This window comes from Streptomyces sp. NPDC025638 (assembly GCF_055558775.1).
This window is the reverse complement of sequence record NZ_JBVHLX010000010.1, coordinates 320,896-376,428: the sequence shown is the minus strand read 5'-3', so window position 1 is coordinate 376,428 and position 55,533 is coordinate 320,896. Positions and strand designations below refer to the sequence as shown.

Annotated in this window: 57 protein-coding genes (2 of these 57 cut by a window edge); 35 read left to right on the top strand and 22 right to left on the bottom strand. The window is 68.9% G+C overall.

Features of this window, described 5'->3' with window-relative positions; all coding sequences use genetic code 11:
• Positions 1 to 58: the 3' portion of a hypothetical protein gene (locus ACZ4EG_RS26610; protein ID WP_467792350.1), read on the top strand. The gene continues 86 nt to the left of window position 1, outside the view; the window shows 58 of its 144 coding nt (coding positions 87–144); the start codon falls outside the window, past its left edge; the stop codon is at positions 56 to 58.
• A gap of 60 nt (positions 59 to 118) precedes the next feature.
• Here ACZ4EG_RS26610 and ACZ4EG_RS26605 read toward each other — a convergent pair whose 3' ends face one another.
• Positions 119 to 1,819, bottom strand: a complete 1,701-nt coding sequence (locus ACZ4EG_RS26605) for a chitinase (RefSeq protein WP_467792349.1) — start codon at positions 1,817 to 1,819, stop codon at positions 119 to 121.
• A gap of 247 nt (positions 1,820 to 2,066) precedes the next feature.
• Between ACZ4EG_RS26605 and ACZ4EG_RS26600 the strand changes: the two genes are divergently transcribed.
• The 14 genes from ACZ4EG_RS26600 (at position 2,067) to ACZ4EG_RS26535 (ending at position 13,248) form a co-directional block, all read left to right on the top strand.
• Complete coding sequence (locus ACZ4EG_RS26600) at positions 2,067 to 2,927, top strand: hypothetical protein (protein ID WP_453553776.1); 861 nt, start codon at positions 2,067 to 2,069, stop codon at positions 2,925 to 2,927.
• 67 nt (positions 2,928 to 2,994) lie between these two features.
• The gene (cpaB, locus tag ACZ4EG_RS26595) at positions 2,995 to 3,696 is read left to right on the top strand and encodes a Flp pilus assembly protein CpaB (RefSeq protein ID WP_390708622.1); all 702 of its coding nucleotides are present in this window, start codon (positions 2,995 to 2,997) and stop codon (positions 3,694 to 3,696) included.
• Between the two features lie 12 nt (positions 3,697 to 3,708).
• Positions 3,709 to 4,953: an AAA family ATPase gene (locus ACZ4EG_RS26590; protein ID WP_467792348.1), complete on the top strand. Its 1,245-nt coding sequence runs from the start codon at positions 3,709 to 3,711 to the stop codon at positions 4,951 to 4,953.
• A 14-nt stretch (positions 4,954 to 4,967) separates the two neighbouring features.
• Complete coding sequence (locus ACZ4EG_RS26585) at positions 4,968 to 5,345, top strand: TadE/TadG family type IV pilus assembly protein (protein WP_390708624.1); 378 nt, start codon at positions 4,968 to 4,970, stop codon at positions 5,343 to 5,345.
• 1 nt (position 5,346) lies between these two features.
• Positions 5,347 to 5,697, top strand: coding sequence for a TadE/TadG family type IV pilus assembly protein (locus ACZ4EG_RS26580; protein ID WP_453553772.1), 351 nt, complete (start codon positions 5,347 to 5,349; stop codon positions 5,695 to 5,697).
• Positions 5,698 to 5,721: 24 nt separating this feature from the next.
• Positions 5,722 to 7,059 (top strand): CpaF family protein, encoded by a 1,338-nt coding sequence (locus ACZ4EG_RS26575; protein WP_453553770.1) that lies wholly within the window; start codon positions 5,722 to 5,724, stop codon positions 7,057 to 7,059.
• An 11-nt stretch (positions 7,060 to 7,070) separates the two neighbouring features.
• Positions 7,071 to 8,015: a type II secretion system F family protein gene (locus ACZ4EG_RS26570; protein WP_467792347.1), complete on the top strand. Its 945-nt coding sequence runs from the start codon at positions 7,071 to 7,073 to the stop codon at positions 8,013 to 8,015.
• A 16-nt stretch (positions 8,016 to 8,031) separates the two neighbouring features.
• Entirely contained in the window at positions 8,032 to 8,919 is an 888-nt protein-coding gene (locus ACZ4EG_RS26565; protein WP_390708628.1) for a DUF5936 domain-containing protein, read from the top strand.
• Positions 8,920 to 8,936: 17 nt separating this feature from the next.
• Positions 8,937 to 10,343, top strand: coding sequence for a sensor histidine kinase (locus ACZ4EG_RS26560; protein ID WP_467792346.1), 1,407 nt, complete (start codon positions 8,937 to 8,939; stop codon positions 10,341 to 10,343).
• Between the two features lie 13 nt (positions 10,344 to 10,356).
• Positions 10,357 to 11,109, top strand: a complete 753-nt coding sequence (locus ACZ4EG_RS26555) for a response regulator (protein WP_467792345.1) — start codon at positions 10,357 to 10,359, stop codon at positions 11,107 to 11,109.
• A 107-nt stretch (positions 11,110 to 11,216) separates the two neighbouring features.
• On the top strand, positions 11,217 to 11,414 hold the full coding sequence (locus ACZ4EG_RS26550) for a Flp family type IVb pilin (protein WP_316747948.1): 198 nt from the start codon (positions 11,217 to 11,219) through the stop codon (positions 11,412 to 11,414).
• Complete coding sequence (locus ACZ4EG_RS26545; protein ID WP_467792366.1) at positions 11,414 to 12,007, top strand: pilus assembly protein TadG-related protein; 594 nt, start codon at positions 11,414 to 11,416, stop codon at positions 12,005 to 12,007. Before ACZ4EG_RS26550 ends, ACZ4EG_RS26545 begins: the two co-directional genes overlap by 1 nt.
• Before the next feature lie 32 nt (positions 12,008 to 12,039).
• Positions 12,040 to 12,621 carry a hypothetical protein gene (locus ACZ4EG_RS26540; RefSeq protein ID WP_467792344.1) on the top strand — a complete coding sequence of 194 codons (582 nt, stop codon included), beginning with the start codon at positions 12,040 to 12,042 and terminating at the stop codon, positions 12,619 to 12,621.
• Between the two features lie 6 nt (positions 12,622 to 12,627).
• The gene (locus ACZ4EG_RS26535) at positions 12,628 to 13,248 is read left to right on the top strand and encodes an OmpA family protein (RefSeq protein WP_467792343.1); all 621 of its coding nucleotides are present in this window, start codon (positions 12,628 to 12,630) and stop codon (positions 13,246 to 13,248) included.
• 9 nt (positions 13,249 to 13,257) lie between these two features.
• On the opposite strand, the gene ACZ4EG_RS26530 is transcribed toward ACZ4EG_RS26535, so the two are convergent.
• Positions 13,258 to 13,641 (bottom strand): DUF192 domain-containing protein, encoded by a 384-nt coding sequence (locus tag ACZ4EG_RS26530; protein WP_467792342.1) that lies wholly within the window; start codon positions 13,639 to 13,641, stop codon positions 13,258 to 13,260.
• Between the two features lie 77 nt (positions 13,642 to 13,718).
• Between ACZ4EG_RS26530 and ACZ4EG_RS26525 the strand changes: the two genes are divergently transcribed.
• Both ACZ4EG_RS26525 and ACZ4EG_RS26520 read left to right on the top strand, forming a co-directional pair.
• On the top strand, positions 13,719 to 14,591 hold the full coding sequence (locus tag ACZ4EG_RS26525; protein ID WP_467792341.1) for an LLM class flavin-dependent oxidoreductase: 873 nt from the start codon (positions 13,719 to 13,721) through the stop codon (positions 14,589 to 14,591).
• Between the two features lie 61 nt (positions 14,592 to 14,652).
• Positions 14,653 to 15,210 (top strand): GNAT family N-acetyltransferase, encoded by a 558-nt coding sequence (locus ACZ4EG_RS26520; protein WP_467792340.1) that lies wholly within the window; start codon positions 14,653 to 14,655, stop codon positions 15,208 to 15,210.
• Between the two features lie 18 nt (positions 15,211 to 15,228).
• Here ACZ4EG_RS26520 and ACZ4EG_RS26515 read toward each other — a convergent pair whose 3' ends face one another.
• A complete protein-coding gene (locus ACZ4EG_RS26515; protein WP_467792339.1) occupies positions 15,229 to 15,759 on the bottom strand; it encodes a DinB family protein in 531 nt (176 codons plus the stop codon).
• 755 nt (positions 15,760 to 16,514) lie between these two features.
• On the opposite strand from ACZ4EG_RS26515, the gene ACZ4EG_RS26510 reads away from it, so the two are divergent.
• From ACZ4EG_RS26510 to ACZ4EG_RS26495, 4 genes are all read left to right on the top strand, one after another.
• Positions 16,515 to 17,288, top strand: coding sequence for an isoprenyl transferase (locus ACZ4EG_RS26510; RefSeq protein WP_453553750.1), 774 nt, complete (start codon positions 16,515 to 16,517; stop codon positions 17,286 to 17,288).
• Positions 17,289 to 17,633: 345 nt separating this feature from the next.
• Complete coding sequence (locus ACZ4EG_RS26505) at positions 17,634 to 18,959, top strand: PhoH family protein (protein WP_467792338.1); 1,326 nt, start codon at positions 17,634 to 17,636, stop codon at positions 18,957 to 18,959.
• Between the two features lie 418 nt (positions 18,960 to 19,377).
• Complete coding sequence (locus tag ACZ4EG_RS26500; RefSeq protein WP_363293959.1) at positions 19,378 to 20,073, top strand: aggregation-promoting factor C-terminal-like domain-containing protein; 696 nt, start codon at positions 19,378 to 19,380, stop codon at positions 20,071 to 20,073.
• Positions 20,074 to 20,211: 138 nt separating this feature from the next.
• The gene (locus ACZ4EG_RS26495) at positions 20,212 to 21,582 is read left to right on the top strand and encodes an AI-2E family transporter (RefSeq protein WP_467792337.1); all 1,371 of its coding nucleotides are present in this window, start codon (positions 20,212 to 20,214) and stop codon (positions 21,580 to 21,582) included.
• Between the two features lie 27 nt (positions 21,583 to 21,609).
• Here ACZ4EG_RS26495 and ACZ4EG_RS26490 read toward each other — a convergent pair whose 3' ends face one another.
• On the bottom strand, positions 21,610 to 22,143 hold the full coding sequence (locus ACZ4EG_RS26490) for an alkyl hydroperoxide reductase (RefSeq protein ID WP_467792365.1): 534 nt from the start codon (positions 22,141 to 22,143) through the stop codon (positions 21,610 to 21,612).
• Position 22,144: 1 nt separating this feature from the next.
• Positions 22,145 to 22,699 carry a peroxiredoxin gene (locus ACZ4EG_RS26485; RefSeq protein WP_030859927.1) on the bottom strand — a complete coding sequence of 185 codons (555 nt, stop codon included), beginning with the start codon at positions 22,697 to 22,699 and terminating at the stop codon, positions 22,145 to 22,147.
• A 148-nt stretch (positions 22,700 to 22,847) separates the two neighbouring features.
• On the opposite strand from ACZ4EG_RS26485, the gene ACZ4EG_RS26480 reads away from it, so the two are divergent.
• The 4 genes from ACZ4EG_RS26480 to ACZ4EG_RS26465 all read left to right on the top strand — a co-directional run bounded on the left by ACZ4EG_RS26480 (position 22,848) and on the right by ACZ4EG_RS26465 (position 25,765).
• Complete coding sequence (locus tag ACZ4EG_RS26480; protein ID WP_467792336.1) at positions 22,848 to 23,792, top strand: LysR substrate-binding domain-containing protein; 945 nt, start codon at positions 22,848 to 22,850, stop codon at positions 23,790 to 23,792.
• Between the two features lie 186 nt (positions 23,793 to 23,978).
• Positions 23,979 to 24,887 (top strand): MarR family transcriptional regulator, encoded by a 909-nt coding sequence (locus ACZ4EG_RS26475; RefSeq protein WP_467792335.1) that lies wholly within the window; start codon positions 23,979 to 23,981, stop codon positions 24,885 to 24,887.
• Positions 24,888 to 24,945: 58 nt separating this feature from the next.
• On the top strand, positions 24,946 to 25,332 hold the full coding sequence (locus tag ACZ4EG_RS26470; protein WP_316747973.1) for a roadblock/LC7 domain-containing protein: 387 nt from the start codon (positions 24,946 to 24,948) through the stop codon (positions 25,330 to 25,332).
• Between the two features lie 4 nt (positions 25,333 to 25,336).
• A complete protein-coding gene (locus ACZ4EG_RS26465; RefSeq protein WP_390708643.1) occupies positions 25,337 to 25,765 on the top strand; it encodes a hypothetical protein in 429 nt (142 codons plus the stop codon).
• A gap of 55 nt (positions 25,766 to 25,820) precedes the next feature.
• On the opposite strand, the gene ACZ4EG_RS26460 is transcribed toward ACZ4EG_RS26465, so the two are convergent.
• The 5 genes from ACZ4EG_RS26460 to ACZ4EG_RS26440 all read right to left on the bottom strand — a co-directional run bounded on the left by ACZ4EG_RS26460 (position 25,821) and on the right by ACZ4EG_RS26440 (position 30,654).
• Positions 25,821 to 28,154 carry an ABC transporter permease gene (locus tag ACZ4EG_RS26460; protein WP_467792334.1) on the bottom strand — a complete coding sequence of 778 codons (2,334 nt, stop codon included), beginning with the start codon at positions 28,152 to 28,154 and terminating at the stop codon, positions 25,821 to 25,823.
• A complete protein-coding gene (locus ACZ4EG_RS26455; RefSeq protein ID WP_453553737.1) occupies positions 28,151 to 28,840 on the bottom strand; it encodes an ABC transporter ATP-binding protein in 690 nt (229 codons plus the stop codon). The genes ACZ4EG_RS26460 and ACZ4EG_RS26455 overlap by 4 nt, the downstream gene beginning before the upstream one ends.
• On the bottom strand, positions 28,837 to 29,361 hold the full coding sequence (locus ACZ4EG_RS26450; protein WP_453553735.1) for a PadR family transcriptional regulator: 525 nt from the start codon (positions 29,359 to 29,361) through the stop codon (positions 28,837 to 28,839). The genes ACZ4EG_RS26455 and ACZ4EG_RS26450 overlap by 4 nt, the downstream gene beginning before the upstream one ends.
• A 115-nt stretch (positions 29,362 to 29,476) precedes the next feature.
• Positions 29,477 to 29,713: a type II toxin-antitoxin system antitoxin gene (locus ACZ4EG_RS26445; RefSeq protein WP_467792333.1), complete on the bottom strand. Its 237-nt coding sequence runs from the start codon at positions 29,711 to 29,713 to the stop codon at positions 29,477 to 29,479.
• Complete coding sequence (locus tag ACZ4EG_RS26440; RefSeq protein WP_467792332.1) at positions 29,710 to 30,654, bottom strand: SPFH domain-containing protein; 945 nt, start codon at positions 30,652 to 30,654, stop codon at positions 29,710 to 29,712. The genes ACZ4EG_RS26445 and ACZ4EG_RS26440 overlap by 4 nt, the downstream gene beginning before the upstream one ends.
• Positions 30,655 to 30,887: 233 nt before the next feature.
• Between ACZ4EG_RS26440 and ACZ4EG_RS26435 the strand changes: the two genes are divergently transcribed.
• Positions 30,888 to 33,206 carry a transglycosylase domain-containing protein gene (locus tag ACZ4EG_RS26435; protein WP_467792331.1) on the top strand — a complete coding sequence of 773 codons (2,319 nt, stop codon included), beginning with the start codon at positions 30,888 to 30,890 and terminating at the stop codon, positions 33,204 to 33,206.
• A gap of 80 nt (positions 33,207 to 33,286) precedes the next feature.
• On the opposite strand, the gene ACZ4EG_RS26430 is transcribed toward ACZ4EG_RS26435, so the two are convergent.
• The 3 genes from ACZ4EG_RS26430 to ACZ4EG_RS26420 all read right to left on the bottom strand — a co-directional run bounded on the left by ACZ4EG_RS26430 (position 33,287) and on the right by ACZ4EG_RS26420 (position 37,841).
• Positions 33,287 to 35,389, bottom strand: a complete 2,103-nt coding sequence (locus ACZ4EG_RS26430; RefSeq protein ID WP_467792330.1) for a SpoIIE family protein phosphatase — start codon at positions 35,387 to 35,389, stop codon at positions 33,287 to 33,289.
• Positions 35,390 to 35,669: 280 nt separating this feature from the next.
• Positions 35,670 to 36,371, bottom strand: coding sequence for a cytidylyl-2-hydroxypropylphosphonate hydrolase (fomD, locus tag ACZ4EG_RS26425; RefSeq protein WP_467792329.1), 702 nt, complete (start codon positions 36,369 to 36,371; stop codon positions 35,670 to 35,672).
• A gap of 84 nt (positions 36,372 to 36,455) precedes the next feature.
• Positions 36,456 to 37,841 (bottom strand): class II fumarate hydratase, encoded by a 1,386-nt coding sequence (locus ACZ4EG_RS26420; protein ID WP_467792328.1) that lies wholly within the window; start codon positions 37,839 to 37,841, stop codon positions 36,456 to 36,458.
• Positions 37,842 to 38,176: 335 nt separating this feature from the next.
• On the opposite strand from ACZ4EG_RS26420, the gene ACZ4EG_RS26415 reads away from it, so the two are divergent.
• Complete coding sequence (locus ACZ4EG_RS26415; RefSeq protein WP_467792327.1) at positions 38,177 to 39,745, top strand: recombinase family protein; 1,569 nt, start codon at positions 38,177 to 38,179, stop codon at positions 39,743 to 39,745.
• Positions 39,746 to 41,367: 1,622 nt separating this feature from the next.
• Here ACZ4EG_RS26415 and ACZ4EG_RS26410 read toward each other — a convergent pair.
• The 4 genes from ACZ4EG_RS26410 to ACZ4EG_RS26395 form a co-directional block, all read right to left on the bottom strand.
• A complete protein-coding gene (locus ACZ4EG_RS26410; RefSeq protein WP_467792326.1) occupies positions 41,368 to 42,201 on the bottom strand; it encodes a helix-turn-helix domain-containing protein in 834 nt (277 codons plus the stop codon).
• On the bottom strand, positions 42,198 to 42,713 hold the full coding sequence (locus ACZ4EG_RS26405) for a DUF6879 family protein (protein WP_467792325.1): 516 nt from the start codon (positions 42,711 to 42,713) through the stop codon (positions 42,198 to 42,200). The genes ACZ4EG_RS26410 and ACZ4EG_RS26405 overlap by 4 nt, the downstream gene beginning before the upstream one ends.
• Positions 42,697 to 42,903 (bottom strand): hypothetical protein, encoded by a 207-nt coding sequence (locus ACZ4EG_RS26400; protein WP_467792324.1) that lies wholly within the window; start codon positions 42,901 to 42,903, stop codon positions 42,697 to 42,699. The genes ACZ4EG_RS26405 and ACZ4EG_RS26400 overlap by 17 nt, the downstream gene beginning before the upstream one ends.
• Positions 42,904 to 43,156: 253 nt before the next feature.
• Positions 43,157 to 44,827, bottom strand: coding sequence for a fumarate hydratase (locus ACZ4EG_RS26395; protein WP_467792323.1), 1,671 nt, complete (start codon positions 44,825 to 44,827; stop codon positions 43,157 to 43,159).
• A 167-nt stretch (positions 44,828 to 44,994) separates the two neighbouring features.
• On the opposite strand from ACZ4EG_RS26395, the gene ACZ4EG_RS26390 reads away from it, so the two are divergent.
• Both ACZ4EG_RS26390 and ACZ4EG_RS26385 read left to right on the top strand, forming a co-directional pair.
• Positions 44,995 to 45,696, top strand: coding sequence for a DUF1707 SHOCT-like domain-containing protein (locus tag ACZ4EG_RS26390; RefSeq protein WP_467792322.1), 702 nt, complete (start codon positions 44,995 to 44,997; stop codon positions 45,694 to 45,696).
• 174 nt (positions 45,697 to 45,870) lie between these two features.
• Positions 45,871 to 46,248: a WhiB family transcriptional regulator gene (locus ACZ4EG_RS26385; protein ID WP_453553718.1), complete on the top strand. Its 378-nt coding sequence runs from the start codon at positions 45,871 to 45,873 to the stop codon at positions 46,246 to 46,248.
• Positions 46,249 to 46,318: 70 nt separating this feature from the next.
• Here the strand turns inward: ACZ4EG_RS26385 and glpX are convergent, their stop codons facing one another.
• The gene (glpX, locus tag ACZ4EG_RS26380; RefSeq protein WP_453553716.1) at positions 46,319 to 47,353 is read right to left on the bottom strand and encodes a class II fructose-bisphosphatase; all 1,035 of its coding nucleotides are present in this window, start codon (positions 47,351 to 47,353) and stop codon (positions 46,319 to 46,321) included.
• A gap of 126 nt (positions 47,354 to 47,479) precedes the next feature.
• On the opposite strand from glpX, the gene ACZ4EG_RS26375 reads away from it, so the two are divergent.
• Positions 47,480 to 48,004 (top strand): DUF4245 domain-containing protein, encoded by a 525-nt coding sequence (locus ACZ4EG_RS26375; RefSeq protein ID WP_467792321.1) that lies wholly within the window; start codon positions 47,480 to 47,482, stop codon positions 48,002 to 48,004.
• A 102-nt stretch (positions 48,005 to 48,106) separates the two neighbouring features.
• Here the strand turns inward: ACZ4EG_RS26375 and ACZ4EG_RS26370 are convergent, their stop codons facing one another.
• From ACZ4EG_RS26370 to xseA, 3 genes are all read right to left on the bottom strand, one after another.
• Positions 48,107 to 48,697 (bottom strand): malonic semialdehyde reductase, encoded by a 591-nt coding sequence (locus ACZ4EG_RS26370; protein ID WP_467792320.1) that lies wholly within the window; start codon positions 48,695 to 48,697, stop codon positions 48,107 to 48,109.
• 150 nt (positions 48,698 to 48,847) lie between these two features.
• Positions 48,848 to 49,084 (bottom strand): exodeoxyribonuclease VII small subunit, encoded by a 237-nt coding sequence (locus tag ACZ4EG_RS26365; RefSeq protein ID WP_467792319.1) that lies wholly within the window; start codon positions 49,082 to 49,084, stop codon positions 48,848 to 48,850.
• A 9-nt stretch (positions 49,085 to 49,093) separates the two neighbouring features.
• Complete coding sequence (gene xseA / locus ACZ4EG_RS26360; protein WP_467792318.1) at positions 49,094 to 50,302, bottom strand: exodeoxyribonuclease VII large subunit; 1,209 nt, start codon at positions 50,300 to 50,302, stop codon at positions 49,094 to 49,096.
• A gap of 67 nt (positions 50,303 to 50,369) precedes the next feature.
• On the opposite strand from xseA, the gene ACZ4EG_RS26355 reads away from it, so the two are divergent.
• Together ACZ4EG_RS26355 and ppgK are read left to right on the top strand one after the other, a co-directional pair.
• Positions 50,370 to 51,386: a 4-hydroxy-3-methylbut-2-enyl diphosphate reductase gene (locus tag ACZ4EG_RS26355; protein WP_453553706.1), complete on the top strand. Its 1,017-nt coding sequence runs from the start codon at positions 50,370 to 50,372 to the stop codon at positions 51,384 to 51,386.
• A 52-nt stretch (positions 51,387 to 51,438) separates the two neighbouring features.
• The gene (gene ppgK, locus ACZ4EG_RS26350) at positions 51,439 to 52,185 is read left to right on the top strand and encodes a polyphosphate--glucose phosphotransferase (RefSeq protein ID WP_453553704.1); all 747 of its coding nucleotides are present in this window, start codon (positions 51,439 to 51,441) and stop codon (positions 52,183 to 52,185) included.
• A 13-nt stretch (positions 52,186 to 52,198) separates the two neighbouring features.
• Here ppgK and ACZ4EG_RS26345 read toward each other — a convergent pair whose 3' ends face one another.
• The gene (locus tag ACZ4EG_RS26345) at positions 52,199 to 52,723 is read right to left on the bottom strand and encodes a DUF6542 domain-containing protein (protein WP_467792317.1); all 525 of its coding nucleotides are present in this window, start codon (positions 52,721 to 52,723) and stop codon (positions 52,199 to 52,201) included.
• Positions 52,724 to 52,893: 170 nt separating this feature from the next.
• Here ACZ4EG_RS26345 and ychF point away from each other — a divergent pair, with 170 nt between their 5' ends.
• The 3 genes from ychF to ACZ4EG_RS26330 form a co-directional block, all read left to right on the top strand.
• Positions 52,894 to 53,982: a redox-regulated ATPase YchF gene (gene ychF, locus ACZ4EG_RS26340; protein ID WP_453553700.1), complete on the top strand. Its 1,089-nt coding sequence runs from the start codon at positions 52,894 to 52,896 to the stop codon at positions 53,980 to 53,982.
• Between the two features lie 356 nt (positions 53,983 to 54,338).
• A complete protein-coding gene (locus ACZ4EG_RS26335) occupies positions 54,339 to 55,076 on the top strand; it encodes an alpha/beta fold hydrolase (RefSeq protein ID WP_453553790.1) in 738 nt (245 codons plus the stop codon).
• Positions 55,040 to 55,533, top strand: the 5' end (the start) of a protein-coding gene (locus ACZ4EG_RS26330) for an amino acid adenylation domain-containing protein (RefSeq protein WP_467792316.1). The gene runs 2,566 nt beyond the window's last position; 494 of the gene's 3,060 nt are visible here — the first part of the coding sequence; its start codon is at positions 55,040 to 55,042; its stop codon lies beyond the right edge, outside the window. Before ACZ4EG_RS26335 ends, ACZ4EG_RS26330 begins: the two co-directional genes overlap by 37 nt.

Below are 55,533 nucleotides of genomic sequence, written 5' to 3'. Positions count from 1 at the left end.
CGTTGCCCTGCTCGAGGGCGGCGTTGAGGTCGTTTCCGTCGCGCGGGCCGCGCAATGAGCTCGCCGCCCCCACCCACGCGAACGAGGGTGGGGGCGGACTCACCGACTTGATGTCCGACTACGGCAGCGCGTGCACGTGCGGGGCCACCGAGTTCGACCAGGCGTTGCCCGCGGACGCGTCCCAGTTCGTCGACCAGGTCATTGCGCCCCGTAGGCCGGGGTAGGTCTTCGACGGCTTGAAGGTGCCGCAGGCCGTGGCCTTGGTCAGGCAGTCCAGGGCGTTGTTCACCACGGTCGGTGAGACGTAGCCGCTGCCCGCCGCGCTCGTCGATGCCGGGAGGCCGAGGCCGACCTGGGACGGGGACAGGCCGCCCTCCAGCTGGATGCAGGCCAGGGCGGTGAGGAAGTCCACCGAGCCCTGGGAGTAGACCTTGCCGTCGCAGCCCAGCATCGAACCGCTGTTGTAGTACTGCATGTTGACGACCGTGAGGATGTCCTTGAGGTTCAGGGCCGTCTGGAAGTAGGAGTTCGAGGTCGACTGCATGTCGATCGTCTGCGGGGCCATCGTCAGGATCAGGGACGAGCCCGCCTTCGCCGACAGCGCGCGCAGCGCCTGCGTCATGTACGTCGCGTTGAGGCCGTTCTCCAGGTCGATGTCGACGCCGTCGAAGCCGTACGTCTGCATCAGCGAGTAGACCGAGTTCGCGAAGTTCGTCGCCGACGTCGGGTCGCTCACCGACACCGTGCCGTTCTGGCCGCCGACCGAGACGATGACCTTCTTCCCGGCGGCCTGCATCGCCTTGATGTCCGCCTTGAACTGGTCGACGGTGTAGCCGCCAAGACCGGCCGAGTCCAGGTTGAAGGTCACGGCGCCCGGCGTCGAGGTCGCGTCCGCGAAGGCCACCGCGATGATGTCGTACGACGAGGGCACGTCGGAGATCTTCTGGACCCTCGCCCCGTTGTTGAAGTTCTGCCAGTAGCCGGTCACCGCGTGCTTGGGCAGGGCGCCGCCTCCGCCTCCGCCCCCGGTCGCCGCCGTCGTCCCCGTCACCGCCGCCGACTTCGGCGACTCACCCGCCGAGTTGGTCGCGGTGACCTGGAAGGAGTACGACGTCGACGCGGCCAGGCCGGTCACGGTCGCCGAGGTGCCGGACACCGCCGTCACCTTCGTGCCGTCGCGGTAGACGTTGTAGCCCGTCGCGCCCGACGCCGCGTTCCAGGACAGTGACACCGACGAGGAGGTCGTACCGGACACGGCCAGGCCGGCCGGTGCGCCCGGCACCGTCGGGGCCGGGTCGCCGCCTCCGCCGCCGTCGGGGCCGTACACCGACACGTCGTCGGCGTAGTACGCGGGCTGGCCGTACCAGCCGTGCGTGTACACCGTGACCGACGTCGTCGACGCACCCGTCGTGAACGAGGTCGACAGCTGCTTCCACGACGTGGAGTCGGGGGTCCACGTCGACACGTCCGTCGTGCCCGTACCGGTCACGCCCAGGTATGCGTAGCCGCCCTGCAGCCACGCGCTCAGCGTGTACGACGAGTTCGGCTTCACCGCCACCGTCTGGGAGCACTGGGCGTAGTCCTGCCCGGCCGGTGTCGCCTTCAGCGCGGCCGTGCCGGAGTGGGCGGGGGAGGAGACCGTCGTACCGCTGCTCGCGGAGCAGGTCCAGTTGCTCAGGGCCGACTCGAAGCCGGCGTTCTTGACGTTGTTCACATCCGCGGCGGATGCCGGACCCCCGGACATCCCCGCCAGTGCCACCGCCGTCGAGAGGGCGGCGACGGCCGACCAGGTTCGTGTGCGTCGTCTCTGTCTGGGCATGACAACAAGTTGGTCCAGACCAATCCACCTGTCAATAGGTCCAGACCAAATGAAATACCTGCCGGATGCTCAACCTGTCCTGATTTGACGGGTCTTGCGCACGCACGGATCCCGACCAGCTACCCAAACGCTGTTCTCCGGTCACGGAGCCGTGGATACAGTGCTGAGGTAGTCACGCAATGAAGTCGTCCCGGCGCATTGGAGTAACACCGGTGGGCCGACGGGTGGGAAGAGCGGGGAGCTGCGCGTGCCAACTGCCATTGCCGTGACCAGCGCCGACCTGGCGCTGCCGCCGCAGGACGAACGGACCGTGCCCGCCGTCGTGCTGCGGGATCTCGACAAGCGGCCGCTGGAGCATGCGCTCGCCGAACTCCAGGGGCTCGTCGAACAGCACGGGCATGTGATCGTCGTGTGCTCGCAGGCCGTACCGGCCGCCGTGACACAGCGGCTGCACACCCTGCGGTCGCTGATGGAGAGCGACCGCATAGCCCTGTTCCGGCCCGAGCTGCCACCGCTCGGGATCGCCGTCCTGGCCCGCCAGTTGAGACAGCTCGCCTCCTGCGACCTCAGCCCCGGCGTCCTCGCCTCCGCGGGACGGCTGCTCACCCACTACATCCACTCCGGCGCGGTCCTCGGCTCCGTGGCCAGGCTCGACCGCGTCCCCGTGAGCCTGAAGGCGCACGCCAAGTCCTGGGTGCCCGGCAGCCAGTTCGCCGTCCTCGCCCATCCCGAGCCGCAGCTCGTCCGGATCGGACCCGACGCCACCCTGGCCGGTCCCGAGTTCGCCACCTGGATGCTCGTCGCCAAGGGCCAGTTGCAGTCCGAGTGGACCGGCGCCCTCTCCAAGGCCTGGAGCGTGCACGGGCTGCGCGAGACCCCGCTGCCCGCCGAGTCCGCCCACTGGTGGGGCACGAGCCGGGTCGTCGAGTTCTGCAGCTACCTCGCCGACCTCTCCGTCCTCTACCAACTGGTCACCTCCGTACGCCAGAACAGCTGTCACTGGTGCGGCATCGACGTCATCGGCGACCGCTGCGTCTTCTGCTCGGCCACCCCGCCCGACCATGAACCACCCGCTCCACGGGCCCTGGAGCAACGAACGCCCGCCTGATCGGCCCGGCCCGCCCAGTCCCCTTCGATCCCGCACGACCGATTCCCCCAATGAGGTTGCACGGTTCATGAACTCCCGTCAGCGCCGCGGCGTGATACTCCTGATCCTGTCGGTGCTCTGCGCGCTCGGCGCGTTCGCCGGCGTGCTCTCCGTCATCGACGACGTGAAGTCCAAGGTCGGCCCCGAGGTCACCGCGTACCGGCTGAGGTCCGACGTGGCGCCCTACACGACGCTGAACACGGGCCAGTTCGAGAAGATCAAGATGCCCAGGCGGTGGCTGTCGGCCAACGCGGTCACCAGCCTGCGCCAGATCGACGGCAAGATCGCCGTGACCACCCTGCGCAAGGGCTCCCTGCTGCAGACCGACATGATCGTCGAACAGCCCGCGCTGCAGGCGGGCCAGCAGGAGGTCGCCATCATGATCGACGCGGCCACCGGCGTCGCCGGCAAGATCACCCCGGGCTCCCGGGTCAACGTCTACGCCACCTTCGAGGGCAAGAAGCAGGGCGACCCCGACCAGTCCAAGATCATCGTGACGAACGCCCGGGTGCTCGACGTCGGCAAGCTCACCTCCCTGGAGCCCGACAACAAGAACCAGCAGCCCACCGACGCCGTCCCGATCACCTTCGCGCTGTCCACCATCGACGCCCAGCGCATCACCTACGCCGAGTCGTTCGCCCAGCGGGTGCGGCTCGCGCTGGTGGCACCCGGCAGCGCGACCACCGTCCCGGACAAGGACCGCACGTACGAACTCGCGACGGACAAGTGAGAGGCGGCCCGCATGCCCACCAGGATCCTCCCGGCCGTCTCGGACACGGACGCGGTCCGCTCGCTCACCACCCTGCTCAGCCAGCTGCCCGACGCCGAACCGCTCGCCCCGGTGACGGACTCCACCCAGCTGATCGACACCCTCGCCCGCCTCGCCGCCGAGTCCGTCGACGAACTGCCCGAGGTCGTCGTCGTGCACGAGCGCATCGGCCCGGTCCCCGCACTGGAGCTGATCCGTGAAGTCGCCCTGCGCTTCCCGGCCGTCGGCGTCATCCTCGTCACCACGGACGTCAGTTCCGGGCTCTTCTCCGCGGCCATGGACTCCGGCGCCCGCGGCCTGGTCGGCCTCCCGCTGGGCTACGAGGAGCTGGCCAGCCGCGTCCATGCCGTCGCCCAGTGGTCCAACGGCGTACGCCGCCATCTCGGCCACGGCGCCGACGTGTTCTCCGGCGTCGGCGGTACGGTCGTCACGGTCAGCGGCGCCAAGGGCGGCGTCGGCGCCACCCTCACCGCCATCCAGCTGGCCCTGGCCGCCCAGGCGTCCGGCCGCGCCACCGCCCTGATCGACATGGACCTCCAGGCCGGCGACGTCGCCTCCTTCCTCGACGTCCAGTTCCGCCGCTCGGTCGTCGACCTCGCCGCCATCACCGACATCTCGCCGCGCGTCCTCGCCGACGCCGTCTTCCGCCACGACACGGGCCTCGCCCTGCTCCTCGCCCCCGGCGACGGCGAACGCGGTGAGGAGGTCACCGACCGCGCCGCCCGCCAGATCGTCGGCGCCGTGCGCTCCCGCTACGAGGTCGTCGTCGTCGACTGTGGCGCCCAGCTCAGCGGGGCCAGCGCCGCCGCCGTCGAGATGGCCGACACGGCAGTGCTGGTGACCACCCCGGACGTGGTCGCGGTACGGGCCGCCAAGCGCACCGTGCGCATGTGGGACCGGCTGCAGATCCGCAAGGCCGAGGAGACCACGGTCGTCGTCAACCGCCACACCCGCGGTACGGAGATCCAGCCGCCGCTGGTCCAGCGCATCACCGGCACCGCGCTGGCCGGCACGGCCGTTCCCGCCAACTTCAAGGAACTCCAGAGCGCCGTGGACGCCGGACGCATCCACGAGCTCGACAGCAGGAGCACGGTGAAACAGGCCCTGTGGCGGCTCGCCGGGGAGCTGGGACTCGCGCGTGCGCCCGAAGGCTCCCACCGGGGCGGCCGGATGCGCGGGGACCGGGGGTCGGTGAGTCTGCGGCGGAAGAGGGAGTGAGGGGAAGTGAGGGGATGAGACGGCCACGCGGGGACGAGGGACAGGTCAGCATCGAGTTCCTCGGCATGACTCCGCTGATCGTGCTGACGCTGGTGCTGATGTGGCAGTGCGTGCTCGTGGGGTACACCTTCACGCTCGCCGGGAATGCTGCCGACGAGGCGGTGCGGGCGGGAACGGCGGCGCCGCGAGGGGAACGCGAAGCCGCTTGCCGGGCCGCGGGGATGAAGCACCTGTCGGCGGCATGGAGGGGGGATGCCACGGTGAACTGCGGCGGGGTCGGCTTTGTGACCGCCGACGTGTACCTCAAGGTCCCTGTCCTGTTCCCGGGCGCGATCGGCTTCCCGGTCACGGTGCACGGCCACGCCGGTGCCGTGGAGGAGGTGAAGGACTGAGATGCCGTACCTCCGCAGGCCGGGGCGACGCGACGGCGGGCAGGTCGCCGTCGAGTACCTCGGCTTCATCCCGATCCTGCTGATCGTCGCCCTGGCCGGCATCCAGATCGGAGCCGTCGCCTACGCGGCCGAGCAGGCGGGAACGGCGGCCCACGCGGGGGCGCGTGCCGCCTCCCTGCGGCAGGGCGTCGCACAGGCGTGCGCGGACGCGGTCAGCGGCGGCCTCGACGTGCGGTGCGCCTCCTCGGAGGGGGGCGACACCGTCACCGTCACCGCCACCGTCCGTATCCCCAGGATCGTCTGGGACTTCGGCTCCGCCAGCAGGACCGCCACGATGCCGCTCGACCACTGACCAGGAACGAGGAGCACCCCACCCATGAGCCTGCGGGCACGCATCAACTCCCCCGAGGAGCACGGAAGCCGGGGCGAGGACGGCCATCTGGTCGCCTCCTACCGGGCCAAGCTCCTGGAGGAGATCGACCTCGCGGAGATGAGCTCGCTGGCCGCCGCCGAGCGCCGGGCCAGGCTGGAGCGGGTGCTCGGGCACATCATCAGCCGCGAGGGCCCGGTCCTGTCGACGGTGGAGCGTGCCCAGCTGATCCGCCGTGTGGTCGACGAGGCGCTCGGCCTCGGCATCCTGGAACCGCTGCTGGAGGACGCGTCCATCACCGAGATCATGGTGAACGGCCCCGACGCGATCTTCGTCGAGCGCGGCGGCCGGGTCGAACAGCTGCCGCTGCGCTTCGCCTCCCAGGACCAGCTGATGCAGACGATCGAGCGGATCGTCTCGACGGTCAACCGCCGTGTGGACGAGTCCAATCCGATGGTCGACGCCCGCCTCCCGTCCGGCGAGCGCGTCAACGTCATCATCCCGCCCCTGTCGCTCACCGGTCCCACCCTCACCATCCGGCGCTTCCCGCGCTCCTACACCCTCCCGGAGCTGATCGAGTTCGGCTCGCTGGACGAGCACATGCTGTACCTGCTCGCGGGCCTGGTGCAGGCGAAGTTCAACATCATCGTGTCCGGAGCCACCGGCACCGGAAAGACGACCCTGCTCAACGCCCTCTCCGGGCTCATCCCGGCACACGAACGCATCATCACCATCGAGGACTCGGCCGAACTCCAGCTCCAGCAGTCGCACGTCGTCCGCCTGGAGTCACGCCCCCCGAACGTGGAGGGCAAGGGCCAGGTCACCATCCGCGACCTGGTCCGCAACTCCCTGCGCATGCGCCCCGACCGCATCGTCGTCGGCGAGGTCCGCGGCGGGGAGTCCCTGGACATGCTCCAGGCGATGTCGACCGGCCACGACGGCTCCCTGGCCACCGTGCACGCCAACAGCGCCGAGGACGCGCTCACCCGGCTCCAGACCCTCGCCTCGATGTCCGACGTCGAGGTCCCCTTCGTGGCGCTGCACGACCAGATCAACAGTGCCGTAGACGTCATCGTCCAGCTCACCCGCTTCGCCGACGGCGCCCGCCGCATCACCGAGATCGCCCTGCTCGACAGCCACGGCGGCGAGCCCTACCGGCTGGCTACGGTCGCCCACTTCCACGCACAGCCCATGACCCCCGACGGCCGTGTCCACGGCGCCTTCCAGCACTTCCCCCTCCCGCGCCGCACCGCCGACCGCCTCTACATGGCCGGCCAGCCCCTGCCCCAGGCCTTCGGCGTCGCCCAGCACGCGGACCAGCTCGCCACCCGAGAAGCCAGGTAGGTAGGCCACCCATGGATCTCCACGACCTCGTCACCCTCACCACCGGTGTCACCCTGCTCACCTGCGTCCTGGCCGTCGTCGGCGTCCACACCTACGCCTCGGGCCGGGCACAGCGCGCCGAGCTCATCGACCGCCTCTCCTACACCGGCCGGCTCCCGGAGACCGGCCGCAGGCGCCGCTTCCGCAACCTCGACCGCCGGCTGCGCCGCACCCGGCCCGGCCGGAAACTGGAACTGCGGCTGGCGGCCACCGGCCTGGACGTCACCGCGGGCGAGTTCTTCGCCTACATGCTCGCCACCGTCGCCGCCCTCTGGCTCATCGGCCAGGCCGCCCTGGCCCCCTTCTTCGGCCCGCTCGCCGGTCTGCTCGGCATCGGCGCGGCGTTCCAGTTCCTCAACTGGCAACGCCAGAAGCGCATCGAACGCTTCATCAACCAGCTCCCCGAACTGGCCCGCATCCTGGCCAACGCCACCCAGGCGGGCCTCGCCCTGCGCACCGCCATCGGCATGGCGGCGGAGGAGCTGGAGGCCCCGGCGGGCGAGGAACTGGCCAAGGCGGCCAACCAGTTGTCGATCGGCCACTCCATGGACGACGCGCTGGGCGAACTCGCGGACCGCCTCCCGTCCCGCGAACTGGTCGTCCTGGTCACCACCCTCGTCCTGTCCAACAAGGCGGGCGGCCAGGTGGTCTCCGCCCTGCGCAACCTCACCGAGACGCTGGAGGAGCGCAAGGAGACCCGGCGCGAGATCCGCACCCAGCTCTCCCAGGTGACCATGACCTCGTACGCGGTCCCCGTCCTCGGCATCGGCGCCCTGTTCCTCATGGACGGCGTCAAAGAGGGCGCCCTGGAACGCATGACCGGCTCACCGGTCGGCCAGGCCTGCGTGATCATCGCGTTCGGGCTGTACGCGATCGGCTTCGTCCTCATCCGCCGTATGAGCCGGATCGACGTCTGAGGGAGGGAGCGGACTCATGGCACTTCTGCTGGCCCTGGTCATGGGCCTGAGCGTCTGGGGCGTCTTCGCCGGGATACGCATGTACCGCGCGGACACCAAACTGCCCGGGGACCTCGCGGTGGCCCTGGAGGTGGGCGCGACCCGCACCGGCGCCGTGGACTCCCTCATCGACCGCATGGGCATGCGCTACGCGCCCACGGTGCTGCGCCTGATGGGCCCCAGACAGGTCGCCAAGTACCGCCGCAGGATCGACCTCGCGGGCAACCCCGGCGGCCTGACCATCGACCGCTACGCGGCCCGCAGGGCGGTCTACGGCGCACTCGGCGGCGTCGGCTTCCTGGTGATGCTGATGCGCGGCAACTACCTCGTCGCCCTGATCCTGCTCGCCTTCGGCGCGTTCTGGACGGAGGTCGGCATCTGGTCGGCGATCCGGATCCGCCGGGACGTGATCGAGCGGACGCTGCCCGACTTCCTCGACGTGCTCGCGGTGGTCGTCAGCGCGGGCCTCGGCTTCCGCCAGGCGCTGGACCGCGTGGCGTCCCGGTACGAGGGCCCCTGGGCGGACGAACTCCGCATCACGCTGCGCCAGATGGACCTGGGCATGAGCCGCCGCCAGGCCTTCACCGAGCTGCGCCGCCGCAACGACTCCGAGCAGGTCGCCATGTTCGTGACGGCATTGCAGCAGGGCGAGGAGCTGGGCGCGCCGATCGTCGACACCCTCGTCGCCCTGGCCAAGGACATGCGCCGCACCGACGCCCAGAACGCCCGCCGCAAGGCCGCCCGCGCGGTCCCCAGGGCCACGCTGATGATCACCACGTTCATGGTCCCGGCGACCCTGCTGCTGCTCGGCGCCGGTCTGCTGCTGGGTTCCGGGGTGGACTTCGGCTCGATCACGGGGAAGTAGGCGGGGCGGTGACGGCGATGGCGACGACGAGGGCGAGGGAACGCACGCGGCCGCGATGGCGCCGCGCGCGGCCGCCTGCGACCGCGATCGCCGAGTCGCCGGCCGCACAGCAGGCGCCGCTGGAGACGCGAGTCCCGGCCGGCGGAATCCACGGCCCGCTCCTCGACCCCGAGAAGATCCAGATCCGCGCCCTCCAGGCGATGTGCCGTCAGGTCTTCGGCTTCCGCCTGGCGATGATCGCGCTGGCCGCCCCCGCCGCGCTCGTCAACGCCGCGCCCGGTCTGGGCGTCCGCCTGGTGGGCGCGGCCGTGGTCGTCACCTTCATGGTCTCGTACGTCCTGTTCCGCGACTGGGAGCGCTTCGGCCCCCTCCTCCTGCGCCACCCCTCGCTCCTCGCCGCGGACACCCTCTTCGGCTCCCTGCTCCTGGTCTCGGCGGGCCCGGACACCACCCTCGCCTACGTCAGCGTCTGCACCCCCCTGCTGGCCGGCCTGGTCTACAGCTGGCGGGGCGCGGCCTGCTTCGCCTCGCTCCAGTCGCTGATCCTGCTGCTGGTCCACGCGACGCTGAAGGACGCCCACCGGGCGGACGTCGCCGAGTCCCTCCTCCTGCCCGGCCTCTGTGTCATCGCGGGCGCGGTGGGCTCGACCCTGCGCAACCTGATGCTCCGCTTCGGCGCCGCGACCCAGGCCCTGACCACGGTCCAGGCCCGGCTGGCGGTGGCGGAGGCGGTGAGCGCGGAACGGGCCCGGCTGGCCCGGGAGATGCACGACTCGGTGGCGAAGACCCTGTACGGAGTGGCGCTGGCCGCCGACGGCCTGGCGGGCTCGGCGGCCGCGGGCGCGCGCATGGACCCGGCCCTGATCAGACAGCAGGCGGAACTGGTGTCCCGCTCGGCGCGCAGGGCGGCCACGGAGGCCCGCGAACTCCTCACGGACCTGCGCCGCGAGCACGACCCCGCGCACGGCGTGGACGTCCTCACGGAACTGGCCGCCCGCACCGAGGACTTCGCGTCCCGCACGGGCCTGCCCACCGCGTACCACCGGACGGGCGACCACCCACTCCCACCGGTCCCGCCCGCGGTGGCCCGCCAACTCCTCGCGATCGTCGCGGAAGCACTGGAGAACGCGCACCGCCACGCGTCGCCCACGCGGGTCGAGGTGGAAGCGGGAGTCCAAGAAGACGTGTTGCGCATGACTATTTACGACGACGGCCGGGGCCTGCCTCCCGGCACCACGGTTGAACGACTGCGCAGCTCAGGTCACTTCGGCCTGATCGGCATGACCGAACGGGCGGCGTCCGTGGGCGCCCGCGTCCGGATCGGCACGGGCAAGGACGCCCGGGGCACGGAGGTCCGCCTGGAACTCCCCCTGGCCGCCCTGACGCCCTCACCCCCCACCCCCCGACAGTCCCCAGACGCATGAGAGGAGGCACCCGATGCCAGGCAACTCCTTCGAGAACCTCCCACCGGCCACCCCGGCCGCACCGCTTCGGCTCGTGGTCGCCGACGACAACCCCGTGGTCCGCGCGGGCCTCACGGCCCTTCTCTCCGGCCGGGAGGACATCACCGTGGTCGCGGAGGCGGCGAACGGCAGGGAGGCGTGCGAGGCGGCCCTGCGACACCGCCCCGACGTCATCCTCCTGGACGTCCGCATGCCCGATGTGGACGGCATCTCGGCGCTTCCGTACCTGGTGCGCCTGGCGCCGGTCATGATGCTCACGTACAGCCATGAGCCGGAGATCGTCCAGGAGGCGGTACGCCTGGGAGCCGGGGGCTACTTGGTCCACGGCGAGTTCGGCGTGGACCAACTGGTCAGGGCGGTACGGGACATCGGGGAGGGCAGGCCGCACTTCACTCCGACGGCGGCCGGGGCGTTACTGGATCAGCTTGGAGTGCGTGCAACTGCACACACGGTTCGTGAACTTCCATACTTTCCAACGCCTATTTCTTCCCAAAACCTTTCGCAACTGCAACCTGGTGTGGGACAGTCGGTAAGGTCGCGGTTCCGGCTGAGTTCCAGGGAGGCGGAGATCATGGACCTCATCGCGTCCGGCATGAACAACCAGCAGATCGCCGCGACCTGCTTCATCAGCGAGAAGACGGTCAAGAACCACATCAACCGAATCTTCGCCAAGCTCCAGAGCACGAGCCGCTCGCAGGCGGCGGCGAAGTGGTTGGGGGTGGCGTGAAGTGGGGAGTTCTGATTGGGCCCGGGAATGGGCCCTGGGGCCCTCCGGGGGGCGGGGGGACGGGGCATACGGTTCCCGCGTCGGAAGCGAATCCGGAGGGGAACACCATGAGCAACTGGTTCAACACCACCGTCGCTTACTTGCAGGCCCGCGCCGCCCGCAGCGACCGGGGCCAGACCGCGGTGGAGTACCTCGGCATCATCGCGGTGGTTGTGGCGATTGTGTTGGCGATCACGGGTACGAGCATCGGTCAGACGATCTACAACGCCATCACGGACAAGATCAGCGAGGTCACCGGCGGCTGATCCGTTCGCGTAAATATTGCGACGCAGGGCAGGCCTTCCCCATCTACATCACGGTGGTGGCGGGTCTGCTCTTTCTCGCGTTCGCCTACCTCGCGGTCGGCCAGGCCGCGGCGAATCGGAACGGCGCCCAGACGGCCGCTGATGCGTCAGCCCTGGCGGCGGCCCAGAACACACGTGACCAACTCGCGGACCAGTGGAAGCTCAACGTGCACGACCCGACCAAGTGGCAGGACATCTTCGACGGCATTGTGAACGTCGATCCCTCCTGCTGGCGGGCCTATCAGCTGGCCGCCCAGAACGACGCCACGGTTGAGGACTGTGCTCCCACGGGGCCACTGGGCTACAGCGTTCGCGTCAAGACCTCCAAGGCCGTCGGCGACTCCGTGGTCCCCGGTACGGAGAACGTGCACTCGACGGCAACCGCCAAGGCCGTGATCGAGCCGCTGTGCACATTCGAACTGCCCGGAGCGGACGCGGGGGACGATGCGCTGCCACAGCTCACTTGCAAGGACCGCAACTGGGACCTGAACCCGGACGACCTCACGGACCTCCCGGGACCGGAAGACCTCTTCGACGTCCACCTGGCCGACTGACAAGCGAACGACGAGTCAAGAAGGAAGCAGTCATGAGCATTCGGTTCACTGCGAAGGCCCGCGGGGGGCTGGTCGCGCTGACGGTGGCGACCGGTCTGGCCCTCAGCGTGGCCGGATGCGGCGGTGGTGGCGGTGATGACAAGAACCCGGAGGGTTCGGCGTCAGCCTCGAAAGCGGGAAGCTCCCGGCCGAGTGCTCAGGAAGGGCAGTCGGACAAACCGCTGGCCGAGTTGAACGGCCCGAAAGGCCTGATGCTCGACATCACATCGGCGGCTCGGGACAGCGGTGGCTTTGTCACGGTGAGCGGCAACCTGAAGAACGACAGCGCCAAGTCGCTCAACATCCCCGCACAGTTGAGTGGCAACGAGACTGAGATCATCAGGAATGGCCCCTCGTTCGGCGGTGCCACGCTGGTGGACTCCAAGGGAAAGAAGCGCTACTACGTCCTTCGCGACACCGACGGCCGTCCCCTCACCACAACAGGGGTTTCCAGTATCAAGTCCGGTGAGACCGTGCCGGTGTTCATGCAGTTCCCGGCACCGCCCGCCGATACAGGTCAGGTGTCCTTTCAGCTGCCCATGTTCTCTCCCGCCGACATCACGATCTCCGGGTGAGGCCCCGTGACCACGAATCGCCGCCTCGCCCTCACCACCCTCTTCCTCGCCGCCAACCTTTGCGGGACCACGTCGGCCCACGCCGACGACACCAGCCCCAGCGTCCCCCCAGGCACCGAAGCCTCCGCCGCCGCCCCCGTGAAGATCGACCCCACCGACCCCGACCTGAAGCTCCCCGAGGGCGCCACCCTCGCCCAGCCCAAGGTGCTGGACATCAAGTCGGTCGTCGAGGACCAGAGCGGGGACGAACGCCGCGAGGACACCAACGCGGACGTGAAGTTCGCGCTCCAGGCCGAGGTGCTGTTCAGCAAGGACAGCGCCAAGCTGAGCGCCGAGTCCAAGTCCCGTATCGACGCGATCGCCGAGGAGATCAAGAAGCAGAACGCGACCCAGGTCAGGGTCTTCGGCTTCACGGACAACCTCGGCTCCTCCGCCCACGGCGACGTACTGTCCCGGCAGCGCGCCAACGCCGTACAGGCGGTCCTGGACGCCGACCTGAACGACTCGAACATCACCTTCGAGGTACGGGGCTACGGCGAGCAGTACCCCATCGCGGACAACTCCACGGAGGCCGGCCGCAAGAAGAACCGCCGAGTGGAGGTCTCCTTCCCACGCTCGGAGAGCTGACCACTCGACCTACTCGACCTGTTCGACCTGTTCGACCTCCACGGCCACCCGCACTCCGACCCGTACCCCCCACCCCGCCATGACCCCCGCCTCCGCCTCCAGCACATGCCGGGACCGCAGGCGGGGCAGACCGAGCCGGCCGGGCCGCATCGTGCGTACGGCGATCACCGTGAGGTCGCGGTCGAGATAGGCGACGTCGATGGGGATCCGCATCCGGAAGGTGTGGACGCCGTTGGCGGGGGACAGCAGCATCGCCCCGTCGACGGAATCCCGGCCCAGCAGCCCCTTCGTACGGGCGCGATACGACGTGGCGAGCTCCAGCGGTACGGTCACCGCCGCCGAGCCCCCGCCCCGCACGACCAGCCTTCCCCGCCCGTCCCGCCAGCGCGCCATGCCTGGACCCCCTCCGTCGACCCACCTCGCACTGTAAACAAGTTGTCCCACCCGCACCGGCACGTTAGGAAGGCACCATGACCGGACTTGGCGCTGTGTTCCGTCCCCAACTGCCCCCCGAGCGGCTCGGGGCGGTGGCCCGCGTCGCGGACGAGGCCGGGCTCGAAGAGCTGTGGCTGTGGGAGGACTGCTTCCGGGAGGGCGGGTTCTCGACCGCGGCCGCCGCCCTCGCCCGGACCGAGCGGGTGCGGGTCGGCGTCGGTCTGCTGCCCGTGCCGCTGCGCAATGTCGCCATCACCGCGATGGAGGCCGCCGCGCTGCACCGGATGTTCCCGGGGCGCGCGATCCTCGGCGTCGGGCACGGCGTGCAGGACTGGATGGGGCAGGTCGGCGCGCGGGCCGAGTCCCCGCTGACCCTGCTCAGGGAGCATCTCGACGCGCTGCGGGCGCTGTTGCGGGGCGAGCGGCTCACCGTGGACGGGCGGTACGTGAAGCTGGACGACGTCGGGCTCGACTGGCCGCCGGAGGGCCCCGTCGAGGTGTTCGCCGGTGCCACCGGGCCACGTACGCTCCGCCTCTCCGGGGAGGCGGCCGACGGCACGATCCTCACCGCCGCCACCTCGCCGGACGGCGTACGGCGGGCGCGGCGGCTCGTCGACGAGGGACGCGCCTCCGCCGGCCGTACCGACCGGCACGAGGTCGTCGTCTACCTGCTCACCGCCACCGGCGCCGACGCCGCCGCCCGCCTCCGTGCCGAACTGGTCGCCGAGGGGGTGGAGTCGGTCCCGGACCTCGGGGTCGCCGGCGACGCGAAGACCGTGGCCGAGGCCGTGCGGCGGCTCGCGGAGGCGGGAGCCGACACGGTGATCCTCCAGCCGACGGGGGACGAGCCGGACCCCGAGGGATTCGTACGGTTCACGGCCGAGGAGGTCCGGCCCCTCGTGCCGTGACGGAGCCGTGGAGGAGCCGCAGAGGGGCCGTTGTCAGTGCCTCCTGCCAGACTCGGTCGCCATGAGGGAGACGGAGAAGACCGAGACGCCCGACACAACCAACGAGACGCCCAAAACGACCAAGAAGCCCCACGTACTCCTGCGCCCGGTGACGGAGGACGACCTCGAAGTCTTCCTCGCCTACGAGCACGATCCGGAGGCCGTCCGGCGGTCGAGGTTCACGCCCCGGCCGCGGGACGCCTTCCTGAAGCACTGGAGGGAGAGGGTCCTCGGTGATCCCGAGGGCCTGGTGCGGACGGTCACCGTGGACGGGGAGGTCGCGGGGAACATCGTCGCCTGGTGGGAGGGCGAGGACCGCTACGTCGGCTATTGGCTCGGCCGCGCGTACTGGGCCCGCGGCATCGGCACCGAGGCCCTGGGCGCCTTCCTCCGGGAGGAGCGCACGCGGCCGCTGTACGCCGACCCGTTCTCGGGCAACACCGCCTCCGTCCGCCTCCTGGAGAAGCACGGCTTCGAACACACCGGCACGATCCGAGACGGAGACGACGAATACAACCTGCTCGTGCTGCGGCCGACGGAGCGGACGAAGAAGGGGAACGCTTCGCCGAGTTCCTTGTGAAACTCCCAGGAGAGCTGGTCAGCCCGTACCTGTGACCCGCGGATGGTCTCCGGTGGCCCCGTCGATCAGCTCCCGCAGGATGTCCATGTGGCCCGCGTGCCGTGCCGTTTCCTCGATCATGTGGACGAGGACCCAGCGCAGGGACACCGGGTGGTCCCGCCATGCGGGGCGGCCGAGGTCGTCCAGGGACAGTTCGGTGATGACGCGGTCGGCGGCGGCGCGGGCGCGGCCGTAGAAGTCGGTGATCCGTCGCGTCGTCTCGCCGGGGCCCACGGTCATGTCCTCGTCGGCGTACGGGTCGAACCACAGCGGTTCGACCTCGCCGCCGAACGTCTCCACGAACCAGCCGTACTCCACCGACGCCAGATGCTTCACCAGACCGAGCAGATTGGTCCCGGACGGGGTGATCGGCCGGCGCAGCTGTTCGTCGTCGAGTCCGTCGAGCTTCCACAGGACAGCGTCCCGGTGCCGTTCGAGACTCGCGTGCAGGGTGTCCTTCTCGCAGCCCGTGTACGGCATGCCCGGAGTGTCCTTCTCAGGTGTCGTCATGCCGCGCGAAGCTAGCAGTGGGCACTGACAGCGCCTTGTGGGCGCAGTGGTTGCGGAAATGGCCGGGAAGCGTCGTTCGAGACGTGGAGCAAATCTGGCGATCTGCGCAAAAGCGAACGCGTTGATCCTGTCGCTCCCCGGAATGTCCACGCGGTTTCCACATCGTTATCGCGAGCGACTCGCATCTACTCGACCCCTCACGTAAGTTCAGACCAAGGGAATTCGCGTGAGCAAAGCTGCGCGGGCGGCACCGCGCAGTGGAGGGGGCTGCGCGGTGCCGAAATGCACCCGCGGACACGTCAAGCGGTCGTTCGCGACCGGGGTAGCCCTTCGGGGGGACCGCGGATGGCTGATCGATTAGCTCCTCGCGGGGCCTCCAATCCTTTTGATCTCTGTGTGCGCGCCCCGTTCGCCTGGGAATCCGCCGTGAATCGGCCAAGCGCGACCCCCGAACAACGGCTTCAGAGCCCACCTGGGCGTTGTCGCGCGACTCCGGAGAGTAGTTGTGGCACGCCGATGCACGCATCAGCCCTTACAAAGGGTTATGGTGGAAACCCCCCCTCGGGCCGGTCCGTCTCCCCCCCACGGACCGGCCCGTTTTTTCGTCCGGCTGCCCTGCGGCTCCCGAGGGGCGCCGGCCGTTCTTACCGTCCGGGAAACCCCCACCCGCCCACAGCCCTCGCCAACGGTCAAGGCCCCACAGGGGTAGGCTTCGCCGGCAAGGGGACCGCACCGATGGAGGGGCTGACAATCACGTGAACCTGCGCGACAAACTGCGCGGCCTTCTGGTCAGGCTCTACGCACGCCGGGTGGAAGGCCACCTGGACCACGCTCAGGTGCCCAAGCACATCGGCGTCATCATGGACGGCAACCGTCGCTGGGCGAAGGCCGCGGGCTCCACCACGGTCCACGGTCACCGGGCCGGTGCGGAGAAGATCGAGGAGTTCCTCGGCTGGTGCTCCGAGACGGACGTCGAGGTCGTCACCCTGTGGCTGCTGTCCACGGACAACTTCGACCGCGCCAAGGAAGAACTCGTCCCGCTGCTCGGCATCATCGAGGACGTCGTCCGCACCCTCGCCGCCGACGGCCGCTGGCGTGTGCACCACGTCGGCACCCCGGACCTGCTGCCCTCTCAGATGCAGACCGCGCTGAAGGAGGCCGAGGAGGCCACCGCCAACGTCGACGGGATACTGGTCAACGTCGCCATCGGCTACGGCGGCCGCCAGGAGATCGCCGACGCCGTGCGCTCGATGATCACGGACGCCGCCGACAAGGGCACCTCCATGCAGGAGCTCGCCGAGTCCGTCGACGTCGACATGATCGGCCGCCATCTCTACACCGGCGACCAGCCGGACCCCGACCTGGTGATCCGTACCAGCGGTGAGCAGAGACTGTCCGGATTCATGCTGTGGCAGACGGCCCACTCCGAGTACTACTTCTGCGAGGTCTTCTGGCCGGCCTTCCGCAAGGTCGACTTCCTGCGCGCCCTGCGCGACTATGCGGCACGCCACCGCCGCTACGGCGGCTGACGCACACCACCCGGAGCGGTCATCGTCCGGAGCGTCGCCCCCTGTACACCTGTTGGGGCGGAAGTTACGAGGAGTTCACCGGCGCGCTGTCCTATGCATTTGCATGGCAGTGCATGTTCGAGGGCATAAGCCAAGCAGGTCGACACCCGAACCACGGGTGTCGGATCTCAGCGGGCGGCGCGGAGCCGTCCGCCCGGGAGGCCCTTTGCACCAGCCCGACCGTGCGCTCTCAGCACGGACGCAGCCACGGAGGGCCGGTTCTCGGCCCGCCGTGCGCGGGGGCCGTCGACCGGTCCAGCTCCATCTCGTCGCTCCCCGACCTCATCCGAGGGGGTACGTCCTTCCGTGGTGACCAGCACAAAGCGCCACAAGTCAGACCGGCGCACGTATGTTCTCGACACCAGCGTCCTGCTGGCCGACCCCAACGCCCTGGCCCGCTTCGACGAGCACGAGGTCGTGCTCCCCATCGTCGTGGTCACGGAACTGGAGGCCAAGCGGCACCATCCCGAACTCGGCTACTTCGCCCGGCAGGCCCTGCGCCTGCTCGACGACTACCGGGTGCGGTACGGCCGGCTGGATGCCCCCATCCCGATCGGGGACCTCGGCGGAACGGTCCGTGTCGAGCTCAACCACTCGGACCCCAGCGTGCTGCCCACCGGCTACCGCCTGGGGGACAACGACTCCCGCATCCTCGCGGTGGCCCGCAATCTGCAGGCCGAGGGGTACGACGTCACCGTGGTGTCGAAGGACCTGCCGCTCAGGATCAAGGCGTCGTCCGTGGGGCTCCTCGCGGAGGAGTACCGCGCCGAACTCGCCATCACGGACTCCTCCGGCTGGACCGGAATGTCCGAACTGACCCTGTCCGGCGAGCAGGTGGACATCCTCTTCGACGAGGGACACGTGTATGTACCGGAGGCATCCGATTTCCCGGTGCACACGGGTCTGACCATCCAGTCCGAGCGCGGCAAGGCGCTGGGCCGGATGACGTCGGAGGGCAACGTCCGGCTGGTGCGCGGTGACCGGGAGGCGTTCGGCATCAAGGGTCGCAGCGCCGAGCAGCGGATCGCCCTCGATCTGCTCCTCGACCCGGACGTCGGCATCGTGTCGATGGGCGGCCGGGCCGGCACCGGCAAGTCGGCGCTGGCGCTGTGCGCGGGTCTGGAGGCGGTCCTGGAGCGCCGTCAGCACCAGAAGGTGATGGTCTTCCGTCCGCTGTACGCGGTCGGCGGGCAGGAGCTCGGCTATCTGCCCGGCTCCGAGGCCGAGAAGATGAGCCCCTGGGCACAGGCGGTCTTCGACACCCTCTCCGCGGTCACCAGCCGCGAGGTCATCGAGGAGGTCACCGCGCGCGGCATGCTGGAGGTCCTGCCGCTGACCCACATCCGCGGCCGCTCGCTGCACGACGCGTTTGTGATCGTGGACGAGGCGCAGTCGCTCGAACGGAATGTCCTTCTGACCGTTCTGTCCCGGATCGGCGCGAATTCACGCGTGGTTCTGACCCACGACGTTGCGCAGCGGGACAATCTGCGGGTCGGCCGATACGACGGTGTGGTCGCCGTCGTCGAGAAACTGAAGGGGCATCCGCTCTTCGCCCACGTCACTCTGACGCGGTCCGAGAGGTCCCAGATCGCCGCACTTGTGACCGAAATGCTGGAGGACGGTCACATCTGACCCGACTGTCCAACTTGGACGGTTTGCTCCGTAGTTGGCGCCGCCCGGCAAAGGCCCTGAGCCTAGCCGGGCGGCGCCGTCGTATGTGGCGGTTTCTTAAAATCCCCTGGGTCAAACGGGATGTGAGCTTTCACACGCACCTCGGAATTGCCACCCGGCGTTGTGTTACGGCAGAGTCTCACTCCTGTCAGGCCCCGCATACGACACACCTGTACCCCCAGCGGTACGGCACCACGGAAGCACCACAGCTAACTCCACAGCGACGTCGTATGCCGCCCGAGCACCACGCGGCGCTCCCGTGCAGGGAGTTGCCCACCGGGCCCGCGCCTCCCGTGACCCCGCAGTTGGGAGGCCAGCGCCAGGGGCACGATTGCGTCCGCCAGGGTCACCGAAGCGGGCGATGCTGGAAGGAAACCGTGTGAGCCGGATTTCGGTCCGGGGATTCGCAGTGGCCTCCGCCACCGCGGTCACCGCAGTCGGAAGCGTCGTCGGCGTTGCCTCGGGCAGCGTCGCGCAGAACAGCAACGACGCCGAGCCGACGGCTGCCGACGCCACGCTCCTCGCGGACATACCCGCGGGTCAGCAGGCCCAGGTGCAGACCGCGTCCCTGACGCAGCAGGCCGACGCCCAGGCCATCCAGGCGGACGCGAGCGCCAAGAAGGACGCCGAGGAGGCGGCCCGCAAGGCAGCCGCCGAGACCGCCGTCGCCAAGAAGGCCGCCGCGGAGAAGGCCGAGAAGGAAGCCAAGGCCCGCGCGGAGGCGAAGAAGGCGGCCACCCGGTCGACCCGCGACTCCTCCAGCTTCCCCGTGCAGAGCTCGTACACGGTCGCGCAGATCCAGGCGATGGCGCGCCAGATGGTGGCGAGCGGCCAGTTCCAGTGCTTCAGCAACATCGTGGACCACGAGTCCAGCTGGAACTACCGTGCGGTCAACGCGTCCTCCGGCGCGTACGGCCTCTTCCAGGCGCTGCCCGGCTCCAAGATGTCGTCCGTCGGCGCCGACTGGCAGACGAACCCGGCCACCCAGATCAAGTGGGGCCTCAACTACATGAACAGCCGGTACGGCAGCCCCTGTGAGGCCTGGTCGTTCTGGCAGGCGAACCACTGGTACTGAGCCCGTCGGTTCCTCTCAACCTTGCGCAGCCCCTCCCCGTCCTAGGGGGAGGGGCTTTCGCCCTGTACGGTCGGACGCGAACGACTCCAGGGGGGAGTGGTGGCGAGCACCCGGGGACGCGGGGGAAAGGGACGGATCATGTCGCGAGTGCCAGGGTGGCTCGGCCGACTCGGCGCCGGACTGACCGAAATGGGTGAACGGTTGGACGAGCGACGGGCCGAGGTGGAGAAGGAGACCACCGAGCCCGACCCGGTCGTCACCGACCGCGTGGCCGAACCGGCGCCGGCCGCCCCGCACCCGCCCGTGCCCGCCGGTCTCCGTCCCGACCCGGCCCAGGCCGTGCCGTGGGGCGTCAGGGTCGCCGCCGAGGCGGGCTGGCGGCTGCTGGTGCTCGCGGGTACGGTGTGGGTGCTGATGCGGGTCATCAGCGCCGTACAACTGGTCGTCTTCGCCTTCGTCATCGCGCTGCTGATCACCGCGCTGCTGCAGCCGACGGTGGCCCGGCTGCGGCGCCACGGGGTGCCGCGCGGTCCGGCCACCGCGCTCACCGCCATCCTCGGCTTCGTCGTGATGGGCCTGATCGGGTGGTTCGTGACCTGGCAGGTCATGGAGAACATCGACACCCTCTCCAGCCAGATCCAGCACGGCATCGACGATCTGCGCAACTGGCTGCTGAAGAGCCCCTTCCACGTCACGGACAAGCAGATCAACCAGATCGCCAAGAACCTCCGCGAGGCGATCGGTGCCAACGCGGACCAGATCACGTCCGCCGGCCTGGAGGGCGTACAGGTCATCGTCGAGACCCTGACCGGCATCCTGCTGGTGTTCTTCTCGACGCTGTTCCTGCTCTACGACGGCGAGCGCATCTGGGAGTGGTCGCTGAAGCTGGTGCCCGCGGCGGCCCGCCCGGGCGTGGCCGGCGCCGGACCGCGCGCCTGGCGCACCCTGACCGCCTACGTCCGCGGCACGGTGCTGGTGGCCCTGATCGACGCCATCTTCATCGGCCTCGGGATCTACTTCCTGGACGTCCCCATGGCCGTCCCGCTGGCCGTGTTCATCTTCCTGTTCTCGTTCATCCCGCTCGTGGGCGCGGTGGCGTCCGGCGCGCTGGCCGTCGTCGTCGCGCTGGTGACGCAGGGCGTCTTCGCGGCGGTCATGACCCTGCTGGTGGTCCTGGCGGTCCAGCAGATCGAGGGCCATGTCCTGCAGCCGTTCATCCTGGGCCGCGCGGTGCGGGTGCACCCGCTGGCGGTGGTGCTGTCGGTCGCGGCCGGCGGCATGGTCGCGGGCATCGGCGGCGCGGTGGTGGCCGTACCGCTGGTGGCGGTGACGAACACGGTGGTGGGCTATCTGAAGGCCTATGCGGAGGAGCAGGCCCTTCTCGCGAGCCAGGAGGATTCAGCCCCACCGGACTTCGAGGACGAGGCCGTCCGGGCCGAGGCGGGGTCCGCGGTCGCGGCGCCCAGGGACGCCCAGGAAAGCACCGGGGGCCTCGCCCACCAGGAGTGAGCGAGGCCCCGGCACAGCACGGCCGAACTACTCGGAGAGCACCGCCTCCGCCTCCAGGGTCACCCCGACCGCCTGGACGACCGAGGCGATCTTGAAGGACTCCTGGATGACCTCACGGTCGACGCCCGCCTTGCGCAGCACCTGCTCGTGCGAGTCGAGGCACATCCCGCAGCCGTTGATCGCGGAGACCGCGAAGGACCACAGCTCGAAGTCGACCTTGTCGACACCGGGGTTGCCGATGACGTTCATCCGCAGGCCCGCGCGCAGGCTGCCGTACTCGTGGTCGGACAGCAGGTGACGGGTGCGGTAGAAGACGTTGTTCATCGCCATGACGGCCGCCGCGGACTTCGCCGCGGTGTACGCCTCCGGTGACAGGTTCACCTTCGCCTCGGGCTCCAGCTCGCGCAGGACGATGGGGGAGCGGGAGGCGATGGCGGTCGCCAGCACCGTGCCCCACAACTGCTGCGCCGGCAGGTCCGAGTTGCCGATGACCGAGCCCAGGTTGAGCTTCAGGTCCTTGGCGTAGTCCGGTATGCGGGACTTGAGGGAGTCGAGGGACAACTCACTCACCGGCCAGCAGGGCGACCGGGTCCAGCGTCTCGTCGCCCTTGCTCCAGTTGCACGGGCACAGCTCGTCCGTCTGGAGGGCGTCGAGGACCCGGAGGACCTCCTTGGGGTTACGGCCGACGGAACCGGCGGTCACCATGGAGAACTGGATCTCGTTGTTCTGGTCGACGATGAAGACGGCGCGCTTGGCGAATCCGTCCTCGCCCTCGATGCCGAGGTCGCGCATGAGCTCGTGCTTGGAGTCCGCCATCATCGGGAACGGCAGGTCGCGCAGGTCGTCGTGGTCCTTGCGCCAGGCGTGGTGCACGAACTCGGAGTCACCGGAGAAGCCGAGCACCTGGGCGTCGCGGTCGGCGAACTCGTCGTTCAGCTTGCCGAAGGCCGCGATCTCGGTCGGGCACACGAAGGTGAAGTCCTTCGGCCAGGCGAAGACGATCTTCCACTTGCCCTCGTAGGTCTTGTGGTCGATCGTCTCGAACTCCTTGCCCTTCTCCAGCGAGACGCAGGCGGTCAGTTCGAACTCGGGGAACTTGTCACCGACAGTGAGCACGCGCTCTCCTTGCAGCGAGGAAGCGCCCGGATCGCGGGCGCTTCCCTTGGGTTGGACGTTGCCGATGTTGGCACAGGGTCGATTGATACGGGAAATAGCTACACTCGGTCGTGTTGATCGGAGGTATCTATCAGTGACCGTGAGTAGCGTGAGCGGGAGGCGGCGCCAGCCCAGCCTGTCCCAGCTACGTGCCTTCGCCGCCGTGGCCGAGCATCTGCACTTCCGGGACGCGGCCGCCGCCATCGGTATGAGCCAGCCCGCCCTGTCGGGGGCCGTCTCGGCCCTGGAGGAGACCCTCGGGGTCATCCTGCTGGAGCGTACGACCCGCAGGGTGCTGCTCTCGCCCGCCGGCGAGCGTCTCGCCGTACGGGCGAAGGCGGTGCTGGACGAGGTCGGTGCGCTGCTGGAGGAGGCCGAGGCGGTCCGTGCGCCCTTCACCGGGGCGCTGCGGCTCGGGGTCATTCCGACCGTCGCCCCCTATCTGCTGCCGACCGTCCTGCGGCTCACGCACGACCGGTACCCGGATCTCGATCTCCAGGTGCACGAGGAGCAGACCGCCAGCCTGCTCGACGGGCTGGCCGGCGGACGCCTGGACCTGCTGCTGCTCGCCGTCCCCCTCGGCATCCCCGGTGTCGTCGAACTCCCGCTCTTCGACGAGGATTTCGTGCTCGTCACCCCACTGGACCACTGGCTCGGTGGCCGCGAGGGAATCCCGCGCGAGGCCCTCAAGGAGCTCAATCTGCTGCTCCTGGACGAGGGGCACTGCCTGCGCGACCAGGCCCTCGACATCTGCCGTGAGGCGGGACGGGCGGACGCTCCGGTCACGACCACCGCCGCGGGCCTGTCGACCCTGGTCCAGCTCGTCGCCGGCGGGCTCGGCTGCACCCTGCTCCCCCGTACCGCCCTCAAGGTCGAGACCACCCGCAGCAATCAGCTCCTCACCGGATACTTCGCCGACCCCGCCCCGAGCCGCCGTATCGCCCTGGCCATGCGCACCGGATCGGCCCGCGGCGCCGAGTACCGGGAGCTGACAGCCGCACTGCGCGAGGCCCTGCGGCCGCTGCCCGTACGGGTGCTCGACGGAACCAACTGAGTTCGCTTCGCAATCGATCAAATGAGTGTCGAACAAGGCGTTTTGAGTAGCTCGACGCTCCAACTTCCGTCAGCTGCAGACAGGTAGGAAATCCCCGGCAGAAATATGCCGCTGAACTGATACACATACCCCCTCGGTGCGACGCGTCAGGCGTCAGTGCGAAATGCCGATAAGCCAAGGGGAGTGATGTCGGAGGTTCGGGATTCCCTTGACCGGGCCGGCCACGGACGGCTCGCGCACGCCCTCACCGTGTGCGGGCGCGAGGGATTCACGGGAGAGCTGCGGGTGCCGGGCAACCCGGGCGGCGTGTTCCACTTGCGGGACGGGCTCGTGGTCGCGGCCGCGAGCCCCGGCGCTCCCGCTCCCGAGGCGCTCCTGCTGCGCTCCGACCGCATCGACGGCGAGCAATGGGCGGAACTGGTGCGCGAGTCCGGCGGGGCACGCTGGCCGGCCGCCGGGCTGATCGCCCACGGCTACGCGGGGCCCGCCCAGCTCAGGGTGGTATGTGTCATGGCCCTGCACGACGCGGCCTTCGCCATCGTCGCCGGCCAGGTGGACGACTGCGAGCCCGTCACCGGCACCGAGCCGTACGCCCCGGTCGCCGTCGGCGAGACACCCGCCCGGCTGCTCCAGGAGGCGGTGCGCAAACTGGCCGCCGTGGCCGCGCTGCCGTACCCCGTGCGCCCCGACCGGGAACGCCCCCTGCCCGTGGCCCCGGCCGAGCGCGCCCGCACCCCGCTGCAACAGGAGCTGCTCGTCCATGCCGACGGCCGCCGCACCGCCCGGGACCTGGCCTTCCGTACCGGCCGCGGGGTCTACACCGTCACGGTGGAGGTCGCGCGCATGCTCGGCGAAGGGCTGCTGGAGTGCGCTGCCCTCGCCGACCGGATCCCCGTCCGGATGCCGCTGGAGGCTCCGGTCGTACGACACCGGAAGCCGCCCCCGAGCGCCCCGGCCCCGGAGCCGCCCCCCGCCCCCACCGAACTGCCGCGCCGCGAACCGGGCGCCAGCGGCATCACCGAAGCCCTCACCCCGACCAAGAGTGGGGTGAGCTGGAAAGGGTTCTTCCGGCTGCGGCACGGAACCGCCAAATGAAAGGCGCGAGTTGATCGCCGCAACGGTCGAATTCAGTCAGGAACGAGGAGTTGAGCACATGAATCACGAAGCCCTGGCGCGAGAAATGCGCGGGCTGCGCGAAAGGGTCACAGGAATTACCGACACAGCACTGGCCGCCGCCGACGGAATGCTCATCGCGGCCGACACGGCGGACTCGATCGACCCGGAGGGCCTCGCCGCGCTCGCGGCCGCCGGCCTCGGCCTGGCGCGCCGCACCGCCGAGGCCACCTCACGCGGAGTGCTGCGGCAGACGGTGACGTACGGCAGCCACGGCTGCGTCGCCTTCTACGCCGTCGGCGACACGGCCCTGATGGTCGTGCTCGGCGACGAGGGGATGGACGTGGACCGACTGCACCGGGCCACCCACCCGGCCCTCGACCGGATCGGTTCGATCCTCATGGACAAGACACCAGAAGGAGTGTGAAGGGATGGCGACAAAGCGTATGACTCCGGGTTTTTCCGACCAGGTGATGAGTCTGGTCAAATCGCTGCGCAGCGACGCACCGGACTGCCTCGCGGCAGGTGTGGTCGACATGTCGACCGGGATGCTGCTGTCCTACGAGACGGTCGACAACCACCCGCCCGAGGTCCTGGACCTCCTGGCGGGCGCGACCCTCGACCTGTTCCAGGGGCGGACGGTCGTGATGATCGAGGACATCTTCAAGGAGCGTCGCGGCATCACCGCTGACAGCCACTTCTTCCAGGAGATCCTGGTCAACAGCGAGAATCTCACTCACCTGTTCATCCGTATGACCGAGCAGCAGGACGTCGTGGCCGTCATCGTCTGCCGCAAGTCGGTCAACGTCGGCATGCTGTTCGCCCAGGCCCGGAGGGTGGTGCGGGAGCACAGCCTGTGACCGCACGGGGCGTGGGCCCCTCCCACCGGGAAGGGGCCCACGCGACGAGGTGCGGCTACTCCGTCCGCAGCCCGTCCGGCCGCATCAGCCGCAGCAGCGGCGGCAGGCTGAGCAGCGTCACGGCGATGACGACTCCGGCACCCACGCCGGTCATCGACAGGACGCTCATCCAGTCCACGCGGATCGTGGTGTTCGTCATCCTCAGCAGGACCGCGCCCAGCGTCAGACCCACCGTGGAGGCCAGCAGCAGGCCGAGCGCGATCGGGATCGCCGTCTGCCACAGCACCGACAGACCCAGGGTGCGGCGCCGGGTGCCGAAGGCGATCAGCGACGACAGCAGCTTCTTGCGCTCGCGCAGTTGCTCCAGCTGGGAGACCAGCAGGCTCACGCCGATCAGCATCAGGACGCAGCTGGCACCGACGAACAGACCGGTACGGATGGACCGGAACTGCGTCGACTGCTTACTGGCCGCCAGGCTGAACACGTTCGCCATCGGATCCAGCCGCGCGGCCGTGTTGCGCGCGTTCTCGCGAGCGTCCGGCACCGACGGGTCCAGCATCACGAACACCTTCTGGTACAGACCGGCCGCCGCGCCCTTGGGCAGCGCGCCCGAGGTGATCAGCAGGCCGCCGCGCGCATAGCCGGTCGGGTCCTCGCGCTGCTCCGCCGTCTTGACGCGGGAGGGCACCTGCCAGGCCGTCGGGTGGCTCGTCGTCCCCTCGTACGACGGGTCGAAGTACACGGTGCTGCCCGGCGCGGCGAGCTTCTTCGTCTTGCTGTCGTAGTCGCTGCCGAGGATCCGGAAGATATCGCCGTTGCGGCAGGACGCCAGCCGCGCCACCTCGCGCAGTTCCGTGCAGCTGCCGACGGCGACGTCCAGCGAGGAGTCGGGCTCCTTCGCCCGGTCTCCGACCGAGGTCAGCGAGATGGCCGACGCGCGGCGCACGCCCTCGGTCTTCTCCAGCTGCCGGCCGGCCTCGGCCAGCGGGATGCCGTTGCCCGTGGAGACCTCCAGCTGAGCCCGGGTCAGATCGTTGGCGGTCTGCTTGGTGTAGTCGCCCTCGACCCCGGCGAAAAGCATCTGCAGCGCGATCGCCCCGGCCACCGCGACGGCGATGCCGTTGACCATGCGGGCGGCCGTACCGCTGCTCAACTGAAGCCTGCGAACGGCCAGTTGCCAGGAGACCGAACCGGAGTTCAGCCGGGCCACCACGGCCTCGACGATCCACGGCAGCAGGGCGGTGATGCCGACGAGCAGCAGTACCGTGCCGCCGATCACCAGCCACTCGTTGAAGTTCCCGTTGTCGTTGCCCTGCCCGATCATCGGGTAGAGCAACGCTAGACCGCCCAGCGGCAGCAGCAGCCGCCACCACAGCCGGCGCCGCGGCGGCTGCGCCTTGCGGACCACGCCGAGCGGTTCGATGACGACCCCGCGCAGGGCGAACAGCGTCACCAGGACGGCCGCCGCGGGCACGGCGACGGCGACGAGCGCGACGAGCGCCGGCGACGGGTTGAGGTCGCTCGGGAACACGCTGATGTCCTGCACCTTCAGCAGGGCCGCCAGCTGACGCCCGGCCAGGAAGAAGCCGGTGCCGAGGGCGAGTCCGAGCAGTGCCCCGGCGAGCGCCTCGCCGCCGGCGATCCGGCGCGCCATCCGGCCGTCCGCGCCGACCAGCCTGAGCGCCGCGAGCCGGCGGTCCCGGCGCTCGCCGCCGAAGCGCACGGCCGCCGCGATGAACACGCCGACCGGCAGCAGCAGCACGGTGAAGACGATCAGGATGAGCAGCAGCAGAACCGGGTCCAGGGGCTCCTGGGAGTTCCCGGGGGAGGGCCCGAAGCGGTCGATGCGCTCGACGTTGCCGCCGGACAGATGGTTCTCCAGCCCCTGGGCGCCCGCGTAGTAGGCGAGTTCGGCGGGCCCGATGAGTCCGGACTGCTCGATGGTGCCGGTGATGCGGTAGGGGATGCGCTCGCGCAGCAGCTTGCCGGAGTCGGACTCGAGCAGGTTCTTCAGCGTGGGCGAGACGACCATCTCGCCCTTCGCCGGGAACCTTGCGATGCCCGGCGGCAGCGGCGCGCGTGCGCCCTCGGGCTCCAGGAGCCGGCCGCGGACGTCGTCGCTGCGGAACGTCGTGTCGGTGCGGCCGACGACGAGCGTGTCGTCCGCCTTCGGCATCACCTTCCCGCTGTAGGTGAAGTCGTCCCGGGCGCTGCCGCGCCGGTCACGCTCGTTCAGCGCGTTCGGCACCGCCGTCGTGAGAAGCAGCAGCGCCACCCCGAGCCCGACGCCGACCGCCGTCAGCACCGCCCGGACCCAGCCCTCACGTCCGCCGGTGAAGGCGAACCGGACCCCCATGGCCAGATCCCTCGACCACTGGCGTGCGCTCATACGGCGCGCTCCATGTCCCGGGACTTCCCGTCCCGCACGACTATCTCGCGGTCGGAGTACGCGGCCACCCGCGCCTCGTGCGTGACCAGGACGACGGCCGCGTTGGTGGAGCGGGCCGCGTCCGTCAGCAGCTCCATCACACGCTCGCCGTTGAGGGAGTCGAGCGCGCCGGTCGGCTCGTCGGCGAACAGCACCCGCGGCCCGGTCACCAGCGACCGCGCCACCGCGACCCGCTGGCCCTGACCGCCGGACACCTCGCCGGGCCGCTTGCCCTTCAGGTCGTCGACCTCCAGCCGCTCCATCCAGCTCAGCGCGGCCCGCTCGGCCTCCTTGCGGGAGGTGCCGTTCAGCCGCAGCGGCAGGGCGACGTTCTCCACACAGGTCAACTCCGGTACGAGCTGCCCGAACTGGAACACGAACCCGAACTCGGACCGCCGCAGCGCGCTGCGCTGGGCGTCGCTCATCGTCGCGAGCTCCTGCCCGTTGTACGTGATGGAGCCCGAGTCCGGCGGCACGATACCGGCGAGGCAGTGCAGCAGCGTCGACTTGCCGGACCCGGAGGGGCCCATCACGGCGACGACCTCACCGGGGTGGATGGAGAACTCGGCGCCGTCCAGCGCGACGGTCGGCCCGTACGCCTTGCGCAGGTCCTGGGCGGTGAGCAGGGAACCGGGAGGAGGAGTCACTTGGCCACCGCCTCACGGAGCCTGTCGAGGCGCGCGGTGGTCAGCTCCAGCCAACGCAGGTCCGCCTCCAGGTGGAACAGCGCGTGGTCGCAGATCAGCTGGTCCGCGAGGTCGCCCTTGCGCTTGCGGTCGGTCAGGATCCGCATGCTGCGCAGGTGCTCGGAGCGCTGGGTGTCGAGGATGCCGGCCGCGTTCCGGTGCGTGAGCAGCGCGAGGACGACCTTGGTGTAGAGGGTCGACTGGAGGTACTCCTCCGGCTTCTCCGGCGTCGCCAGCCACCGGTCGACGTCGGTGATCCCGGCGTCCGTGATGGCGTAGCGCTTGCGCTCGGGCCCGCCGCCCGCCTCGATCCCGTCGACTTCGACGAGCCCGTTCTTCAGCAGGCGGGACATCGTCGAGTAGACCTGGCCGTAGTGCAGCGGCCGGTCGTGACCGAACTTCTCGTCGAAGGCCCGCTTCAGGTCGTAACCGTGACACGGGCCGGACTCCAGGAGCCCCAGAAGGGTGTGACCGATGGACATGGCAGCACTCTACATACGGTGTATACGCGGTATGTATACGCGGAGTGTGTAGATCATGGCCCGGGGTACGGCCCCGCAGGTGGGGGCCGTTTGTCACGGTTCTGCTACACGCCGGTCAGTCCGGCCCCGGGGGCCGTCCACGGCGCGGAATCGGGCCCGCGCCCTTCGGCAGCCGTCCGGCGTCCGCGAGGGCTTTGCGCAGGAGGTATTCGATCTGGGCGTTGGCGGAGCGCAGTTCGTCCCCGGCCCAGCGTGCCAGTGCTTCGTACACGGACGGGTCGAGCCGCAGCAGCACCTGCTTGCGCTGCTGCGGCCGACGCTGGGGTGCCTGGTCCCCGGAGGCGTCCGTCACTGGTAGAGGGTCCCCGTGTTCAGGACGGGCTGCGGTGCCCGGTCCCCGCACAGCACCACCATCAGATTGGAAACCATCGCCGCCTTGCGCTCCTCGTCCAGCTCCACGATGTCCCGCTCGGCGATCCGGGCGAGCGCCGCCTCCACCATCCCGACCGCTCCGTCGACGATCTGCCGCCGGGCCGCGACCACCGCACCGGCCTGCTGCCGCTGAAGCATCGCGGAGGCGATCTCGGGAGCGTACGCGAGATGCGTGAAGCGCGACTCGATGATCCGCACACCGGCCGCCTCCACGCGCGCGTGCAACTCGGCCGCGAGCTTCTCGGTGATCTCCTCGGCGTTGCCGCGCAGCGACAGCCCGTCCTCGTCGTGCGCGTCGTACGGGTACTCGATGGCTATGTGCCGCACCGCCGTCTCGGTCTGCGTGGCGACGAACTCGGCGTAGTCGTCCACCTCGAAGACGGCCTGGGCTGTGTCCTGGACCTTCCAGACCACGACCGCGGCGAGCTCGATCGGATTGCCGTAGGCGTCGTTGACCTTGAGGACGGCGGTCTCGTGGTTCCGCACCCGGGTGGAGATCCGGGTCCGCGAGGTGAAGGGGTTCACCCAGCGCAGGCCGTCCTGCCGGATCGTTCCCCGGTACCGCCCGAAGAGCTGGACCACCCGCGCCTCGCCCGGCGCCACCGTGTTCAGTCCGCGCATCGCGATGACGGAGGCGAGGAGGACGAGCACGCCCGCGACCAGCAGTCCGGCCTTGGCGCCGGCCGCGGTGACCGTCGAGGAGGCGGTGATGAGGCCGAAGGTGACCAGCAGTCCGGTCAGCCCGAGCAGCAGCGCGAGTCCGCCGCCGATGCTGTGCGCGGTGAACTCCCGCACCCGCGGGGCGGGCATCTCGGGTGCGTCGTGCGCGTCGTGCGTGCCGTGTGCGTCGTGTGTGGGCATGGGTGGGTCCCCCCCGTTCGTCTAGCACTGCTTTAGCTAAGTGATATCACTTTACCGCCTCATGGCAACCTCGGACCCCTTTCGTACGTCGGTTCCCATGGGGTGGGGTGCTGATTGTCACGTCCGTAAAAGAGCGGATCGGGCGCCCTTTGTCATATAGAGCGGTGTTAGCTTTCTGAGCTGACCTGAGCCAAACACCTGTGTGACAGCCGAGACGGGGAGCAGACGTACTCATGGGACGAGCGGAAGAACGACGAGCGCGACAGCGCGGTGGCGGTGGCCACCGAGCGGCGCCCAGGCGCCGCTCGCCGGGTGGGGCGGCAGGGTCCACAGGCCCGGGCAGGCCCGCCAAGGGCCGCATACGCAGACTGTTCACCTGGAAGAAGATCCTCGGCACGTTCCTCGGCCTCTGCCTGCTGTGCATCGGGTCCTTCATCGTGCTGTACCTGGTGGTGGACGTGCCCGAGGGCAACGCGGCGGCGAAGCGGCAGAGCAACATCTACAAGTACAGCGACGGCACGATCCTGGCCCGCAGGGGCACGGTCAACCGTGAGATCGTCGACCTCTCCAAGGTGCCGAGGAAGGTCCAGCTGACCTTCGTGGCGGCCGAGAACAAGTCCTTCTACAAGGACGTCGGCGTCGACTTCCGTGGCACCGCCCGCGGTCTGATCAACACGCTCTCCGGCAAGGGCAAGCAGGGTGGTTCGACGATCACCCAGCAGTACGTCAAGAACTACTACCTCAACCAGGACCAGACCGTCACGCGCAAGCTGAAGGAACTGGTCATCTCGCTGAAGGTGGACCGCCAGAAGTCCAAGGACGACATCCTCGCGGGCTACATCAACACCAGCTACTACGGCCGTAACGCCTACGGCATTCAGGCCGCCGCGCAGGCCTACTACCGGATCGACGCCGAGAAGCTGAAGGTCGAGCAGGGCGCGTATCTCGCCGCGCTGCTGCAGGCACCGAGCCAGTACGACTGGGCCGTCGCCTCGGAGACCAGTAGGAAACTGGTGAAGAACCGCTGGAACTACGTCCTGGACAACATGGTCGAGGAGGGCTGGCTGTCCAAGGCCAAGCGCGACGCCATGACGTTCCCGGTGCCCAAGGCGCCCAAGGGCGCGCCCGGTCTGGACGGGCAGAAGGGCTATCTGGTCGAACTCGCCAACCAGCAGCTCGAGAAGCAGCTGATGGACCGGGACGGCCTGACACAGTCCCAGGCGGAGAACGCGGTCGTGGACCAGGGCTGGACCATCACCCTGAACGTCGACCGGAAGAAGCAGGCCGCGCTGGAGAAGGCGGTCAAGTCGCAGCTGACCGACAAGCTCGACCCGAAGAAGCGCAAGGTCGACGGGAACGTCCAGGCCGGCGCCGTCTCGGTCGACCCCAAGACGGGCCACATCGTCGCCCTGTACGGCGGTGTGGACTACTACAAGCACTACTTCAACAACGCGACCCGCCGGGACTACCAGCCCGCCTCGACGTTCAAGCCGCTGATCCTCGCCGCCGCGCTGGAGGACGACGCCAAGACGCAGAACGGCACGGCGATCACCGCGAGCACGAAGTACGACGGCACCAGCCGCCGCCCGGTCGTGGACCACGGCACCAAGGTCGGCTTCGCCCCGCCCAACGAGGACGACCAGAACTACGGCCCCATCACGGTCCAGAAGGCCATGAACCAGTCCGTCAACTCCGTCTTCGCGCAGATGGGCGTCGACGTGGGCATGGACAACGTGATGAGCACCGCCAAGAAGCTGGGCATGGACACCAAGGGCATGCAGGCGGTGCCCGCGCAGACACTGGGCTCCATGGGCGCCAGCCCGCTGGAGATGGCCGGTATCTACGCCACCTTCGACAACCACGGCGCGAAGGTGACGCCGTCGATCATCAAGTCGGCGGAGGCCAAGAGCCGTACGGTCGAGATGTCCGACCCGATCGGCGGCCAGGTGATCAGCCGCACCGCCGCCGACACGGTGACCTCGGTGCTGACCGGCGTGGTCGACGACGGTACGGCCCGTGACTCGGTGGCGCGGAACCCGCTGCGCAACGGCCAGCAGGTGGCGGGCAAGACGGGTACCTCCGACGAGAACCGGTCCGCCTGGTTCACCGGCTACACCCCCGACCTGGTCACCTCGGTGGGCCTGTTCGGCGAGGACAAGAAGACCAAGAACCATGTCTCGCTGAAGGGCGCGACCGGACTCCCGCTCCCCGGCCTGAGGGTCAACGGCGGCGGTTACCCGGCCAAGATCTGGGCGACGTACACCTTCGGCGTCACGGGCAAGGCCACGTTCGACCTGAACGCCACCCAGGGCGCGGCCGTCGAGCCGACCGACACGCCGACCTGGTCGTCGTCGCCGACCGAGACCCCGTCCCAGTCGCCGACCTCCGAGCCGCCGAGCCCGTCCGACACGCCGACGCAGTCGCCGACCCAGACCCCGACCACCCAGCCACCGACCCAGACCCCGACGACCAGGCCGCCGACGACGACCCCGCCGGCCACACCGACGGGTGGCATCACGGACAACCCGCTCAACCCGGCCGACCAGCAGTGACGCCAGAGGGCGCCCGGACAGTCCGGGCGCCCTCTGCGCCGTGCGGGCCTGCGAAGCTCTGTGACGGCAGCGAACCGGGCCTAACTGCGGTTCAGTTCGAACCAGACGACCTTTCCGGTGCTCAGCCGGGTCGCGCCCCACCGCCTGGCCAGTCGGTTCACCAGATACAGCCCGCGCCCGCCCTCGTCCGTCGCCCGCGCCTGCCGCAGCCGCGGCAGCTGCGGCACGTCGTCGCCGACCTCGCAGCGCAGCACGTCGGTGCGCAGCAGCCGGAGGGTGACCGGACGGGACGCGTAGCGCACGGCGTTGGTGACGACCTCGCTGACCAGCAGCTCCACCGAGTCGCTGAGGTCCTCCAGACCCCAGCGGGCGAGCGCGCGCCGGGCCAGCCGACGGGCCCGGCCGGGGGCCGCGTCCTCCGGCTCCAGGAACCAGTACGCCACGTCGCTCGGCGCGATCCCGTCGAAGCGGGCGGCGAGCAGCGCGATGTCGTCGTCCCGGTCGCCCGGACCGAGCATGTCGAGCACCTCGTCGCACAGGGCCTCAAGGGGCGGAGGGTGGTCGGGACCGGTCAGCTGGGCGGTCGCCGCCAGCTTCTCGCGCAGCTGCTCTATGCCGGTCCACACGTCCCGCAGCCGGGACTCGACCAGACCGTCGGTGTAGAGGAGCAGCGTGGCCCCGGCGGGCGCGTCCAGCTCCACGGCCTCGAAGTCGACCCCGCCCACGCCGATCGGCGCGCCCGGCGGCACCCGCAGCACCTCGGCCCGCCCGCCCAGGTGCAGCAGCACCGGCGGCGGATGGCCGGCGTTGGCGATGGTGATGCGGTGCGAGACCGGGTCGTACACGGCGTACAGACAGGTCGCCATCCGGTCGCTGCCCAGGCGCTGGGCCTGTTCGTCGAGATGGTGCAGCACCTCCTGCGGCGGCAGGTCGAGCCCGGCCAGGGTCTGCGCGGTGGTGCGCAGCTGGCCCATGATCGCGGCGGAGGTCATGGAGTGGCCCATGACGTCGCCGACGACCAGCGCGACCCGGCTGCCGGGCAGCGGGATGGCGTCGTACCAGTCACCGCCGACCCGGGCGGTCTCGGCCGCGGGGAGATAGCGGGAGGCCAGCCGGACGCCCGTCGGGCGCGGCAGGGTCTCCGGGAGCATGGTGCGCTGCAGCTCGTCGGCGATGTAGGCCTCGCGGCCGTACAGCACCGCCTTGTCGATGCCCAGGGCGCTGTGCGTGGCCAGCTGGGCGGCGACCAGCAGGTCGTCGGCCTCGAAGGCCAGGCGCTCCGGGCGGCGCAGGAAGAGCGCGGCACCGATGACCCGGCGGCGGCCGCGCAGCGGGGCGAGGATCGCGTGCTGGCCGTCGGGGACGACCGACTCGCCGCTCTCGCCGAGGAGTTCGGGCAGCGCGGCGCGGGCGGCCGGCGCGTCCGCGAACACGGGACGTACCCCGCGCAGCACCTCGTTCAGCGCGCCGCCGGGCCGCACCTCGCACAGCTCGGCGGTCAGCGAGGACAGCTCCGACAGTCCCGTCGGGTCCGTCGGTTCGGGCTCCGGGGCCTGCACGGGCAGGAAGCCGCCCTCGGTGTCACGTTCCTCCGGGATCCGGTCCGTGCGCCGCAGCCGCAGCACGACGGGTCCCGTGGGCCGCTCGTCGCCCACCGGCAGCGGGTCGCGCAGATAGACGAGGATGGCGTCCGAGAAGGTCGGCACGGTGGCCCGGCACAGGCCCATCACGATCTCGTCGAGGTCGATGCCACGGGCGATCCGCCGGGTCGCGGCGCCCACGAACCGCAGCCGGTCCCCGTCCCGCCGCATCGGCATCGGCCGCCCGGGCGGCAGCCCCCGTCCGGTACGGCGGTCCTGGCCACCGGTGGCCCGCTCCTGCTCGGCGCCGGGCTGTGGCGGAATGCCCTCCGGCGTGGGACGCGGGCGGTGCGTATCGGTCTCGGCGGCGGCCGGCTGCGAGTGCTCGGGGCGATTGACTGGGGGCTCCTTCCCCTTGCCGCAGGGCGCGGTCGCACCGGGCGAAGAGGGCGTCTCGCCGGTGCGGGCCTGTGCGGGTAAGGCGGTGGCGCCGAGCGACTTCGGGGAACGCATGAGCGCCCCGCGGGGCTCCGCGGGGTCGACGCCCGGCTGGGGGCGGTCGTAGGAGGGGGTGGGGTGCTCCGTCACGCGTGTCGAATCCATCCGTCCGGGGCTGCGCGCCGCGCGCGCAGTTCGTCCCGCAGAAATCCCGATACCCGGAATACGTGCCCCGGGAACGGAATTCCCGCGTGGTCAGAGGTTGTTCCTGTGCAACCGGCGAACCTTCTCCGGCCCGTGCCGGTGTTGCCCTCGTACCCCTCGCTCACGTCCTGCCGCCCCTCGGTGACGTTCGGTCAAGCCCGGCGCATGTTCCGGGAGTTGCTGTTGCGCACCCTTGCGGAGGACGATCCTACGGTTGTGGACCGGGGGCGCATCAAGGGTCTCATGAGGACACATGCGCTGGAGTACGGTCCCAGTCCTCCGGAAGTGAAGGTACAGCCCAGGACGGATCCGGGCGCCAGTGCTGCCAGCCTTCGGAGAACGGCGGCCCCCAGGTGCGGATCACCTCCACCACGGCTCGCCCCGCCTCCCGCACCTGACCGGCCAGCCGGGCGTCCATCAGCCCGTCCCGCTGGGCCTGCGCGAACTCGTCCTCGTCACGCCAGTGCCAACTGCGGTCCGGGTGAACGGAGATGTCCAGAAAATGGTCCTCGGAGTCCACTCCGCCGTCCCAACGGGCCAGCGGCTGCTCAAGATTGACGTACCAGTTCTTGAAACGCCAGCCCGGCTCCCAGAACAGCCACACCGACCACGGCTCACCGGGCCGGGCCAGCTTCAGCACCCCCGTGCCGAACCAGCGGCCGACCTCCACGGTGCGCGGCTTGGTGTACCGGGACTCCAGCGGCTCCACGTGCACGGGCGTACCGTCGGCGAGCACCGGCTTCATGCACTCGGTGCCCGGCGCCATCCACACGGCGAGCAGGTCACCGTCGTCCCGGACGACGGTGACGGGGCGTGCGATGTGGAAGCGCTCACCGGCATTCTCCCGGTACCGCCACAGGATGTGACTGCCGGGCGCCCAGTAGCCCGCCGAGCCGCCCGCTTCCTCGCGCTCCATGCGTCTCACCGCTCCGCCGTCTGCCATGCACAGATATTAGGTGCCGTAGGCATACGACGCTGCGGTGCGCGTCACGGTTCTGGCCCGGCGGGGACAATGGTCCGCCAGTGGTTACGGACGCGTCATACGCAGGACATCCAGCGCCTCGTCGAGCTGCTCCGGGCTGAGCTCGCCACGCTCCACGTACCCGCTCTCCAGCACGACTTGGCGGATCGTCTTCCGTTCCGCGAGGGCCTTCTTGGCGACCTTCGCGGCTTCCTCGTACCCGATGTACTTGTTGAGCGGGGTGACCACGGAGGGTGACGACTCGGCGTACTCGCGGGCCCGTTCCCGGTCGGCGGTGATCCCGTCGACGGTGCGGTCGGCGAGCAGTCGCGAGACGTTGGCGAGCAGCCGGATCGACTCCAGCACGTTCTTCGCGATGACCGGGAGCATCACATTGAGCTCGAAGTTCCCGGAGGCGCCGGCGGTGGCGATGGTCATGTCGTTGCCGACGACCTGCGCGCAGACCATGAGAACGGCCTCCGGGACGACCGGGTTGACCTTGCCCGGCATGATCGAGGAGCCCGGCTGGAGGTCGGGGAGCCGGATCTCGGCGAGTCCCGTCCGCGGCCCCGACGCCATCCACCGCAGATCATTGGCGATCTTCGTGAGCCCCACGGCGATGGTCCGCAGCTGTCCGCTGGTCTCCACGATCCCGTCGCGTGCCCCCTGTGCCTCGAAGTGGTTGCGCGCCTCGGTGAGCGGCAGCCCGGTGGCGCGGGCGACCTCCTCGATCACGGCGGCGGAGAACCCGGGCGGGGTGTTGATCCCGGTCCCCACGGCGGTGCCGCCCAGCGGCAGCTCGGCCAGCCTCGGCAGGGAGGCGTTCAGCCGCTCGATCCCGTACCGCACCTGGGCCGCGTACCCGCCGAACTCCTGGCCCAGCGTCACGGGCGTCGCGTCCATCAGATGGGTCCGCCCCGACTTCACCACGTCACCGAACTCCGCGGCCTTGCGCTCCAGGGAGCCGGCGAGGTGTTCCAGGGCCGGGATCAGATCGCGGGTGACGGCGGCGGTGGCGGCGATGTGCAGGGAGGAGGGGAAGACGTCGTTGGACGACTGGGAGGCGTTGACGTGGTCGTTCGGATGCACGTCCCGGCCGAGCCGCTCGCTCGCCAGCGTGGCGATGACCTCGTTGGTGTTCATGTTGGACGAGGTGCCGGACCCCGTCTGGAACACGTCCACCGGGAAGTGCTCGTCCCACTTCCCCTCGGCCACCTCCGCGGCCGCGTCCTGGATCGCCTCGGCGACGTCCTTGTCGAGCACCCCGAGCCCGGCGTTCACCTTCGCCGCGGCCCCCTTGATCCGGGCGAGCGCCTCGATGTGCGCGCGCTCGATGCGCTGCCCGGAGACGGGAAAGTTCTCGACCGCCCGCTGAGTCTGCGCCCGCCACTTGGCCCCGACGGGCACACGGACCTCACCCATGGAATCGTGCTCGATGCGGTATTCACTCATGCCGGGTACAGCGACGGGGGCGGTACGGATGTTCCGTCCCCTGGGCCACCCGGGTGGGCCACCGTGTCGCCTTCATCACCGTCGACGCTCGGGTTGCAGGGGCGGAGCCTCGCGAGGGGTGCAGGGGACGCAGTCCCCGCCGGGGTCCGGGGCGGAGCCCCCGGGGATGGGACGGGTAGGGGCGGCGGGGGCGAGGACCGTCCCCGCCGCACCCCACGTGCTACGCCAGCCCCGGCCCCCGCACCGGCATCGACGTGAACGTCGGCTGCGGAGCCGGGTCCTGGAAGAAGTCGTTCGACTTGTTCATCTGGCGGCACCACCCGTAGCATCCGCGCATGATCTCTAACCCGAGGGTGCTGGGGAACGTTCGCCTCTCCGTCATGAAGGACGACACGACCAGCCCGGAGAAGCAGCGCGCCGCCGTCGAGCACTGGGCGCACGGCCCCTCTATAGAAGGACGCATCGTCGGGTGGGCCGAGGACGTGGATGTGTCCGGCGCCATGCACCCCTTCAAGAGACCTGGCCTCGGTCCCTGGTTCAACGAGCGGGCCGACGAGTGGGATGTCTTGGCTGTCTGGAAGCTCGACCGCCTCAGCAGGAAGGCGGGCCACTTCGCCGAGGTCTTCGAATGGTGCCAGAAGCACGGCAAGGTGATCGTGTCCGTGACCGAGGGCATCGACATGTCCACCCCCATGGGCAAGATGTTCGCTCAGATCATCGCCGCCTTCGCGGAAGGGGAACTGGACACCATCCGTGCTCGCGCTCTGTCCGGCTCGATGGCCCGGAAGGCGAAGGGGGTGTGGATCGGGGGTGTGCTCCCGTTCGGCTACCGGTTCGAGCGCCAAGAGGACGGGGGCAAGAAGCTCATCCAGGATGCGGAGTACGCCGCTCTTCTCCGGGACATCGTCGAGAAGTTGAAGGGCGACTGGTCTGCGTACAAGATTGCCGTCGACCTGAATCAGCGCGATGTTCCGACGTGGCGTGACTACCTGCGAATTGATCGCGGCAATGAGCCGCGAGGGGTCGCCTGGACGGCTAATGCCATTCGGGCGATCGTGACCAACCCCACGGTGGGTGGCATCTATACCTACAAGGGCGAGCCTGTCGCGGATGACGACGGGGAGCCGGTACGGATCACGGATGAGCCGCTCATGGAATATGGGGATTGGGCTTCCCTGGTGGCTGATCTCACGGCCAATCGCCCGGTGGCCCGTGCCACGCCTTCTCGCTCCATGCTGGGCGGTGTGGCCGTCTGCGACCTGTGCAGCGCGAAGATGTCCTCTTCCAAGAAGACCAAGGAGAACGGAAGGGTCTTCTACTACTACGCCTGCAACAACATCAATACGGGAACCTGCCCGAGTCCTGCGCGTATCCGAAGAGAAGACCTCGACATGGCCGTTGGGCAGTTCGTGAGGGTCACTCTCGGACCGTTGCCGGTAATGGAGAGGGTCAATAACTCGATCAGCCAGGCGAAGACCGAGTTGGCTGAAGCGGAAGCCACCCTTGACCGGTTGGAGAGTGACTACCTAGCCGGTCGCATCAAGACGGACGTACAGGGCGAGCGTTACTGGAAGCAGCATGAATTTCAGTCCGCCAAGGTGGAGAGGCTGCGTAACGAGATCAAACAGGCGGAGGACGCTCCCGCCTGGAAGGAGACTGGGCGTACCTACGCCGAAGAGTGGGAAACCAAGGATGACGAACAAAAGCGGGTGTTCATCCAGCGCCACGGAATAACTGTGACGGTCGGCTTCACCGAAGAAGGGAAACGTCGCGCGCGTATCAGGATTCCTGAAGTTTCCGAGATTGCGCAGGAAACCGGCTTGCAGGTGCCTAGCGGATACCTCTGGACGGAGCCGGAATCCGAATGGATTCTTCCAGCTCGACGACCGCACTCCGGAGACTGATGTCCCTAGCCCCAAGGCCCCTGGAGCGTTTACACGCTTCGGGGGCCTATTTGTGCCCGCCCGTGCTCGCTACGGAGCCTACGTACGCCTGCGTTCTGGACGTTTAAACGCCCTTCCTTGATTCTGTCAGGGGTTTCGCTGTAGACATACCCGAGCAGCCAGAGCAGCCAACTAAGCCCGAGGATAGATTGAAAATTGGATTCGGACCCGGCGCCCCGTGGGGCGCCATTTCTCAGGTTGACTGCCGAGCGAAAGCGCGCAGCCCTCTGATCAAACCTCTCGCCCTGCGGGTGTACTTCGCTGCCCTGGGATGGGGCAACCGGCTAGGGCACGCCGAGTTCGCCGAGGGCGACCTAGCTTCCATCCTGGCCGCAGAGAACGGTCAGGCACTCACCAAGCAGGCCGTACAGAAGGGCATAGCCGGAGCCAAGTCCATGGGCTTGATCGGGCCTGAGTCGGGCGCACGCTGCCTCGTACTGCCTGGGCAGCACTTCCAGAAGAACGGCCTAGGGTCGGCATCCTGCCGCGTGCACTCTCTTCGTAGTTTGAGAACGCCTGCAGAAACCAGCGGTGCATCAATGTTGGGCATCTTGTGATCGTGGATTGGAAGCCGCTTCCTTCGAACCAGAACCGGGGGGATCAGTGAACGAGCTGATTCTTTGGATGGCCCGAAAGCGTTTCGAAGAAGAGATGATGGCAAACCGAAAGGCTCGGCTTCTAGCGGAGGGCCTTAACGTCCAGCGGCCGAGGGGAAGTCCGTCAGCTCTCCACTGGTGGTGAAGCCGTGAAGATGACTAACGAGGAATGGCGTCGCTTCTATCTCGAAGAGATGACCTACGAGGACCCTGAAACCGGCTGCTGGATTTGGACCGGTGAACTAGGGGACAACGGTTATCCGACGTGGGTTACGGGCCGGGGCACAAGATCAATGTGCGCCAATGGCTTGGGGGCCGTTGGAGACGGACCGGCCGAAGACGGTAGCGGCCGTCGAGGGCGGCTCCCTGGAGGCGTACCCGGTGTACTTCAATGCCCGCCGGTGTGGAGATTGGCGCCGCTGTGTGCGGCGGGGTCACTTGCGCATTGAACGCTGGGGCCATCTTTTCTTCGGAGAGGCCGGCTGAACCTTAGTCGGGAAAGAAGTCCCACCAGCACGGGGGCGCTGGTGGGACTTAACCAGCACGCTAGGCGAGAGGAGATTCGCCGTCCCTAGCGTGCCGGGGCTCTTGCTCTTGCTCTTCTACGGGGCCAGGGTCAGGAGTCTTCTCTCGCTGCTTTCGGCGGTATGCCTCGACCATGGTGATAGGCATTACGGGGGCGGGGGTGCACAGCATGGCCGCTCACTCCTTCGGACACTTGACATGCCGATAGACGACGAACGGCGGTCCCGACTGCCGTTCAATGCTTCCCCGCTTCACCTGCTCCAGCGTCTCGATTGACTTCAGGCAGGCAGGGCACGTCTCGCCCCGGGGAGCGTAAGTGACGTACTCCCACTTACTTGCGTCCGTCTCTGCCGCTGCTGCCGCGCTCATCCCGTCGCCTCTCCCCGCGAGTTCCTTTCGCCTCAGCAATGGTGCCGGGGAGCGTGCGTTGCTACGTGATTTATTCGCGTTGTGGGCTAAAGATCATGAACGGCAGATGGCTGCCCACTCAGCGAGTTTCGCCCTGGCGTCTTCCCCGCACAGTGCGCTTCCCTCGTACCCGGAGAACTCTTCTAGGTAGCTTCTAACGTCTCGATCGTCACGGAGTACGAGCAGACCGGCTGAGGTTTCGATGGTTGCCAGCGACGCGTCATAGATGGTGAACGTGTTCAGCGGTGTCTTATGGGTGACTGTCCCGATGGGGATGATGCCAATACATACGTTGGGCAGATAGCTCAGCGAGGCAACCCGATCTATCTGCTCAGCCAATGCTAGTGGCGCGACAACGGGCCAGCGAACCGCTTGTTCCGTGAGAATGAAAGTGAATCGCTTCGAATCGTCATAGAGGATGGCTTGCCGTTCCAGTTTCCCCGCAACGGCCTTGCTGGTGTCTGCCGGTGAATGGGCGAGACTCGCCCGCACGTATTCCGGAGTTGCGAGAAGACCGGTAACCATCGACAGCAGGAAATACCGCATGTGCGTCGAGGATGCTTCGAGCGCCTTCAACTCGGCTTGGCGCGTTCCGAGACCCTTTCGGCGCAACTCTCGAAGGTTTCTCCATTCAGTGTTCGCCAGCCGTGCGAGAACCGAAACCTCTTCGATTATGTTCGGTGGCGCGTCGAGAGCTCTGAGGATTTGCTCGACGTCGACCAGGGACGGCCGCACTTTCCCATTCTCAATCCGGCTCACCTTGGATTGGGATATATTGCAGCGCGCCGCAAGCCGGACCCCCGAGAGTCCGGCTTGCTTGCGCAGTTCTCGCAGCTTCGTGGCCAGTTCCTGGCTGGACTGGCCAAGCTGTTCGGTTTCGAACGTCACTCCTTCACGTACTCCAGGAAGGGGACTGACTCGGCTTCGGCGATGCGTTGATACTCGACGAACGGGGCGGGATCGCCCTCGAACAGCTCCCGATTGATCTGCGTGCCGTCCGTCTCATAGTTCATGAGGACAACAGTCGACCGATCGAAAAGCCAGAAGTCCTGAACCTCACTCAGAGGGTTCTCTCGATCGGTCACGTCGAGGATGCGGATATCTTCGCCGGCTAGGGCGTGAGGCGCGTAATACCGCGAGAACTCGAACCGCAGATAGTCGGAAAGCGGTTGGGTCAGGACGTGCACCCGCCCCTTCCTCTTCCCTTCGTCTTTGAGTCGCTTCAGGTCTTCCGTGTATGCAGACGAGTAGCTGTGCGGGTCGATCTGCTTACCCGCACGGAACGCCTCGATCTCTGCGGACTCCTGCGGTACGAGGTATTGGGGCAGGGTCTCCAGTCGCCACGCTTCAGACTGGATGCCCCGGAACATTGCCCGCCACTCGTCACCATCCAAGAGCACGGATAGCCTCCCTGAGAACCGATTCCGGGATCTCCACCAGCCCCTCACCCATGGGTGGTGTGAAGGCGTCGGAGAGGTCGCCCTGTACGACGAACGATCCTCGCTCCGTGCGGTACACGTTCGGGCAGTCGTCCTCACCGCACTCGCCATTGCCGTTTCCGGTGAGCCGAGTCAGTTCCTCGCGTGCCATTGCGAAACCCCCCTGATTCGTGGCCCCGGTCGGGCCGTCGCGTACGACGGTACGAGGGGCCGCCGAGGAGCGTCTATGCATTCAGGCGACTATGCGCGTTCTCGCATAAACCCGTGGCCCAGACCGTTGCGGCCGTGGTCGCGCCCTGCCCCGAGTGAGGTCCCACGCGGGCCTGTGTGGGCGGGGCGCGGGTGAGATGGGGAGAAGCCCCCAGCCGACGGCCGGGGGCTCTCTGTGGGGTGTTGCTGTCGGGTCAGCCCAAGCCGGGACCACGCACCGGGATGCTGGTGAAGGTCGGCTGAGACAGTTGCTGCGGGCTGAAGAAGTCGTTGCCCTTGTCGTCGACGACGATGAACGCCGGGAAGTCCTCGACCTCGATCTTCCAGACGGCCTCCATGCCGAGCTCCTCGTACTCGACGACCTCGACCTTCTTGATGCAGTCCTGGGCGAGCCGCGCGGCCGGACCGCCGATCGAGCCGAGGTAGAAGCCGCCGTGCGTGCCGCACGCGTCCGTGACCTGCTTGCTGCGGTTGCCCTTGGCGAGCATCACCTTGGAACCGCCCGCCGTCTGGAACTGCTCGACGTAGGAGTCCATGCGCCCGGCCGTGGTCGGACCGAAGGAGCCGGACGCGTAACCCTCGGGGGTCTTCGCCGGGCCCGCGTAGTACACCGGGTGGTCCTTCAGGTACTGCGGCATCTCCTCACCCGCGTCCAGCCGCTCCTTGATCTTGGCGTGCGCGATGTCACGGGCCACGACCAGCGGGCCGCTGAGGGACAGCCGCGTCTTGACCGGGTACTTGGTCAGCTCGGCCAGGATCTCGTCCATCGGCTGGTTGAGGTCGATGCGGACGACATCGCCCTCCGACTCCAGGTGCTCGTCCGTCGTCTCCGGCAGGAACCGCGCCGGGTCCGTCTCCAGCTGCTCCAGGAAGACGCCCTCGGCGGTGATCTTCGCGACGGCCTGGCGGTCCGCCGAGCAGGACACGGCGATCGCCACCGGGCAGGACGCACCGTGGCGGGGGAGACGGACCACCCGGACGTCGTGGCAGAAGTACTTGCCGCCGAACTGCGCGCCGATACCGATCTTCTGCGTCAGCTCGAAGACCTTCTCCTCCAGCTCCTTGTCCCGGAAGCCATGGCCGAGCGGCGAGCCCTCGGCCGGGATCTCGTCCAGGTAGTGCGCGGAGGCGTACTTCGCGGTCTTCAGGGCGTACTCGGCGCTCGTACCACCCACCACGATCGCCAGGTGGTACGGCGGACAGGCGGCCGTACCCAGCGAACGGATCTTCTCCTCCAGGAACTTCATCATGGAGGCCTCGTTCAGGACGGCCTTCGTCTCCTGGTACAGGAACGACTTGTTGGCGGAGCCGCCGCCCTTCGCCATGAACAGGAACTTGTAGGCGCCGCCGTCGGTCGCGTACAGCTCGATCTGCGCCGGGAGGTTGGAGCCGGTGTTCTTCTCCTCCCACATGGTGAGCGGAGCCATCTGCGAGTAGCGCAGGTTCAGCTTGGTGTAGGCGTCGTAGATGCCGTGGGACAGCGCCTTCTCGTCCTCACCTTCGGTGAGGACGTTCTGGCCGCGCTTGCCCATCACGATCGCCGTGCCGGTGTCCTGGCACATGGGCAGCACACCGGCCGCCGCGATGTTCGCGTTCTTCAGCAGATCCAGCGCGACGAACTTGTCGTTCGCCGACGCCTCCGGGTCGTCGATGATGCGGCGCAGCTGCGCCAGGTGGGCCGGGCGCAGATAGTGCTGGATGTCGTGGACGGCCTCCTCGGCCAGCTTGCGCAGCGCCTGCGGCTCCACCTTGAGGAACGTCCGCCCGTCGGCCTCGAAGGTGGAGACACCTTCGGAGGTCACCAGCCGGTACGGGGTGGTGTCCTCTCCCATGGGGAGCAGATCGGTGTACGCGAACTCAGGCATCTTCGCCCATTCCTCACTCGACAGACGGCGGCTCGTCGGCGCCGACGAGCCTCACCAGCGTAGAACCTGCCGTCGGCGCGGAACCTGTGAGGTAAGGCTCAGTTCGCGACGCGCCGGGTTGTCCACACCCCTAGTCGCGATCTATCGCGTTTCGGTACGCTGCTGCCGTGGACCTTCAGAAGCACCCCCAGCAGGAGCGCACGGCGCCTCCCGTCGCCGAACTGCGCGCCTCGGACGCCGACCGCGACCGCATCGCCGACATCCTGCGCGACGCCCTCGCCGAGGGGCGCCTGACCGCCGACGAGCACGCCGAGCGCGTGGAGGGGGTGCTGAACGCCAAGACGGTGGGCGAGCTGGAGGTCTTCATCCGGGACCTGCCCGCCGCCCACGAGCGTCCGGCGGCCCCGGCCTACACACCCGTGCCGCCCCGCCCCGCGCCGGGCGCGATACCGGCCGAGGCCGACGCCAACGTTGTCGCCGTGTTCAGCAGCGCCATGCGCCGGGGGCGCTGGCGTGCCGGGCGCCGCCTGCACGCGTACGCGATCTTCGGCACGGTCGAGATCGACCTCAGCGAGGCGATCTTCGAGTACCAGCACGTCGTGATCAAGGCGGTCTCGGTCTTCGGCGACGTCCAGATCCGCGTGCCGGAGAACGTGTCGCTGCGCGGCACCGGCGGCGGTGTCCTCGGCAACTTCGAGGTCTCCCCGCTGGATTCGGTCGAGTCCGAGGCTCCCGTGGTCTATGTGGACGGGTGGGCCGTACTGGGCAATGTCGAGGCGCGGCCGAAGCGCGGCAAGCTCGTCGCGGACATCCTCGACCGTGTTCAGGGCAAGGTCGACAGGACGTTGCGCAAACACCTCGATCGTTGACGGTTGTGAATCGGGCCGGAAACGGAAGGAATCGGTCCTCCTGCAGACGGCGCACAGGGTCGTGAACAAGCCGCCGCGCGCCTGCGGTTCGGAACGCAGTGCATAGGCTCGCGTACAGCGGGTAGGGCTTGCACCATCGTCTCTCGCTCGCGAAGCCGTCGTCAGGAGTAGACCGTGCTGCAACCGCCGCATTCGTCCCTGCAGGTAGCTGCCGTTCCGGCCCAGCGGGGGCCGGCGCGGGACAGGGACCAAGACGCACCCTGGCACACCGAGGCGGTGTGCCGGCGCGACGAGGCCGGCCTGTTCTTCGCACCTTCCAAGGAGCCCACGGCGGCCAGGCTGTCGCGCGAGGAGGCGGCCAAGCGGGTCTGCGCGCGATGCCCGGTGATGGTCGAGTGCCGCGAGCACGCACTGCTGCAGCCGGAGCCGTACGGCGTCTGGGGCGGTCTCACCGCGGCCGAACGCCGAGTGGTCCTGGCCCGGCGGCGCCGCCGCGACATGGAACTGAACAAGGCGGCGCGGACGGTGCCCCGCATAGCGCAGGCGGGCTAACACGTGCAGAGGCGCCCCCTCCGCACCAGGGGGCGCCCCTTGTGAGCCTCGAGCGCGGGCTACTTCGCGGCTACTTCGCCCTGTCGAAGTCGATCGCGCTGTACGCACGCAGCTTGCTCAGCCGGTGCTCCGAGTCGATCCGGCGAACCGTGCCGGACTTCGACCGCATCACGATCGAGTCGGTCGTGGCGGTCTCCGACCGGTACCGCACACCCCGCAGCAGCTCACCGTCGGTGATGCCGGTGGCGACGAAGAAGACGTTCTCGCCGGAGACCAGGTCGTTCGTGGTGAGCACCCGGTCGAGGTCGTGCCCGGCGTCGATGGCCCGCTGCCGCTCCGCGTCGTCCTTCGGCCACAGCTTGCCCTGGATGGTGCCGCCGAGGCACTTCACGGCGCAGGCCGAGATGATGCCCTCGGGGGTGCCGCCGATGCCCAGCAGCAGGTCCACGCCGGTGCCCTCGCGCAGCGCGTAGATCGAGCCGGCGACGTCGCCGTCCGAGATCAGCTTGATGCGCGCGCCGGCCTCCCGGACCTCCTTGATGATGCCTTCGTGCCGCGGCCGGTCGAGGATGACGACGGTGACGTCCTCGGGCGTGGACCGCTTGGCCTTGGCGATCCGGCGGATGTTGACGGCCACGGGCGCGTCGATGTCGACGAAGTCGGCGGCCTCGGGGCCGGTGACCAGCTTGTCCATGTAGAACACGGCGGACGGGTCGAACATCGAGCCGCGGTCGGCGGCGGCCAGCACCGCGATCGCGTTCGGCATGCCCTTGGCGGTCAGCGTGGTGCCGTCGATCGGGTCGACGGCGATGTCGCATTCGGGGCCGGTCCCGTCACCGACGCGCTCCCCGTTGAAGAGCATCGGCGCCTCGTCCTTCTCGCCCTCGCCGATGACGACCACGCCGTTCATCGAGACGGTGGAGACGAGGGTCCGCATGGCGCGCACCGCCGCGCCGTCGGCGCCGTTCTTGTCACCGCGCCCGACCCAGCGACCGGCGGCCATGGCGGCGGCTTCGGTCACCCGGACGAGTTCCAGGGCGAGGTTGCGGTCGGGGGCCTCGGAGGGTACTTCCAGCTCGGAGGGCAGATGATGATTCTCGGTCATCGGAGCGCACCTTTCTGATACGGCGACGGCCGGATGAGGGTTTCCTCACGACTCTATCGTTGGGCAGACATAATGAGCAGAGCCCCCCACGGATGAGCGCGACGGACACCTGCGACGATAGGGGGCGTGGCAGGTTCGAACGGCAAGCAGAAGACGGTCCGGGACATGATCCTCTCCCTGGCCCTCATCGGGATCGCGGCGGGCGTGATCTATCTCTTCATCCCGCACGACGACCACACTCCCGACCTCAAGCGGGTGGACTACCGCGTGGAGCTCCTGACGGCGCGCCGCGCCGCGGCCTACCCGGTGGCCGCGCCCGAGGGGCTGCCGGACACCTGGAAGGCGACCTCCGTGCGCTTCCAGGGGGCGAACTTCGACCGCTGGCACCTGGGCTTCCAGAACCCCGACGGTGAGTACGTGCAGGTCGAGCAGTCGACTCAGAAGCGCGCCGAGTTCATCGACGAGGCCAGCCAGGGCGCGAGCGCGACCAAGGTCACCGAGTGGATCGGCGACCGCACCTGGACGCGCTACACCGGCGGCCGCTACGACGCCCTCGTACTGCAGGACACGCCCGGCTCCACGACGGTGGTGGCGGGTACGGCGTCGTTCGCGCAGCTGACGAAGATGGCGCAGGCGCTGAAGATGGCGTGAGTGCCCGTACGTACGTGATGTCCGTACGTACGAGACAGAGTGCCCGTACGTACGAGAGAGGCCCCCGGCGAACCGGGGGCCTCTACGTGTGTGCGTCGCGCGTCAGACGGTGGTGATGACGTCGTCGTACGCCAGTCGCGGCGAGCGCGGGAACCAGGCGTCCTCGCCCGGCCTGCCGATGTTGACGACCATCAGCGGGGTGTGGTCGTCATCCAGGAACTCCTTCTGGACGCCGGCGAAGTCGAGACCGGTCATCGGGCCGGCGGCCAGGCCCGCGGCGCGGATGCCGATGATGAAGTACGCGGCCTGCAGGGCGGCGTTCATCGCGGCGGAGCCCTCACGGACCGGGCGCTCGCCGAAGAACACGTCCTTGGCCTGCGGGAAGTGTGGGAAGAGGGCCGGCAGCTCCTCGTGGAACTCGTTGTCCGCGGAGAGGATCGCGACCAGTGGGGCGGTGGACGTCTTGGCCTGGTTGCCCTCGGCCATGTGCTGGACCAGGCGCTCGCGGGCCTCGGGGGAGCGGACCAGGGTGATGCGCAGCGGGGACTGGTTGAAGGCGGTCGGGCCGTACTTGACGAGGTCGTAGATCGCCTGGACCTGCTCCTCGGTCACCGGCTCGTCGGTGAAGGTGTTCGCGGTGCGGGCCTCGCGGAACAGCAGGTCCTGGGCGGCGGAGTCAAGAACGAGAGACATGCGTGAACTTCCTCGAATGCGTGTCCGGTCCGGGAAGGGCCGGACCGGCTTACGCACCCGAACGTACGTCAATGAAGTTCAAGCTTCAACCAAAACCGGGGCGTGGTGATCCGCTTCACAGCTGACCAGCGCCCATGACTACGCCAACGGCTACTTGTCCGCCTCTTCCGTAGCCTCGGCCGCCTCCTCCTCGGCCAGCGCCGCGTCCAGCCGGGCCCGCGCCCCCTCCAGCCAGCGCCGGCACACCCTGGCCAGCTCCTCGCCGCGCTCCCACAGGGCCAGGGACTCCTCCAGGGTCGTCCCCCCGGCCTCCAGCCGCCGTACGACCTCGATCAGCTCGTCGCGCGCCTGCTCGTAGCCGAGCGCCTCATCCACCTTGCCGGTCATCCACTCACCCTAAGAATCGACTCGTACGGAGAACTCACCCTCGGCGACCCGCGCCCGCAGCGCCTCGCCCGCGGCCACCTCGTCCGGGTCCCGCACCACGTGACCGTCGGACTTCTGCAGCACCGTGTAACCGCGCTTCAGCGTCGCCGCCGGCGAGAGGGCCACCACGCGCGCGTGCGTGTGCGTCAGCTCGGAGTCCGCCCGGTCGAGGAGGTGCCCGAGCGTGCGCCGGGAGCGCTCGACCAGCGATGCGACATGATCCGCACGCTCGTCGACCATGCGGTGCGGATCCTCCATCGAGGGCCGGGCCAGCGCATGGGCCAGTCCGCGCTCCTCCCGCTCGATGAACGCCCCCACGCACCGCCGCGCCCGGTCCCGCAGCAGGCGCACGCGCTCGAACTCCTCGCCCACGTCCGGCACGACCTTCTTGGCGGCGTCCGTCGGGGTCGAGGCGCGCAGGTCGGCGACATGGTCGAGCAGCGGGTTGTCCGGCTCGTGCCCGATGGCGGACACGACCGGCGTACGGCAGGCGGCCACCGTGCGGACGAGCTGCTCGTCGGAGAAGGGCAGCAGGTCCTCGACGCTGCCGCCGCCGCGCGCGACGATGATCACGTCGACGTCCTCCAGCTCGTCGAGCTCCTTCACCGCCTGCACCACCTGCGGCACCGCGTGCACGCCCTGCACGGGCACGTTGCGCACCTCGAAGCGCACGGCGGGCCAGCGGTGCCGGGCGTTCTCCAGCACGTCACGCTCCGCGGCCGAGGCGCGGCCGCAGACCAGCCCGATGAGCTGGGGAAGGAAGGGCAACGGCTGCTTGCGCTCGGTCGCGAAGAGCCCCTCCGCCGCGAGCGTCTTCTTCAGCTGCTCCAGCCGGGCCAGCAGCTCCCCGACCCCGACCGGCTTTATCTCGGCGGCCCGCAGCGACAGCTGCCCGCGCGGCGCGTACCACTCGGGCTTCGCGTGGACGACGACCCGGGCGCCCTCGCCCACGACATCGGCGACGGCGTCGAACACCTGCCGGTAGCAGGTGACGCTCACCGAGATGTCGTACGACGGATCGCGCAGCGTCAAGAACACCACCCCGGCACCCGGCCGCCGCGACAACTGCGTGATCTGCCCCTCGACCCATACCGCCCCGAGCCGGTCGATCCAGCTCCCGATGAGCCGCGACACCTCACCGACGGGCAGCGGTGCGTCCGCGGACGTGTTGACAGCCATGCGCCCGAGGTTAACGGCCGCCACCGACATCCCGGCCCGATCTTCGGCCTTCGCATGCGGCCTTACGATGGTTCCCATGACTGCTTCGCCTGGCCGCCGTGTCCTGCTCGCCGCCCCACGAGGCTACTGCGCGGGTGTGGACCGCGCCGTGATCGCCGTCGAAAAGGCCCTGGAGCAGTACGGGGCCCCGATCTATGTCCGGCACGAGATCGTCCACAACAAGTACGTCGTGCAGACCCTGGAGAAGAAGGGCGCGATCTTCGTCGAGCGGACGGAGGAGGTTCCGCCGGGGAACATCGTCATGTTCTCCGCGCACGGGGTCGCCCCCGTGGTGCACGAGGAGGCCGAGCGCGGCCGCCTCGCCACCATCGACGCCACCTGCCCCCTGGTCACCAAGGTCCACAAGGAAGCCGTCCGCTTCGCCGACGAGGACTACGACATCCTCCTGATCGGGCACGAGGGCCACGAGGAGGTCATCGGCACCTCCGGTGAGGCCCCCGACCACATCCAGCTCGTCGACGGCCCCGGGGACGTCGCCAAGGTGGAGGTCCGCGACGAGTCCAAGGTCGTCTGGCTCTCCCAGACCACCCTCTCCGTCGACGAGACCATGGAGACCGTCGACGCCCTGAAGGACAAGTTCCCGCAGCTCATCTCCCCGCCGAGCGACGACATCTGCTACGCCACGCAGAACCGTCAGCTCGCCGTGAAGCAGATGGGCGCCGAGGCGGAGCTGGTGATCGTGGTCGGCTCCCGCAACTCCTCCAACTCCAAGCGGCTCGTCGAGGTCGCCAAGCTCGCCGGCTCCCGCGACGCCCACCTGGTGGACTTCGCCGACGAGATCGACGAGGCCTGGCTGGACGGCGTGACCACGGTCGGCGTCACCTCCGGCGCCTCCGTCCCGGAGGTCCTGGTGGAGCAGGTCCTGGAGTGGCTCGCCGAGCGCGGCTACGGGGACGTCGAGATCGTCAAGGCGGCCGAGGAGTCCATCACCTTCTCGCTGCCCAAGGAACTCCGCCGCGACCTGCGCGACGAGGCGGCGGCCCTGGTCGCCGAGCGCGGTGGATCGGGTACGTCGGACGCGTGACCGGCACACCGCCCAGCACGTGACTGTCAGTCGTACCACGTAACGTAGAGCCATGCAGATCTTCGGCGTGGACATCGGCGGATCCGGGATCAAGGGCGCCCCTGTGGACCTGGAGCGGGGCGACCTCGCGGAGGAGCGCTTCAAGGTGCTCACTCCGCACCCGGCGACGCCCGACGGGGTGGCCGACGGAGTGAAGGAGGTTGTCGAGCACTTCGGCTGGACGGGCCCGGTCGGGCTCACCTTCCCGGGCGTGGTCACCGGCGGCGCCATGATCCGTACGGCCGCCAATGTGGACAAGAGCTGGATCGACACGGACGCGCGCGCCCTGTTCAGCGACCGCCTGGGCGGCCATGACGTCACGGTCGTCAACGACGCGGACGCGGCGGGCGTCGCCGAGATGAACTTCGGCGCCGGCCGCGACCGCCGGGGCACGGTCATCCTGCTGACCTTCGGCACGGGCATCGGAAGCGCCGTGTTCGTCGACGGCGCCCTCGTCCCGAACACCGAACTGGGCCACCTCGAACTGAACGGCCACGAGGCGGAGAAGCGGGCCTCCAGCAAGGTCAAGGAGGACAACGAGATGACGTGGGAGCACTGGGCCCGCCGGGTCCAGAAGTACCTCGCCCACGTCGAGATGCTGTTCTCCCCCGAGCTGTTCATCATCGGCGGCGGGGTCAGCCGCAAGTCCGACAAGTTCCTGCACCTGATCGAGGGCATCAAGGCGGAGATGGTTCCGGCGCAGCTGCAGAACAACGCGGGGATCGTGGGAGCGGCGATGCGGGCGGCCAAGCACGGCTAGCGCGCGGTTGCGTTCACGCCCGTCGCCGGCGCCTGACCAGCCGGATCCTCCGTACGATCACGATCACACCGGCGACGAGCGTCCCCCCGTACAGCCACCCGGCCTGGGTGGCCAGCGCGGTCACCACGCCCATCAGCTCCCCGGCCGTCCCCCCGCTGCCGTCCGCGACGGGCAGCAGCCCCACGGCGAAGGCGATCGGCACGACGACGGGCGCGATCATCAGATCGCTCCCGTGCACCCACAGCGCGGTCAGCATGCACACCGGCAGGAACAGCACGCCGTACACCGTCGGGGACGCCCCGAACAGCAGTTGGTCGAGGTAGCCCAGCAGGAACATCACGGCTCCGCAGAACAGCCCGCCACCGAGTCCGGTGAGCCGGGGGTTCGGCATCCGCCGCGAGGGCCGTACCGGTCGGGCCGGACCGGGGGAGGGCCGTCGTACGCCCTGCGGACGGCGTCTCGCCTGGGGCGGCAATGGCGCCGGCGGCGTGCCGCGTCGCGGTCCGTGCTGCGGGGGTCGCGTCCTGTGTTGCTCCACTGGACCAACTTAGGTCTGTTTATGTGCGGAATCGCCCCTCAGACACGCCGATGGGCAGAGCTTGGCCAACCGTTCGACGCGGCCGCTGGGGCCGGCCGGGTACGCCGTAGACTGGTGGATCGGCCGGACTCCTGGCCCCCTGGCCCTCACCACATACGGGAAGTCGCAACGTGTCGCTCACGATCGGAATCGTCGGTCTGCCGAATGTCGGCAAGTCGACCCTGTTCAACGCCCTGACCAAGAACGACGTGCTCGCGGCCAACTACCCGTTCGCCACGATCGAGCCCAACGTGGGTGTGGTCGGCGTCCCCGACGCGCGGCTCACCAAGTTGGCCGAGATCTTCGGCTCGCAGCGGATCCTCCCGGCCACCGTCGACTTCGTCGACATCGCCGGCATCGTGCGCGGCGCCTCGGAGGGCGAGGGCCTGGGCAACAAGTTCCTCGCGAACATCCGTGAGTCCGACGCGATCTGCCAGGTCATCCGCGCCTTCAAGGACGAGAACGTCGTCCACATCGACGGCAAGGTCTCGCCCAAGGACGACATCGAGACGATCAACACCGAGCTGATCCTCGCGGACCTCCAGACGATCGAGAAGGTCCTGCCGCGCCTCCAGAAGGAGTCGCGCATCAAGAAGGACGTCGCGCCCAAGGTCAAGGCCGTCGAGGAGGCCAAGGAGATCCTGGAGAAGGGCGACACGCTCTTCGCCCACGGCATCGTCCAGGGCACCGAGCGCAACGAGCTCCTGCACGACCTGCACCTCCTCACCACCAAGCCGTTCCTCTACGTCTTCAACGTCGACGAGGACGAGCTGGTCGACGACGACTTCAAGAACGAGCAGCGCACCCTGGTCGCCCCCGCCGAGGCGATCTTCCTCAACGCCAAGCTGGAGGCGGACCTCGCCGAGCTCGACGAGGAGGACGCGCTGGAGCTCCTGGAGTCGGTCGGCGCCGAGGAGCCCGGCCTCGCCACCCTCGCCCGCGTCGGCTTCGTCACCCTCGGTCTGCAGACCTACCTCACGGCCGGCCCGAAGGAAGCCCGCGCCTGGACCATCAAGAAGGGCGCCACCGCCCCCGAGGCCGCCGGTGTCATCCACACCGACTTCCAGAAGGGCTTCATCAAGGCCGAGGTCATCTCCTTCACCGACCTCGTCGACACGGGCTCGGTCGCCGAGGCTCGCGCCAAGGGCAAGGCGCGGATGGAGGGCAAGGAGTATGTGATGCAGGACGGGGATGTGGTGGAGTTCCGGTTCAACGTGTAGCGGGTGTCCTGGCACGGCATAGGTGATCCTGCGCACACGCGGGTCAGAAGGGGTCTGTCCGTTCGCGGGCGGGCCCCGTTCCGTTCAAGATCAACTTAGCGCCGCACGGCGGCGGTTCGCCACCCCCTTTTCATGTGGGCTAACTGACATCCCCGCATAGCGGTTGCTTTTCTGGTTGTTTCGTCCGATTAATCCCGGAAAAACGCCCGATTAATCCTGTGAAAACAGAGGAATACAGAGGAGTCTTTATGAAACAAGGCTCTGTTTTTGCATGGCCCTAGCTATGCTTGCGCCCCGTGCCTACGGATAGCTCGCTCAAGTACATACGTCGTGGAGCCGGATTACCGTTGCTGCTCGTGCAGGGGACGGCGGCGACGCATCTCCATTGGGGAGAGCGACTGATGTCGCTGCTCGCTGCTTCCTTCGACGTGGTGGCCTACGACCATCGCGGTGTCGGACACTCGGCGTTGGCGTGCGAGTCGTTCACAGTGGCTGATCTCGCCGACGATGCCGCCGGCCTGCTCGACGAGCTCGGCTGGCCGCGTGCGCACGTCATGGGGGTGTCGATGGGGGGCCTTGTCGCCCAGGAGCTGGCCCTGCGCCATCCGGACCGGGTGGAGAGTCTGCTGCTCGGCTGCACCCACACCGGCGGGGCCGGTGCACCGGCTGCTGCCTCGGAGGTACTGGCCTCGGCCGTCGTCCACGGCGACAAGCCGGCGACGCTGCGCAACATCTTTCGCGTCGGGGTGAAGGACCCGGAGCGGGCGCGCCCGGGCGCCTGGGAGGAGTACCGCGACGCCGCCCTGGAACTGCCGGTGGATTCGCGGACAACCGCCTTGCAAATTGGTGCAGTTGCCCTTCACAGCACCGCCGAGAGACTGCACCGCATCAATGTGCCGACGCACGTCGTGCACGGCGACGCCGATCGCCTCATTCCTGCCGACGCGGGTGAGAAGCTTGCCGCCGCGATTCCTGGCGCCGATTACACGGTGCTGTCGGCCGGTCACTTTTTCTGGTTGGAACAACCCGAGCAGACGGCCGGGTTGGTGGCGGAGACGTGCGCTGCGCGATCACGCGAGGAGGTCTCACAGTGACACGTGGCAATTTGTGGCGGACGTTCGTCCGGGTCGCCAGTGCCCACCCCGACCACCAGGCTTGTGCCGGCCCGGAGGGAGCCCTCGACTACCGTCAACTCGCGGACGCAGCGGCTATGCTGGCGGACCGTCTGAGGATGCGGAAGGTCGGTGCGGGTGATCTCGTCGCCGTCGACATGCCCGTCGGGCCGGGCTTCGTCGTCAGCGTGCTCGCCACCGTCGCGGCCGGCGCGGCGTATCTCCCGATCGATGTGTCGAGCCCCGCGAAGCGGCGTGAGCAGATACTGGAGGACGCCCGGCCCTCGGTTGTTCTCCGGGCCGACGACGATGACCTCCGTGCGGCCCTGCGCCTGTCGGAAACATCGGCCGCACCCGGCTCACCAGATCCGGAGCGGCACGATCCCGCCACGGACGACGACGATCCGGCCTACGTCATCTACACCTCCGGTTCCACCGG

Coding starts and splice junctions, on each gene's coding strand:
- ACZ4EG_RS26605 (WP_467792349.1), bottom strand. CDS start 1,819: ATGCCCAGACAGAGACGACGCACACGAACCTGGTCGGCCGTCGCCGCC.
- cpaB (WP_390708622.1), top strand. CDS start 2,995: ATGAACTCCCGTCAGCGCCGCGGCGTGATACTCCTGATCCTGTCGGTG.
- ACZ4EG_RS26590 (WP_467792348.1), top strand. CDS start 3,709: ATGCCCACCAGGATCCTCCCGGCCGTCTCGGACACGGACGCGGTCCGC.
- ACZ4EG_RS26585 (WP_390708624.1), top strand. CDS start 4,968: ATGAGACGGCCACGCGGGGACGAGGGACAGGTCAGCATCGAGTTCCTC.
- ACZ4EG_RS26580 (WP_453553772.1), top strand. CDS start 5,347: ATGCCGTACCTCCGCAGGCCGGGGCGACGCGACGGCGGGCAGGTCGCC.
- ACZ4EG_RS26575 (WP_453553770.1), top strand. CDS start 5,722: ATGAGCCTGCGGGCACGCATCAACTCCCCCGAGGAGCACGGAAGCCGG.
- ACZ4EG_RS26570 (WP_467792347.1), top strand. CDS start 7,071: ATGGATCTCCACGACCTCGTCACCCTCACCACCGGTGTCACCCTGCTC.
- ACZ4EG_RS26565 (WP_390708628.1), top strand. CDS start 8,032: ATGGCACTTCTGCTGGCCCTGGTCATGGGCCTGAGCGTCTGGGGCGTC.
- ACZ4EG_RS26560 (WP_467792346.1), top strand. CDS start 8,937: ATGGCGACGACGAGGGCGAGGGAACGCACGCGGCCGCGATGGCGCCGC.
- ACZ4EG_RS26555 (WP_467792345.1), top strand. CDS start 10,357: ATGCCAGGCAACTCCTTCGAGAACCTCCCACCGGCCACCCCGGCCGCA.
- ACZ4EG_RS26550 (WP_316747948.1), top strand. CDS start 11,217: ATGAGCAACTGGTTCAACACCACCGTCGCTTACTTGCAGGCCCGCGCC.
- ACZ4EG_RS26540 (WP_467792344.1), top strand. CDS start 12,040: ATGAGCATTCGGTTCACTGCGAAGGCCCGCGGGGGGCTGGTCGCGCTG.
- ACZ4EG_RS26530 (WP_467792342.1), bottom strand. CDS start 13,641: ATGGCGCGCTGGCGGGACGGGCGGGGAAGGCTGGTCGTGCGGGGCGGG.
- ACZ4EG_RS26525 (WP_467792341.1), top strand. CDS start 13,719: ATGACCGGACTTGGCGCTGTGTTCCGTCCCCAACTGCCCCCCGAGCGG.
- ACZ4EG_RS26520 (WP_467792340.1), top strand. CDS start 14,653: ATGAGGGAGACGGAGAAGACCGAGACGCCCGACACAACCAACGAGACG.
- ACZ4EG_RS26515 (WP_467792339.1), bottom strand. CDS start 15,759: ATGACGACACCTGAGAAGGACACTCCGGGCATGCCGTACACGGGCTGC.
- ACZ4EG_RS26495 (WP_467792337.1), top strand. CDS start 20,212: ATGTCGCGAGTGCCAGGGTGGCTCGGCCGACTCGGCGCCGGACTGACC.
- ACZ4EG_RS26475 (WP_467792335.1), top strand. CDS start 23,979: ATGTCGGAGGTTCGGGATTCCCTTGACCGGGCCGGCCACGGACGGCTC.
- ACZ4EG_RS26470 (WP_316747973.1), top strand. CDS start 24,946: ATGAATCACGAAGCCCTGGCGCGAGAAATGCGCGGGCTGCGCGAAAGG.
- ACZ4EG_RS26465 (WP_390708643.1), top strand. CDS start 25,337: ATGGCGACAAAGCGTATGACTCCGGGTTTTTCCGACCAGGTGATGAGT.
- ACZ4EG_RS26460 (WP_467792334.1), bottom strand. CDS start 28,154: ATGAGCGCACGCCAGTGGTCGAGGGATCTGGCCATGGGGGTCCGGTTC.
- ACZ4EG_RS26450 (WP_453553735.1), bottom strand. CDS start 29,361: ATGTCCATCGGTCACACCCTTCTGGGGCTCCTGGAGTCCGGCCCGTGT.
- ACZ4EG_RS26440 (WP_467792332.1), bottom strand. CDS start 30,654: ATGCCCACACACGACGCACACGGCACGCACGACGCGCACGACGCACCC.
- ACZ4EG_RS26435 (WP_467792331.1), top strand. CDS start 30,888: ATGGGACGAGCGGAAGAACGACGAGCGCGACAGCGCGGTGGCGGTGGC.
- ACZ4EG_RS26430 (WP_467792330.1), bottom strand. CDS start 35,389: ATGGATTCGACACGCGTGACGGAGCACCCCACCCCCTCCTACGACCGC.
- fomD (WP_467792329.1), bottom strand. CDS start 36,371: ATGGCAGACGGCGGAGCGGTGAGACGCATGGAGCGCGAGGAAGCGGGC.
- ACZ4EG_RS26420 (WP_467792328.1), bottom strand. CDS start 37,841: ATGAGTGAATACCGCATCGAGCACGATTCCATGGGTGAGGTCCGTGTG.
- ACZ4EG_RS26415 (WP_467792327.1), top strand. CDS start 38,177: ATGATCTCTAACCCGAGGGTGCTGGGGAACGTTCGCCTCTCCGTCATG.
- ACZ4EG_RS26400 (WP_467792324.1), bottom strand. CDS start 42,903: ATGGCACGCGAGGAACTGACTCGGCTCACCGGAAACGGCAATGGCGAG.
- ACZ4EG_RS26395 (WP_467792323.1), bottom strand. CDS start 44,827: ATGCCTGAGTTCGCGTACACCGATCTGCTCCCCATGGGAGAGGACACC.
- glpX (WP_453553716.1), bottom strand. CDS start 47,353: ATGACCGAGAATCATCATCTGCCCTCCGAGCTGGAAGTACCCTCCGAG.
- ACZ4EG_RS26370 (WP_467792320.1), bottom strand. CDS start 48,697: ATGTCTCTCGTTCTTGACTCCGCCGCCCAGGACCTGCTGTTCCGCGAG.
- ACZ4EG_RS26365 (WP_467792319.1), bottom strand. CDS start 49,084: ATGACCGGCAAGGTGGATGAGGCGCTCGGCTACGAGCAGGCGCGCGAC.
- xseA (WP_467792318.1), bottom strand. CDS start 50,302: ATGGCTGTCAACACGTCCGCGGACGCACCGCTGCCCGTCGGTGAGGTG.
- ACZ4EG_RS26355 (WP_453553706.1), top strand. CDS start 50,370: ATGGTTCCCATGACTGCTTCGCCTGGCCGCCGTGTCCTGCTCGCCGCC.
- ppgK (WP_453553704.1), top strand. CDS start 51,439: ATGCAGATCTTCGGCGTGGACATCGGCGGATCCGGGATCAAGGGCGCC.